This is a genomic window from Streptomyces sp. Xyl84, from assembly GCF_059731885.1.
The window spans coordinates 55,767-111,587 of sequence record NZ_AP029183.1 but is presented as its reverse complement, the minus strand read 5'-3'; the positions used below and the strand labels follow the sequence as shown (position 1 = coordinate 111,587).

Annotated in this window: 49 protein-coding genes and 9 pseudogenes (2 of these 58 running past the window's edge); 32 read left to right on the top strand and 26 right to left on the bottom strand. The window is 70.1% G+C overall.

Annotation, left to right across the window (positions count from 1 at the left end):
• The 5 genes and pseudogenes from AC6I72_RS32130 to AC6I72_RS32110 form a co-directional block, all read left to right on the top strand.
• Positions 1 to 379 carry the 3' portion of a hypothetical protein gene (locus tag AC6I72_RS32130; RefSeq protein WP_498004978.1) on the top strand. Its footprint begins 134 nt before the window's first position, so 379 of the gene's 513 nt are visible here — the last part of the coding sequence; its start codon lies off the left edge, out of view; it ends in the stop codon at positions 377 to 379.
• Positions 380 to 468: 89 nt separating this feature from the next.
• The gene (locus AC6I72_RS32125; RefSeq protein ID WP_498004977.1) at positions 469 to 1,017 is read left to right on the top strand and encodes a hypothetical protein; all 549 of its coding nucleotides are present in this window, start codon (positions 469 to 471) and stop codon (positions 1,015 to 1,017) included.
• Positions 1,014 to 2,201: pseudogene (locus AC6I72_RS32120) on the top strand (sensor histidine kinase). Before AC6I72_RS32125 ends, AC6I72_RS32120 begins: the two are co-directional and overlap by 4 nt.
• Positions 2,198 to 2,701: pseudogene (locus AC6I72_RS32115) on the top strand (response regulator); the annotation flags it as partial. The pseudogenes AC6I72_RS32120 and AC6I72_RS32115, both read left to right, overlap by 4 nt.
• 779 nt (positions 2,702 to 3,480) lie before the next feature.
• Complete coding sequence (locus AC6I72_RS32110) at positions 3,481 to 4,926, top strand: NF041680 family putative transposase (protein ID WP_498004976.1); 1,446 nt, start codon at positions 3,481 to 3,483, stop codon at positions 4,924 to 4,926.
• On the opposite strand, the pseudogene AC6I72_RS32105 reads toward AC6I72_RS32110, so the two are convergent.
• From AC6I72_RS32105 to AC6I72_RS32090, 4 genes and pseudogenes are all read right to left on the bottom strand, one after another.
• A pseudogene (locus AC6I72_RS32105) lies at positions 4,923 to 5,150 on the bottom strand (alpha/beta fold hydrolase); the annotation flags it as partial. The gene AC6I72_RS32110 and the pseudogene AC6I72_RS32105 sit on opposite strands and share 4 nt — an antisense overlap.
• 84 nt (positions 5,151 to 5,234) lie before the next feature.
• Positions 5,235 to 6,307, bottom strand: a protein-coding gene (locus AC6I72_RS32100) for an IS630 family transposase (protein ID WP_498004479.1) whose coding sequence is annotated in 2 segments (ribosomal slippage) — positions 5,235 to 5,797 and positions 5,797 to 6,307 — 1,074 coding nt in all. Because the reading frame shifts where the segments join, the coding sequence is not laid out codon by codon here.
• 115 nt (positions 6,308 to 6,422) lie between these two features.
• Positions 6,423 to 7,157, bottom strand: a complete 735-nt coding sequence (locus tag AC6I72_RS32095) for an SDR family oxidoreductase (protein ID WP_498004974.1) — start codon at positions 7,155 to 7,157, stop codon at positions 6,423 to 6,425.
• A gap of 457 nt (positions 7,158 to 7,614) precedes the next feature.
• A pseudogene (locus AC6I72_RS32090) lies at positions 7,615 to 8,892 on the bottom strand (nitrilase-related carbon-nitrogen hydrolase); the annotation flags it as partial.
• Positions 8,893 to 9,102: 210 nt separating this feature from the next.
• Between AC6I72_RS32090 and AC6I72_RS32085 the strand changes: the two are divergent.
• Both AC6I72_RS32085 and AC6I72_RS32080 read left to right on the top strand, forming a co-directional pair.
• Complete coding sequence (locus AC6I72_RS32085; protein ID WP_498004973.1) at positions 9,103 to 10,320, top strand: sensor histidine kinase; 1,218 nt, start codon at positions 9,103 to 9,105, stop codon at positions 10,318 to 10,320.
• Positions 10,317 to 11,027, top strand: a complete 711-nt coding sequence (locus tag AC6I72_RS32080; protein ID WP_498004972.1) for a response regulator transcription factor — start codon at positions 10,317 to 10,319, stop codon at positions 11,025 to 11,027. Before AC6I72_RS32085 ends, AC6I72_RS32080 begins: the two co-directional genes overlap by 4 nt.
• Before the next feature lie 58 nt (positions 11,028 to 11,085).
• Here AC6I72_RS32080 and AC6I72_RS32075 read toward each other — a convergent pair.
• Positions 11,086 to 11,355: pseudogene (locus tag AC6I72_RS32075) on the bottom strand (ISAzo13 family transposase); the annotation flags it as partial.
• A gap of 392 nt (positions 11,356 to 11,747) precedes the next feature.
• Between AC6I72_RS32075 and AC6I72_RS32070 the strand changes: the two are divergent.
• Together AC6I72_RS32070 and AC6I72_RS32065 are read left to right on the top strand one after the other, a co-directional pair.
• Positions 11,748 to 12,452, top strand: coding sequence for a GntR family transcriptional regulator (locus AC6I72_RS32070; protein ID WP_498004971.1), 705 nt, complete (start codon positions 11,748 to 11,750; stop codon positions 12,450 to 12,452).
• A gap of 129 nt (positions 12,453 to 12,581) precedes the next feature.
• Positions 12,582 to 12,862, top strand: a pseudogene (locus AC6I72_RS32065) (M24 family metallopeptidase); the annotation flags it as partial.
• Positions 12,863 to 12,916: 54 nt separating this feature from the next.
• On the opposite strand, the pseudogene AC6I72_RS32060 reads toward AC6I72_RS32065, so the two are convergent.
• Positions 12,917 to 13,241 (bottom strand): annotated as a pseudogene (locus tag AC6I72_RS32060) (M24 family metallopeptidase); the annotation flags it as partial.
• Between the two features lie 618 nt (positions 13,242 to 13,859).
• On the opposite strand from AC6I72_RS32060, the gene AC6I72_RS32055 reads away from it, so the two are divergent.
• The gene (locus AC6I72_RS32055; RefSeq protein ID WP_498004970.1) at positions 13,860 to 15,872 is read left to right on the top strand and encodes a M9 family metallopeptidase; all 2,013 of its coding nucleotides are present in this window, start codon (positions 13,860 to 13,862) and stop codon (positions 15,870 to 15,872) included.
• A 211-nt stretch (positions 15,873 to 16,083) separates the two neighbouring features.
• On the opposite strand, the gene AC6I72_RS32050 is transcribed toward AC6I72_RS32055, so the two are convergent.
• Positions 16,084 to 17,043 (bottom strand): LysR family transcriptional regulator, encoded by a 960-nt coding sequence (locus tag AC6I72_RS32050; protein WP_498006402.1) that lies wholly within the window; start codon positions 17,041 to 17,043, stop codon positions 16,084 to 16,086.
• A 350-nt stretch (positions 17,044 to 17,393) separates the two neighbouring features.
• Between AC6I72_RS32050 and AC6I72_RS32045 the strand changes: the two genes are divergently transcribed.
• From AC6I72_RS32045 to AC6I72_RS32020, 6 genes are read left to right on the top strand one after another with little or no spacing between them, the layout of a single operon-like run.
• On the top strand, positions 17,394 to 18,047 hold the full coding sequence (locus AC6I72_RS32045; RefSeq protein WP_498004969.1) for a helix-turn-helix domain-containing protein: 654 nt from the start codon (positions 17,394 to 17,396) through the stop codon (positions 18,045 to 18,047).
• Positions 18,048 to 18,107: 60 nt separating this feature from the next.
• On the top strand, positions 18,108 to 19,307 hold the full coding sequence (locus AC6I72_RS32040; protein ID WP_498004968.1) for an NAD(P)/FAD-dependent oxidoreductase: 1,200 nt from the start codon (positions 18,108 to 18,110) through the stop codon (positions 19,305 to 19,307).
• A complete protein-coding gene (locus tag AC6I72_RS32035; protein ID WP_498004967.1) occupies positions 19,304 to 19,657 on the top strand; it encodes a (2Fe-2S)-binding protein in 354 nt (117 codons plus the stop codon). The genes AC6I72_RS32040 and AC6I72_RS32035 overlap by 4 nt, the downstream gene beginning before the upstream one ends.
• Entirely contained in the window at positions 19,654 to 21,141 is a 1,488-nt protein-coding gene (locus AC6I72_RS32030; protein ID WP_498004966.1) for an FAD-dependent oxidoreductase, read from the top strand. Before AC6I72_RS32035 ends, AC6I72_RS32030 begins: the two co-directional genes overlap by 4 nt.
• Entirely contained in the window at positions 21,138 to 22,070 is a 933-nt protein-coding gene (locus AC6I72_RS32025) for a dihydrodipicolinate synthase family protein (protein WP_498004965.1), read from the top strand. The genes AC6I72_RS32030 and AC6I72_RS32025 overlap by 4 nt, the downstream gene beginning before the upstream one ends.
• On the top strand, positions 22,070 to 23,071 hold the full coding sequence (locus AC6I72_RS32020; RefSeq protein WP_498004964.1) for a proline racemase family protein: 1,002 nt from the start codon (positions 22,070 to 22,072) through the stop codon (positions 23,069 to 23,071). Before AC6I72_RS32025 ends, AC6I72_RS32020 begins: the two co-directional genes overlap by 1 nt.
• A 365-nt stretch (positions 23,072 to 23,436) precedes the next feature.
• On the opposite strand, the gene AC6I72_RS32015 is transcribed toward AC6I72_RS32020, so the two are convergent.
• Positions 23,437 to 24,429 (bottom strand): helix-turn-helix transcriptional regulator, encoded by a 993-nt coding sequence (locus AC6I72_RS32015; RefSeq protein ID WP_498004963.1) that lies wholly within the window; start codon positions 24,427 to 24,429, stop codon positions 23,437 to 23,439.
• A gap of 388 nt (positions 24,430 to 24,817) precedes the next feature.
• Between AC6I72_RS32015 and AC6I72_RS32010 the strand changes: the two genes are divergently transcribed.
• Together AC6I72_RS32010 and AC6I72_RS32005 are read left to right on the top strand one after the other, a co-directional pair.
• Positions 24,818 to 26,230 (top strand): aminopeptidase P family protein, encoded by a 1,413-nt coding sequence (locus AC6I72_RS32010; protein ID WP_498004962.1) that lies wholly within the window; start codon positions 24,818 to 24,820, stop codon positions 26,228 to 26,230.
• A 227-nt stretch (positions 26,231 to 26,457) separates the two neighbouring features.
• Positions 26,458 to 26,619, top strand: a complete 162-nt coding sequence (locus AC6I72_RS32005; protein ID WP_498004961.1) for a hypothetical protein — start codon at positions 26,458 to 26,460, stop codon at positions 26,617 to 26,619.
• A gap of 23 nt (positions 26,620 to 26,642) precedes the next feature.
• On the opposite strand, the gene AC6I72_RS32000 is transcribed toward AC6I72_RS32005, so the two are convergent.
• Positions 26,643 to 28,295, bottom strand: coding sequence for an amidohydrolase (locus tag AC6I72_RS32000; RefSeq protein WP_498004960.1), 1,653 nt, complete (start codon positions 28,293 to 28,295; stop codon positions 26,643 to 26,645).
• 70 nt (positions 28,296 to 28,365) lie between these two features.
• Positions 28,366 to 29,847 (bottom strand): APC family permease, encoded by a 1,482-nt coding sequence (locus AC6I72_RS31995; protein ID WP_498004959.1) that lies wholly within the window; start codon positions 29,845 to 29,847, stop codon positions 28,366 to 28,368.
• Positions 29,848 to 29,987: 140 nt separating this feature from the next.
• Between AC6I72_RS31995 and AC6I72_RS31990 the strand changes: the two genes are divergently transcribed.
• Complete coding sequence (locus AC6I72_RS31990; RefSeq protein ID WP_498004958.1) at positions 29,988 to 30,680, top strand: TetR/AcrR family transcriptional regulator; 693 nt, start codon at positions 29,988 to 29,990, stop codon at positions 30,678 to 30,680.
• A gap of 76 nt (positions 30,681 to 30,756) precedes the next feature.
• On the opposite strand, the gene AC6I72_RS31985 is transcribed toward AC6I72_RS31990, so the two are convergent.
• The gene (locus AC6I72_RS31985; RefSeq protein WP_498004957.1) at positions 30,757 to 31,557 is read right to left on the bottom strand and encodes an aminoglycoside adenylyltransferase domain-containing protein; all 801 of its coding nucleotides are present in this window, start codon (positions 31,555 to 31,557) and stop codon (positions 30,757 to 30,759) included.
• 287 nt (positions 31,558 to 31,844) lie between these two features.
• On the opposite strand from AC6I72_RS31985, the gene AC6I72_RS31980 reads away from it, so the two are divergent.
• The 4 genes from AC6I72_RS31980 (at position 31,845) to AC6I72_RS31965 (ending at position 35,898) form a co-directional block, all read left to right on the top strand.
• Positions 31,845 to 32,285: a hypothetical protein gene (locus AC6I72_RS31980; RefSeq protein ID WP_498004956.1), complete on the top strand. Its 441-nt coding sequence runs from the start codon at positions 31,845 to 31,847 to the stop codon at positions 32,283 to 32,285.
• Between the two features lie 103 nt (positions 32,286 to 32,388).
• Positions 32,389 to 33,315: a DUF8832 domain-containing protein gene (locus AC6I72_RS31975; RefSeq protein ID WP_498004955.1), complete on the top strand. Its 927-nt coding sequence runs from the start codon at positions 32,389 to 32,391 to the stop codon at positions 33,313 to 33,315.
• Positions 33,316 to 33,845: 530 nt separating this feature from the next.
• Positions 33,846 to 34,844, top strand: coding sequence for an endo-1,4-beta-xylanase XynA (xynA, locus tag AC6I72_RS31970; RefSeq protein ID WP_498004954.1), 999 nt, complete (start codon positions 33,846 to 33,848; stop codon positions 34,842 to 34,844).
• 31 nt (positions 34,845 to 34,875) lie between these two features.
• Positions 34,876 to 35,898: a polysaccharide deacetylase family protein gene (locus AC6I72_RS31965; protein WP_498004953.1), complete on the top strand. Its 1,023-nt coding sequence runs from the start codon at positions 34,876 to 34,878 to the stop codon at positions 35,896 to 35,898.
• Between the two features lie 243 nt (positions 35,899 to 36,141).
• On the opposite strand, the gene AC6I72_RS31960 is transcribed toward AC6I72_RS31965, so the two are convergent.
• The 4 genes from AC6I72_RS31960 to AC6I72_RS31945 all read right to left on the bottom strand — a co-directional run bounded on the left by AC6I72_RS31960 (position 36,142) and on the right by AC6I72_RS31945 (position 39,477).
• Entirely contained in the window at positions 36,142 to 36,297 is a 156-nt protein-coding gene (locus tag AC6I72_RS31960) for a hypothetical protein (protein WP_498004952.1), read from the bottom strand.
• A gap of 92 nt (positions 36,298 to 36,389) precedes the next feature.
• Positions 36,390 to 36,935 (bottom strand): GNAT family N-acetyltransferase, encoded by a 546-nt coding sequence (locus AC6I72_RS31955; protein WP_498004951.1) that lies wholly within the window; start codon positions 36,933 to 36,935, stop codon positions 36,390 to 36,392.
• Positions 36,936 to 37,344: 409 nt separating this feature from the next.
• Positions 37,345 to 38,775, bottom strand: coding sequence for an MFS transporter (locus AC6I72_RS31950; protein WP_498004950.1), 1,431 nt, complete (start codon positions 38,773 to 38,775; stop codon positions 37,345 to 37,347).
• Positions 38,776 to 38,910: 135 nt separating this feature from the next.
• Entirely contained in the window at positions 38,911 to 39,477 is a 567-nt protein-coding gene (locus AC6I72_RS31945; protein WP_498004949.1) for a TetR family transcriptional regulator C-terminal domain-containing protein, read from the bottom strand.
• 257 nt (positions 39,478 to 39,734) lie between these two features.
• Here AC6I72_RS31945 and AC6I72_RS31940 point away from each other — a divergent pair, with 257 nt between their 5' ends.
• Complete coding sequence (locus AC6I72_RS31940; protein ID WP_498004948.1) at positions 39,735 to 40,394, top strand: CocE/NonD family hydrolase C-terminal non-catalytic domain-containing protein; 660 nt, start codon at positions 39,735 to 39,737, stop codon at positions 40,392 to 40,394.
• 332 nt (positions 40,395 to 40,726) lie between these two features.
• Here AC6I72_RS31940 and AC6I72_RS31935 read toward each other — a convergent pair whose 3' ends face one another.
• Entirely contained in the window at positions 40,727 to 41,338 is a 612-nt protein-coding gene (locus AC6I72_RS31935) for a glycoside hydrolase family 25 protein (protein ID WP_498004947.1), read from the bottom strand.
• A gap of 172 nt (positions 41,339 to 41,510) precedes the next feature.
• On the opposite strand from AC6I72_RS31935, the gene AC6I72_RS31930 reads away from it, so the two are divergent.
• Together AC6I72_RS31930 and AC6I72_RS31925 are read left to right on the top strand one after the other, a co-directional pair.
• Positions 41,511 to 41,672 carry a hypothetical protein gene (locus tag AC6I72_RS31930; RefSeq protein WP_498004946.1) on the top strand — a complete coding sequence of 54 codons (162 nt, stop codon included), beginning with the start codon at positions 41,511 to 41,513 and terminating at the stop codon, positions 41,670 to 41,672.
• A 223-nt stretch (positions 41,673 to 41,895) separates the two neighbouring features.
• Positions 41,896 to 42,968, top strand: a protein-coding gene (locus AC6I72_RS31925) for an IS630 family transposase (protein WP_498004479.1) whose coding sequence is annotated in 2 segments (ribosomal slippage) — positions 41,896 to 42,406 and positions 42,406 to 42,968 — 1,074 coding nt in all. Because the reading frame shifts where the segments join, the coding sequence is not laid out codon by codon here.
• An 82-nt stretch (positions 42,969 to 43,050) separates the two neighbouring features.
• Here the strand turns inward: AC6I72_RS31925 and AC6I72_RS31920 are convergent.
• Positions 43,051 to 44,135, bottom strand: a protein-coding gene (locus AC6I72_RS31920; RefSeq protein ID WP_498004945.1) for an IS630 family transposase whose coding sequence is annotated in 2 segments (ribosomal slippage) — positions 43,051 to 43,674 and positions 43,677 to 44,135 — 1,083 coding nt in all. Because the reading frame shifts where the segments join, the coding sequence is not laid out codon by codon here.
• Positions 44,136 to 44,223: 88 nt separating this feature from the next.
• Between AC6I72_RS31920 and AC6I72_RS31915 the strand changes: the two genes are divergently transcribed.
• Complete coding sequence (locus AC6I72_RS31915; protein ID WP_498004944.1) at positions 44,224 to 44,694, top strand: hypothetical protein; 471 nt, start codon at positions 44,224 to 44,226, stop codon at positions 44,692 to 44,694.
• A gap of 820 nt (positions 44,695 to 45,514) precedes the next feature.
• On the opposite strand, the gene AC6I72_RS31910 is transcribed toward AC6I72_RS31915, so the two are convergent.
• From AC6I72_RS31910 to AC6I72_RS31900, 3 genes are all read right to left on the bottom strand, one after another.
• Positions 45,515 to 46,396: an alpha/beta fold hydrolase gene (locus tag AC6I72_RS31910; RefSeq protein ID WP_498004943.1), complete on the bottom strand. Its 882-nt coding sequence runs from the start codon at positions 46,394 to 46,396 to the stop codon at positions 45,515 to 45,517.
• Positions 46,397 to 46,636: 240 nt separating this feature from the next.
• Positions 46,637 to 47,215: a TetR/AcrR family transcriptional regulator gene (locus AC6I72_RS31905; protein ID WP_498004942.1), complete on the bottom strand. Its 579-nt coding sequence runs from the start codon at positions 47,213 to 47,215 to the stop codon at positions 46,637 to 46,639.
• Positions 47,216 to 47,239: 24 nt separating this feature from the next.
• Positions 47,240 to 47,509 (bottom strand): hypothetical protein, encoded by a 270-nt coding sequence (locus AC6I72_RS31900; protein ID WP_498006400.1) that lies wholly within the window; start codon positions 47,507 to 47,509, stop codon positions 47,240 to 47,242.
• A 725-nt stretch (positions 47,510 to 48,234) separates the two neighbouring features.
• Here AC6I72_RS31900 and tpg point away from each other — a divergent pair.
• The 3 genes and pseudogenes from tpg to AC6I72_RS31885 form a co-directional block, all read left to right on the top strand.
• Positions 48,235 to 48,787, top strand: a pseudogene (gene tpg, locus AC6I72_RS31895) (telomere-protecting terminal protein Tpg); the annotation flags it as partial.
• A gap of 142 nt (positions 48,788 to 48,929) precedes the next feature.
• A complete protein-coding gene (locus tag AC6I72_RS31890; RefSeq protein WP_498004941.1) occupies positions 48,930 to 50,018 on the top strand; it encodes a hypothetical protein in 1,089 nt (362 codons plus the stop codon).
• Between the two features lie 612 nt (positions 50,019 to 50,630).
• Entirely contained in the window at positions 50,631 to 51,185 is a 555-nt protein-coding gene (locus AC6I72_RS31885) for a transposase family protein (RefSeq protein WP_498004940.1), read from the top strand.
• A 48-nt stretch (positions 51,186 to 51,233) separates the two neighbouring features.
• Here the strand turns inward: AC6I72_RS31885 and AC6I72_RS31880 are convergent, their stop codons facing one another.
• A complete protein-coding gene (locus AC6I72_RS31880; RefSeq protein WP_498004939.1) occupies positions 51,234 to 51,602 on the bottom strand; it encodes a VOC family protein in 369 nt (122 codons plus the stop codon).
• On the opposite strand from AC6I72_RS31880, the gene AC6I72_RS31875 reads away from it, so the two are divergent.
• Together AC6I72_RS31875 and AC6I72_RS31870 are read left to right on the top strand one after the other, a co-directional pair.
• The gene (locus AC6I72_RS31875; protein WP_498004938.1) at positions 51,577 to 52,107 is read left to right on the top strand and encodes a RapZ C-terminal domain-containing protein; all 531 of its coding nucleotides are present in this window, start codon (positions 51,577 to 51,579) and stop codon (positions 52,105 to 52,107) included. The two genes, AC6I72_RS31880 and AC6I72_RS31875, sit on opposite strands and share 26 nt — an antisense overlap.
• A gap of 691 nt (positions 52,108 to 52,798) precedes the next feature.
• Positions 52,799 to 53,119: pseudogene (locus tag AC6I72_RS31870) on the top strand (DUF6191 domain-containing protein).
• 47 nt (positions 53,120 to 53,166) lie between these two features.
• On the opposite strand, the gene AC6I72_RS31865 reads toward AC6I72_RS31870, so the two are convergent.
• From AC6I72_RS31865 to AC6I72_RS31845, 5 genes are all read right to left on the bottom strand, one after another.
• Positions 53,167 to 53,634 carry a hypothetical protein gene (locus tag AC6I72_RS31865; protein ID WP_498004937.1) on the bottom strand — a complete coding sequence of 156 codons (468 nt, stop codon included), beginning with the start codon at positions 53,632 to 53,634 and terminating at the stop codon, positions 53,167 to 53,169.
• Positions 53,635 to 54,124: 490 nt separating this feature from the next.
• On the bottom strand, positions 54,125 to 54,319 hold the full coding sequence (locus AC6I72_RS31860) for a helicase associated domain-containing protein (RefSeq protein ID WP_498004935.1): 195 nt from the start codon (positions 54,317 to 54,319) through the stop codon (positions 54,125 to 54,127).
• A gap of 111 nt (positions 54,320 to 54,430) precedes the next feature.
• Entirely contained in the window at positions 54,431 to 55,096 is a 666-nt protein-coding gene (locus AC6I72_RS31855; protein ID WP_498004934.1) for a helicase associated domain-containing protein, read from the bottom strand.
• A gap of 193 nt (positions 55,097 to 55,289) precedes the next feature.
• Positions 55,290 to 55,664, bottom strand: coding sequence for a PIN domain-containing protein (locus tag AC6I72_RS31850; protein ID WP_498004933.1), 375 nt, complete (start codon positions 55,662 to 55,664; stop codon positions 55,290 to 55,292).
• A protein-coding gene (locus AC6I72_RS31845) for a hypothetical protein (RefSeq protein ID WP_031102198.1) crosses the window boundary here: on the bottom strand, positions 55,661 to 55,821 show its 3' portion. The gene runs 94 nt beyond the window's last position; only the last 161 of its 255 coding nucleotides appear in the window; its start codon lies beyond the right edge, outside the window; the stop codon is at positions 55,661 to 55,663. The genes AC6I72_RS31850 and AC6I72_RS31845 overlap by 4 nt, the downstream gene beginning before the upstream one ends.

The window sequence follows — 55,821 nt, the reverse complement described above, 5'->3', positions numbered from 1 at the left end:
CATCAAGAGCTTCTACTGCCGTCCGGGCATTGAAGGCGCCCACGAGAAGGGCGGCATCGAAGGGCAAATCGGCTACTTCCGCCGCAGCCACTTCGTTCCTGTCTCCGAGGTCTCCTCGCTCGCCGAGCTGAACGAGATGGTCGAACAGTGGGACCGGCAGGACGACACACGCCGCATCGGCAGCCGACCCGAGACCGTCGCCGAATATTTCGCACTCGAACAGCCGCTGCCGATGCCGCTGCCCGAGGAACCGTTCGAGACAGACCGGCTGTTCACCCCGCGGGTCGACCGCTACGGCCAGATCCCGGTCCGCACCGGCGGTCCCAGCGTGCTGCTCTTCCACCTCGTCGCTCCGCTGGAACGACTGCTGTTCCTGTGAGTCCGGGAGATCACCGGTCGGCTGGTCTCCACCCATAATTCCACCCGTGGGTCCAGGCGCTCACGGCACTGTGCCAGCAGGCTGGCAGCATGACAACGACCGACTGGATCACCGACATTGCCCTCCTCCTCGTCGTCTTCCGGCAGTTGAGGGAGGGCCGCCTTGACGCCAAGTCCTACGTGATCCCGCTGGGGATCGTGGCTTTCGTCGCGCAGAGCTACCTGAACAGCGTGCCCACGGCCGGCAACGACCTGGTGCTGATCGGCGCGCTCGTCGCCGTCGGCGCGGCCCTCGGGGTCACGGGCGGCATCTACACCCGTATACGCAAGGTCGGCGCGCATCTCTTCATCAAGGCGGGTGCGGTCTCCGCGACCCTGTGGGTGCTGGGCATGGGGGCGCGGATGGGCTTCCAGCTGTGGGTCGACCACGGCGGCGCCGACGACGTGGCCCACTTCAGCCTGGCCCATCGGATCACCACGGGGGACGCGTGGGTGGCCGCGTTCGTCCTGATGGCGCTCACCGAGGTGGTCACCCGGCTGGGCACCATATTTCTCCGCGGCCGCATGGTCACCCGGGAGCAGCGGCAGCCGGCCGTGGACGGGCGGGTCGCGGCGGTCGCCGCGGACCGGACGGTCTGAGTACGGGATATCGTCGCGCCGTGTCCGCTTCCGACCATCCCCCAGCCCCCGGGCCGGCTTCCGGACGGGCGCCCGGCCCTCGGGTCGTGCTCCGGCACGATGCCTCTCTCCAGTGGGCCGTCACCCTGCTGATCGTCGCCATCGCGCTCTTCACCGTCCGGCCGGTGGGCGTCAGCGGCCGAGGGCTGGCCGTGGTCGCTCTGCTGGTGTCAACTCCGTCGCCCTGACGGCCAGACACCTGCCGCCCGCCTTCCCACACCGGGCCGCGCTGGTCTGGCTGACCGCCGGTGTCGTGGCGTGCGCCGGCCTGCTGGAGGTGAGCAACAGCGGCTCCGGCTACCTCTTCGCCTACTTCCTCGTCGGCCACGCCGGCTATCGCCTCGCCCTCAAGCCGGCCCTGGCGGTCGCGGCCCTGTCCAGTCTGCTGTGCGGCGCTGTCTTCTATTTCTACGTCGGCCCCGATCACCAGGTGCTCACCTGGACCTTCGGCCTCAGCACGGGCGTCCCGGTGGTGGCCGGAATCCTGGGCCGCAGCAAGCAACAGGCAGTGGAGGCGAGGCTCCAGGCAGCCGAGTCCGCCGAGCGGGCCGCGCGGGCCGAGGCGCAGACGGCCGTGCTCACCGAACGCGGCCGCATCGCCCGCGACGTCCACGATGTGCTGGCGCACTCGCTGGCCGGGATCAACATGCACCTGGAGCTGGCGGACGCCCTGATAGACACCGGCGACCTGGAGAAGGTCCGCGCGGCGCACAACAGGGCGCAGAGCCTTGTCAGGGAGAGCCTGAAGCAGGCCCAGTGGACCGTGCACGCGCTGCGCGAGGACTCCCTTCCGCTGCTCGTCCGGCCACCGCGAGGTGCTCACCGTCACCGGGGCCGTCCGGGAGCTGTCGGCACAGGTCACCCAGAACGTGCTGCGCATCGCGCAGGAGGCGCTGACCAACGCGGCCCGGCACGCTCCTGGGGCCGAGATCGCGGTGGAGCTGGCCTTCGACGCCGCCTCGACCAGGCTTGCCGTCCGCAACGGGCCTGCGACCGGTGAGGCGGCCGCAGGCGCCGGCAGCGGTATGGGACTGATAGGAATGCGCGAACGCGTCGCCCTGCTGGGCGGCGCCCTCACCGCGGGTCCGCTCACCGAGGGACCGGACCGGGGAGGCTGGCAGGTGGAGGCAGTGATCCGAGGATGACGACGAACGAACCGGCCCAGGAGCCGCCCAACCCGCAGGATCCGAGGCCCGAGCGCCCGTTGAAGGTGATCGTCGCCGACGACCAGGCCACCGTCCGCGAGCCCTTGGCCGCCGTGCTCGGCATGACCGAGGACATAGACGTCGTGGCCGCCGCCGCGGACGGTACCGAGGTGCTGGCCGCCGTGGCCGCCACACCGGTCGACGTCGTCCTGATGGACCTGCGCATGCCGGTGATGGACGGTACCGAGGCCACCCGCCGGCTGAGCGAGGAGCACCCGGGAACGGCCGTGGTCGTGCTGACCACCTTCGCCGACGACGGCTCGATCCTGGCCGCCCTGAGCGCCGGCGCCCGCGGCTACCTGACGAAGAACGGGGGGCGCCAGGACATCGTGCGCGCGATCCGGGCCGCCGCTGCGGGACAGTCCGTACTCGACCACGAGGTGCAGAACCGCCTCCTGGCCACCGTCCGCACGCGCCCGTCGGCCGACGCACGACCGCTGCACTATGAGCAGGGCCTGGACGTGCGCACACCGATGCTTGACTCCCTCGCTCGGCCGATGCACGTCACAGCCCGGGAGAACGCGCAGCTCGGAAGGACCGTCGTACTTCTCGCTGCCGAGCTCGCGCAGCCGCAGACCGGCACCACCGCCACCATTCGACAGCATCGTCGACCTTCTGCTCAGCGGTTTCTCACTCAGGTCGTCCGGCGAGGAAGTCCGTACGGGAAGATGCGAGCGCTTCTGGAGCCTCTTCGGCCACGTGATGCCCGGAGTCGATGCCGTGGCCGCGTACGTTCGGTGCCCACTGCCGCCAAAACCTCACCGGATCCCCGTACAGTTCCTTGAGGTCGTCCCGGAGCGACCAGAGGATCAGCGCCGGGCACTGGATCTGCGTCCCGGCCGCGCGGTCGTCCTCCTCGTGCCGCCGGTCGATGGTGAGACCGGCCGGGTAGTCCTCCAGCATCGCCCGCACCATGCCGGGGTTTCTCGTGGCCGCGCGCCACTCGTCATGGTTTTCCTGCCCCATGCTCTGGGGGCACCGCGGTACCAGCTGTCCGGATCGGCGTTGATGACCCGCTCGGGGATGTCCGGCTGGGCGAAGAAGAACCAGTGCCGCCACTCCGTGCGAACTCGGTCGTGATTCGGGACAGGTGCTTTGGCGTTTAACATCGCGGGTCACTCGTCCTACTGACCTGCGGTTCTTCCCGGGACAGCGGAGGCGGCCGTTCTCCACGCTTCGAGATGTCGAGTCACGAAGAACGAGAGAACGGCCGCTGCGCATGAGTCTGCCCGTCGATGTTCCCGGAAGCGAGGCGTTGGGCCTGTTGTCCCGCTTTCGGGTCGAGTTCTATGAGTGTCTCTACCGGCGGGCGGATGCGCTCTTCGAGCTCACCGATGCGGTGCTGTGCGCGGACGGGCCGGTGAAGACGCTGGTCGAGCTGTCCCTGGCGGTCGAGCACCGGCGTGGCCACGGTGCCCTGTACGCCGCGCTGGACCGGGGCTGGCTGGAGCCGGCGCGGTTGCGCCGTGCTCTGGCCGGCCTGCCGCTGCCGAGGGCGGCCGACGGGCGGATCGTGCTCGCGGTGGACGTGTCGCACTGGCTACGGCCGGACGCGCCGACCAGTGACCAGCGGCTGTTCTGCCACGTCTATGGACGCGGTGACCGCAGCAGTGACCAGTTCGTGCCCGGCTGGCCGTACTCCTTCGTCGCCGCTCTGGAGACGGGCCGCACTTCCTGGGTCGCGCTCCTGGACGCGGTCCGTCTGGGTCCGGCGGATGACGCCACCCAGGTCACCACCCGCCAGCTCCGCGATGTAATTGCCCGGTTGCTCGCGGCCGGGCACTGGCGGCAGGGCGATGCCGAGATCCTCATCGTCATGGACTCCGGCTATGACACCGCCTACCTCACCCATGCCCTGGCGGACCTCCCGGTGGTGCTGGTCGGACGTCTGCGCTCGGACCGCGTGATGCTCCGCGACGCCGGCCCCGCCCGCTCCGGACCGCGCGGCGGACGGCCCCGCCGCCACGGCGGTGTCCTCACCCTCGCCAAGCCCGATACCTGGCACACACCCGACCTCATCACCACGACGGACACCAGCCGCTACGGCACCGCCGAGGCGAGGGCCTGGGACCGGATGCACCCCAGACTCACCCACCGCGGCCCCTGGCTCGATCACGCCCACGAGGAACTGCCCATCCTCCACGGCACGTTGATCCGCCTGGAGGTCGAGCATCTACCGGGGGACCGCGACCCGAAACCCGTCTGGCTGTGGTCTTCGGCGCACAGCGCCACACCTGCGGACATCGACCGCTGGTGGCAGTCGTTCCTCCGCAGATTCGACCTGGAACACACCTTCCGGCTCATGAAACAAACCCTCGGCTGGACCGCGCCGAAGATCCGCCACGCGGACACCGCCGACCTGTGGACCTGGCTCGTCATCGCCGCCCACACCCAGCTCCGCCTTGCCCGGCCCCTGACGGAGGACCTGCGCCGGCCCTGGGAACGCCGCATCGAACCCCGCCGCCTCACCCCCGCCCGGGTGCGGCGAGGGTTTCGCAACGTCCGCGCGGCGGCTTCCCGTCCAGCAGCCGCACCAAAACCGTCCCGGCCCGGCCCAGGACGCCCACCCGGCTCCCGCAACAAACAGCAAGCCAGACACCACGACGTCGGCAAGACCGTCAAACGCGCCGAATCGCTCAACGAACACCGAGGTCACCATCGTTAAACACCAAGCTCAGTGAGGGGCAGACAGTCGATCAGCGCCACCTGCGAGACCGCGTCGGGATGACCGAGGGCAAGACGCGGCGCGACACTGCCTCCTCGGCCGTGCCCGGCGAGCGCGAACCGGGCACGGCCGAGGGAACGCATTACGTCGACCACGTCACCAGCGACGGCCCGCTTGGAGTATCCCGAGTGGTCTGCGGTAGGCGCCGGACCGGTGGACCGGCCGTATCCCCGGAGGCGCGGCGTTCGCCCACCCGTCGTGAGGGAGGTTCTGCCCGGTCACGTAGTTGTCGGGCATTACTGAGGTTTTCAGGGCGGGGTCGGTGGGGTGATGGTCAGACCCGTGGCGGTGAGGCAGCCGTCGATCAGGTGGGGATGGAGCTGGATCTTGCGTAACTCGCGGCGAAGGATGCGGTCGAGGTCATCGGCTGTGTCGAAGGCGGTGTTGGCCATCGCCCTGCGTACCAGCGACCAGACGGCCTCGACGGGATTGAGGTCGGGTGCGTAGGGCGGGAGACGGACGGTGGTGAGCCAGTCGTGCTCGGCCTCGTACTGCTTCAGTCCAGCGGCCAGGTGGGTGTTGAGATTGTCCCAGACCACCACGATCGGGCCGTCGAGCTGGATGTGCGCGCGGACCAGCAGGTCGCGGTAGTCCTTCCAGGAGAAGCTTTTGCGTGTGCCCTTGAGGAGGAGATGGGTGCGGGGCCGGTGGATGAGACGGCTCTTCTCACCGGCTTTGTAGCAGCACAGGGCGGCGACCGAGGTCCGGCGACGGGACCTGCCACGAACGCGGATGACGGGTGTGTGTCCGCGCCGGCCCCAGGTGCGGGCCACCGGTGGCGTCATCGAGAAGCCGGCTTCGTCCTCGAAGACGATCCAGCCGTCACACGCCGCCGCGAGCCTTTTACCTGGGGCCACACCTCCTTCTTCCACAGCTCCACCGCGTGCTCGTCACGCTCGAGGGCTCTGCGGGCCGGTGCCTGCCAGGACCAGCCGTGCCGTTTCAGCAGCCGCCACACCGTCGCCACCGACAGGCTCACCCGCAGACGGCGGCGGATCACCGTCTGGACCCGGGCCAGAGTCCAGCGTTCGTCATCGAAGCCGTGCGCTGACGGACCCTTGCCGAGTTCCTCCTCGAGCACGGTGAACTGGGCATCGGTGACGGTCGGGGAGTTCGCTGGCCCCGCCGAGCGTAAGGCCTCCGCGCCGCCCTCGCGCCAAGCACGGCGCCACCGTTCCACCGACCGCACACTCACCCGCAGATCCTTCGCGATCACCTCCGTCTTCTCACCTGCCGCGAACCGCTGCGCGGCCTGAAGCCGGATCCCCTCACGAAACGCCCGACGCTCAGCGGTCAGGCCCCCACCCTCCGGATACCTCACCTCACCGGCATACCGCAGGGATCATGAACCGTCACCACCCGACGACAACCCGAAAACCTCAGTAGGAAGGCCCAAGGCCGGCTCGGCCCGTGACCCGCGGAGCCTGCGTCATGGATCACTGGGCGCTCGCGGCGGGCCGGACGACGATCTCGTTCACGTCGGTGCCCGGCGGCTGGCCGACCGCGTAGGCGATGGCCTCCGCGATGGCCGAGGCGGGCAGTGCCACGGCACGGTACGTCTTCATCGCGGTCCTCGCTTCCGGGTCGCTGATGCCGTCGGCGAGTTCGGACTCGGTCACGCCCGGAGAGACGAGGGTGACCCGGATGCTGCCGTCGGACTCCTGGCGCAGTCCCTCCGAGATCGCCCGGACAGCGAACTTCGTGGCGCAGTAGACGGCCGCCGTGGGCGAGACCTCGTACGCTCCGACCGAAGCGATGTTCACGAAGTGGCCGCCGCCCTGGGAGCGCATCGCGGGCAGGGCGGCGGCGATGCCGTGCAGCACTCCTCGCACGTTCACGTCGAGCATGCGGTCCCACTCGTCGGTCCTGAGCGCCGCCAGCGGCGACAGGGGCATCACTCCCGCGTTGTTGACGACGACGTCGATCCGGCCGTACTCATCCAGCGCCGCATCGATGAACGTCTGCGTGTCGGACGCGTCGGTCACGTCCAAAGGGCGAAAGGCGGCGGTGCCACCCTCCTCCGTGATCTGGGCTGCCAGCCGCCGGAGGCGGTCGGTACGGCGCGCGCCGAGGAACACCCGGTGCCCGTCCGCCGCCAGACGGCGCGCGGTCGCCTCCCCGATACCGCTGCTCGCCCCGGTGACGGCCACGGTCTTGCCGATCCGCTTCATGCCTTTCCCTCCTGGCCGAACGGAGCGGCCCTGCGCGGGCGCCCCGTTCCGTGTGTCGCCGACGGAGACACGCGCCGTCGGCCGCTGCCCCGAGTCTGCGCACCGCACGACGCGGCAACCAGGACACGCTGTGCCTGGGTACGGCGCACCCGGTCACATGATGGGTTCGCGGCCGGCGGCGGGCGGCTGTCACCCGCGGACGCCTCTTCGGCAGCGAGCTGCTCGGGCTTGAGACCGTGGCCTCCGTGAGCGGCGGCATGCAGGCGGCCCGCCGGGCACGACGCCGCGGTCCGGGCCGCCGCCGGTACTTCAGTGGGCGCCGGGCGGCCAGTGCTGTCAAGGCGGCCAAGAGCGTCAGGCACAGCCAGGCGAAGGTGTCGCCGATGCGGTCGTAGAGCGTGGTGGTGCCGTGGGTCGGGATGTAGGTGACCATGGTCTGGCGGCCGCCGGAGGTGAAGTAGTCCGCCGTGGCGAGGACGTGGCCCTGGTTGTCGTAGGCGGCGGAGACGCCCTCCGCGTCCTGGCGTACCAGGGCGTAGCCGGACTCGACGGCGCGCAGGGCCGCCTTGGCGGTGTGCGGGGCGCCGAACTCGTGCCAGTCGTGGGAGGGGACGAGCATGATGTCGGCGCGGACCCGCATCATGGCGGGGAAGTCCGCGTCGTAGCAGATGACGTTCGCCAGCCGGCCGTATGGGGTCTTCACGACGGGGACGCGGCCGTCGCCCGGCGTGTACTTCTCGGAGCCCGGGATGGGGTGGGCCTTCTGGTAGGTCCACAGCACCTTGCCGTGCGGGTCGATGAGGATCGCCTCGTTGCGGCCGTACGCGGGTGCGGTGGCGGTGTGGACGCGGACGCCGATCTCCAGGTAGACGCCCGAGCGGCGGGCCTCGGCCTGTGCGGCGGCCACGGTGGCGGCCTCGTGCGACTCCTGGGTGCGGACGGCCTCCTCGGGCCAGACGACGATCTTCGCACCGGCGGCGGCCTCGCGCCGGGTGGCGGTCAGCAGGTCGTCCTCGACGGCCGTCATCGCGGGCTGCACCTGTGTGGCGGGGGCGGTGGCGACGCCGGCCGGGGTGTCGGCGTACCGGCTCAGTACCGTCTTGAGGTGCTGCGTCACGGCCGGGTCGGGGCTCACGCCCGCGATGCGTACGGTCGGGCTCGTGGGCGGGGTGAGCGCGAGCCGGGCGCCGCCGGCGGCGAGGACGAGGGCTGGCAGGAGGGCTGCGTACAGCAGGCCGGCGCGCCACGAAGGGCGTCCCCAGCGTTCCCGGATTCCGTTGACGGCGGCAGCGACGTAACCGATCAGGAACCCGATCCCCCACGGGCCTGTCACCGAGACGAGTTGGAGGAGGGGCAGGTCGCCGTGCTGGGTGACGGCCAGGGAGCCGTAGGCCGTGCCGAACGGGGAGACCACGGTGATCAGGTACTCGGTGGCCGCCACACCGGCAGGGAAGGCCAGGGTGGCGAGCGCGGGGCGCAGGCGGCCCGCCAGGAGCCGGTCGGCCAGGTACGGCAGCGTCTGCAGGGCGGCGAGCGCGGTGGCGCCCGCGACGACCACGAAGTTGAAGCCGATCTTCGACTCCTGTACCCAGAAGCCGGCCGCGGCGGCATGCGCCGCCCAGAGCCACAGCGGTCCTGACCATGCGCGGCCAAGTCGTGCGAACCGCAGCAGGAGCACGGGGTAGAGCCAGGCCGCCGCCGCGATGTCCCACCGGCCGCCCACCGCGAACAGCATCGTCCCCGCGCCGAGGACCAGCAGGCCGTACTGCCGTAACACGTGATTCTTCGGTATCGGGTGATTCTTCACAGGGGACGACGCTAGGGAGAGGGGGTGTCGTCGCGCCTCGGCCGGTGTGGTGAACTCCGTTCACGGGCGCGGAACTTTCGGTGCCCGACCGGAGGATGATCCGCCGCGCTCCCGGGTCGTCTAGCCTGACCGACCAAGATGGTCACTGACTTGAAGGCCGCGCCACGAGCCGCGCGGCGCTGGATCGCCTGCCGACCGCAGGCGGCGGACGCCGCGCTCGGCGGTGGGCTGACGTTGTTCGACGTGGCCACCGTGATACACCGCGTCCCGGAACCCGCCGCCTGGGGCGTGGCCCTGTGGGGGGCGCAGACCGTGCCCCTGTTGTGGCGGCGGACGCACCCGTGCCTCGCGCTGGCGGCGATGACCGTCCTGTACGCGGCCTTCCAGGCGACCTCCCCGATCGCCGGGAAGGTGCCGGGCCCGTTCCTGCTCATGCTCGGCGTGTACGCCCTGGCCGGACACGTCCGTGCCCGCGTGAGCCTGCCGGGGGCGGTGCTGTGCCTCGTCTCGGCGCTCACCGCCGACGCCCTCACCGGGCACTGGCGGCAGCCGCCGAGCTTCGGTTCGCTGGAGCCGGTCAGCGCCACGACGTTCGTCTTCTCCTTCGGTCTGGCCTGGACGTTGGGGTACGGCAGACGCAGGATCGGGGCCGATGCCGACCGGCTGCGCGATCTCAACCGGCGGCTGGCCGCCGAGCAGGAGCGCAACGCCCGCCAGGCGGTGAGCGCCGAACGATCCCGTATCGCCCGTGACCTGCACGACGTGGTGGCCCACCATGTGAGCGCCATCGCCGTGCAGGCGCGGGCCGCCGAGGACGTCCTGGCCACCGGGCCGCTCCCCGACCCGGCGGTGGTGGAGGGTGTCGGACTCATCGCGCGGAGCGCCGACACCGCGCTCGTCGAGATGCGGCGACTGCTCGGGCTGCTGTCCTTCCGTGACCAGTGGCTCGCACCCGAACCGTCCCTCGGCCACCTCGGCCCGCTCCTGGACATGGCCACCGCGGCGGGCTGCCGGGTGACGAGCCGGGTGGAGCCGGAGGCGGAGAGCGCGCCGTCCCCGGGGATGCGGGTGTCGGCCTACCGGATCGTCCAGGAGGCGCTGACGAACGTCGTCAAGCACGCCGGTCCCGTGGGCGTGCGCGGCGACGCCTCGCGGCTCACCGTCGAGGTGGTGAACGGTCCGGCCGCCCCGGGCCACCAGCCCGTCCCCGGCAGCGGGCGCGGGCTGGTGGGCATGCGCGAACGCGTGGCTGCGTTCGACGGCGAGCTGACGGCCGGGGTGTGCGAGGGCGGCGGCTGGCGGCTGTACGCCGTCCTGCGGGCGCGGACGCCGCGAGCCGCAGAGGTGGCCGTATGACGGTACGGGTGCTCGTGGCTGACGACCAGGAGATGGTGCGGACCGCGCTGCGGCTGGTCATCGACCGCCGCGAGGGGCTGATGGTCGTCGGCGAGGCGGGCGACGGGGAGCAGGCGGTCGCCCGGGCGACCGAACTGCGGCCCGACGTCGTGCTGATGGACATCCGCATGCCCGGCACGACCGGTGTCGAGGCCACCCGGCGCATCACCGGCTGCTGGCCCGGACCGGGACCGGCGCCGCGGGTCCTGATCCTCACCACGTTCGACCTGGACGAGTACGTGCATGCCGCGCTGCGGGCGGGCGCCGCCGGGTTCCTGCTGAAGAACAGCCCGCCCGACCGGCTGGCCGAGGCCGTACGCGCGGTCGCGGCCGGGGAAGCCGTGCTCGCCCCGGACGTCACCCGCCGCCTGATCGACACCGTCACCGCCCTGCCCGCCGGACTGCTGCCCGGGCCTCCCCCGGCCGCCCGGCCGGACCGGACCGAGCTGTCGCGCCTGCTGACCGCCCGCGAACTGGAGGTCCTGGTACTGGTCGGGCGCGGTCTGTCCAACGCACGGATCGCCGCCGCCCTGGGCCTGAGCGAGGCCACCGTGAAGAGCCGTGTGAACCGCATCCTCACCCGCCTCGGCTTGGAGAACCGGGTGCAGGCGGCGCTACTCGTCCACGGGGACGGTCAGGCTCCGCTCGCCGGCCGGGACGGTGAGTGATCGATCTGTGTGGACCAGCAGCCACTCCGGCTCGATGTAGATGCTCAGGTACGGCATCCGTGAGGGTGACAGTGTTGCGGCGGCTCAGAACGGCGGCCAGGACGCGGTGGCGGTGGTCGAGGAAGCCGAAGCCGGGGTTGTCCGCGCCGGTTGATGTCCTTCCTCTTCTCACGCTCGGCCTCCGCCAGGATCCGGTGGCAGGGCTCCAGCTCCTCCACGAGCCGGTCGAACCGCTCACGGGACATACCGGTCAGGGCCGGATGGGGGAGGAAGAGGTGGCTTCGGCCGGTATCGGCGGTGCCTTCGCCTGTTCCGGCTCGGCCGACGGCGCCTGCTCGGGGTCGCATGAGGCCAGTCGAGTACGAGACCGTCATGACCCCACCCGCAGCTCTGGCTGCATGAACCCTGCTGTCACCCGATCATGCGGCAGTCCCCTGCGACGTACGGGAAGCATGGCGGCACCGGGGCGCTGTGCTGCAGCGACGGCAGCCGCGCCGCGTTCGCCCTGGCGCTCGACCACTGGTTCACCACGTCACCGACCGCGGGTGACCAGCGTCGCTCGCCCGCATCGAGGCCCAGACCGCGCTCGGCGCGCTGATCAGTTTCGACTGAACGTGTGGCGACCGGTGAGCCCGTTCGCAGCGGGCGGGCAGGCTGAACGGATCCCTCCAGGCAACGTGACATTGTATGCTGACTTTGCGTATGTCTGGAGGACCGGTCATGGGTCATTTGTCGTCCGGCAGTGTCATTCCCGTGCGGGAGCACCTGCGCGACCAGGTGGCCAACGCGCTGCGTGCCGCCCTCATCGCGGGCGAGCTGCGGCCCGGCGTCGTCTACTCCGCGCCCACCCTAGCTGCCGACCTCGGGGTGTCGGCCACCCCGGTGCGCGAGGCCATGCTCGACCTGACCAGGGAGGGCCTGGTCGAGGCGGTGCGCAACAAGGGCTTCCGGATCACTGAGGTGACCGAGCGCGAGCTCGACGAGTACATTGAGATCCGCGAGATGATCGAGGTTCCTACGATCGGACGCGTCACGGCCGTCGTCGGCACCGAGCAGTTGGAGCCGCTGCGCTCGCTCGCCGAGGAGATAGTCAAGGGCGCCAGGCGGCACGACCTGATCGCCTACCTGGAGGCCGACCGCCGTTTCCACCTCGGTCTGCTCGGCCTCGTCGGCAACAGGCATCTGGTCCACGTGGTGGATGACCTCCGCAAGCGCTCGCGGCTGTACGGGCTGACCGCACTGGACGTCAGCGGCCGCCTGGTGGAGTCGGCTGAGGAACACCTCGAACTGCTCGACCTGATGCTGGCCGGCGACGCCGAGGGCGCGCAGGCGTGCATGCGGCGCCACCTCGGCAACGTCCGCTCCCTGTGGGCCGGCTCTTCCCAGACGGCCCCGTCCGCCGAACTGGACCGCGGCGCGAGCTGAGGGCCCGTCGCGTCGACGGACGGTCTGACCCATGGCCTATGCCAGGGTAAGGACGATCCGGGCCGGCCAAGAGCGACCCGGCCCGTTCGAACCGCAGAGCCGTCATGCCTTCGTTCATCCGGGCCCGCGGCGCAGAAGGCCGGGACCGCGGCGGTCAGGCCCGGCGCCAGGGCCGCGGTCTTCCACGCCGCCGCCCCGCACACGTCGGTGGAGCACCTGGTGGCGTGGGGCTGCTCGGCGACTGGCCGGTGGACAAGGTCTTCGTCCTCGGCCTGCACCGGCGCTGGTCGTTGACCGGCACGGGCCACATGCTCGGCCTCGACGTCCACGACTGCGCGCTCGCCCCCACCGAGGCGTACGTGGACGGAACGCTGGAGCCGGGGACGGTACTCACGGTGGAACCTGGCCTGTAATTCCGATCCGACGACCTGTCGGTGCCGCATGAGTGCAGGGGACAGGTGTGCGGGGATCGTCAGATCGTCGGGCTGGAAGTACAGACCGGGTTCGAGGGTCAGGACGTGGCCCGGCTCCAGGACGCCGTCCAGGTAAGCACTGTTCCGGGCATCGGCGCAGTCGTGGCAGTCCAGGTCCAGCATGTGTCCGGTGCCGCAGACGGTGTAACGGCCGTACAGGGAACGCTCGTCGGGGTCGGCGCCGCCCCCAGGAGGCCAGGCCCTCGGCGACGACGCGCGTCGCGGCGTCGTGGAAGTCGCCGAACCGCGTGCCGGGCCGCAGCGCGGCGATGCCCGCGGACTGGGCCGCGTACACCAGGTCGTAGACCTGGCGCTCCGCATCGCGGCCATCCGGCGCTCGGCGACCGTCAGTTCCTCCGCCGTCACCGCGCCCGGGCTGTCCACGACGATCCGGAAGGGCTCGCCGCCGGTGTGCCGGTCCATCGTCCCGACCGGCTGCGTCCTCGTCATCCGCCTCCCACTTCCAGGTCGGCTTCGGCAGTTTGCGCGCCGGTGTTATGGGTCGGAGGGAGACAGTGCTGGGTCCCTGAGCATTGCCCATGACTTCACCTCAGTGCAATGTTACATATCGCTGCCCGCCTCCTCGGGTGGCTTCCTCTTCGCTCCCCCCACTGGAGATGCGATGCACTGTCGATCACTCCTGCCCAGAATCCTGGCCGCCGCTCTGGCGGCCGGAGGGCTCGTCATCGGCCTCACGACACCCCAGGCCGCTGCGGCCCCCGGCGTCACCAGGCCGGTCCCGTCACCAGCCGCCTCGTCACCCTCCGCGGCCGTGCTGGCGGCCAAACAGCACGGAAAGGCCACGCCGACCGGAGCCGAGACGGGTCAGTCCCAAGCCGCCGCCACGCAGGCGAAGCCGCTGCCCGCGAAGCTGCGCGGGGAGCCAGCTGCCCTGGTTTCGGCGAAGCCGCCCAAGCCGGACCTGTCAGCACCCGTGGCTCTCCATGCGGTCGGTGCCGCCCGGCCTGCCGCTGTCACGTCGTGCACCACGGCGGACTTCGCCGGCCGGTCCGGCAGCGACCTGGTGTCGTACATCAAGACGGTGGAATGGAGTGCCTGCATCAACCCGCTGTTCAGCCTGACCGGTTCGGACGCGCACGCCGTGTTCAACCAGTCGCAGATGCTCGCGGTGGCGAACGGCATCGCGAGCGCGGCGGGCTCCTACACCGGTGACGAATCCGGTGGCCTGTACGAGCTGATGTACTTCATGCGCGCCGGTTACTACGTGCAGTACGGAGACCCTCAGGACGTCGGCACGTACGACTCCACGCTCCGCACCGCCATCGAGAAAGCGTTCAACACGCTGTTCGCCAGCAGCCACGCGAACGACGTCAGTGCGGGCAACGGCGCCGTGCTGGAGCAGGCGTTCATCCTCACCGACAGCGCGCAGGTGCAGGCCGACTACCTCGACGTCTACGGCCGGTACCTCAACGCCTACACCAGCAGTTCGTGGGACGCCGTCCCGGAGATGGACCGCGCGCTGAACGCGATCTACACCCCGCTGTGGCGCGGCCCGTGGCTGTCGGACTTCGTCACCGCGATCACCGCGGATTCCCGTATTGCCGACACGCTCTACAGCTTCACCCTCAACCACCGCGACTTGCTCGGCGGGAACAACGACGTCCTCGACTCGAACGCGGGGAACGACCTGGCCGCCTTCATCCAGATACCGGCCCTGCAGAGCAAGATCCGTCCCCTCATCAAGGGTCTGCTGGACGGCTCGTCCATCACCGGTGCCACGAAGAGCCTGTGGGTGCACGTCGCCTACCGGGCCAGCACCGGGGACCCGGGCCAGTGCTCCTACTACGGCGTCTGCGACCTGACGAAGCAGCTCACCGCGGCTGCGCTGCCGATCAACAACGCATGCAGCGACTTCACCATCATGGCGCAGGCGCTGACAGCGACGGAGCAGTCCGACGTCTGCACGAGCCTGTCGAACGAGGTCGCGTTCTACCAGAATCAGGTCAAGACCACCAGGCCGATCCCCGGTGAGTACTTCAACCTGAAGATGGTCATCTTCGGGAGCAGGGCCGACTACGTGACCTACTCGTGGGCGATCTTCGGCAACGACACCAACAACGGCGGCGAGACGCTCACCGGCACGCCGACCGACCCGAACAACATCGCCTACTCCATTCTCTACCAGTGGCCGACCGACAATGGCTTCACGGCCAACGCGTGGAACCTCAACCATGAGTTCGCGCACGTCCAGCAGTCCATCTACGACATGAAGGGCGACTTCGGCACCCAGATCACCGTCCCGGACGTCTGGTGGATCGAGGGCCAGGCGGAGTACGTCTCCTACTCCTACCGCAACCGCACCGACGACGGCGCGCTGACCGAGGCGGCCAAGCACACCTACAAGCTCAGCCAACTCTTCCAGAACACCTACGCCATCGACGACGAAACGCGCACCTACCCGTGGGGTTACCTGGCCGTCCGGTACATGACCGAGAAGCACCCGGACCAGATCCAGGCCATGCTGGCCAAGATGCGGACGGGGGACTACCAGGGTGCCTACGCCGGCTACAACAACATCGGCACCAGCTACGACGCCGACTTCGATGCCTGGCTCGACGCCCTGGGCGGTGGCAGCGGCAACGGAGGCGGCTCGGCCACGGCCTGCACCGGCACCAACGCACAGGCGATGGGGCAGAACTGCTTCCGGTCGGGCCAGTCCCGGGTTGCCGGGGACACCGACTACCTGTGGATCTGGCTGCCGGCCGGCACCACCACTCTGAAGGTCACCACCAGCGGCGGCAGCGGAAATGCCGACCTCTACTACGACCCGACGACATGGGCCGGCCCCTCCACCTTCACCGAGAAGTCCACCAACTCGGGCAACACCGAGAGCATCACCGTCAGCAACACCGAGGCGGGCTACCGGTACATCAGCCTGTACGCGGTGACCGACTTCGGCGGGGTCACCGTCACCACGTCGTTCTGATCTTCCCCGGAACGACACCGACTGAATGACCAGAAGACCGTGGCCCGGTCGATCGGAGTCGACCGGGCCACGGCCCTGAGAGCTGCGAACAAAAGTGGGCCCCGGCGGGCGGTGTCCGGCGCCTTGCGAGGGCGCGTGCCGGGCGCCGGCCGCCGGGGCCCCCTTCTGTTCGCAGCTCTGAGCATGTGCCGACGCCGCACACCCCGTACGCCTACGCCCGCGTGGCCCGGTAATGGCGGGCGGCCCATGTCTGGAAGTGTGTCGCCCGGCCGATGAGTTCCTCGTAGGCGGCCAGGGCCGCGCCGAAGATCGTCAACGTGACCTCGTCGGACACGCGCTCTCGGTGCCACACCAGCACATAGCGGCACCACAGCGGTGTGCCGGCCAGCGGCTTGACGACTACACCCGGGTTCGGCTTGCAGGTGGCCTGGACCACGGAGATGCCCAGCCCGTCGGCGATCATCCGCTGCAACTGGTCCCGATCACCGAGGTACTCGTGCACGGTGGCGGGTGTGAAGCCGGCCGCCTGGAAGGCGTCGTAGCAGACGCCGGGCCAGCCCGCACCGTCGTCGGGCGTCAGGAACCAGGCGTCCCCCGCCAGATCGCGCAGCGGCACGTCCAGTTGTCCGCTCGCCGGGTGGGCGGCGGGCAGGGCCACGAAGCTGGGCTCAGTGACGATGCCGCGGCGCACCACGGCATCCGAGTGCCCCAGCTCCCGTCCGGGATAGTCGACCGCGACGGCGATGTCCAGCTTGTCGTCCTCGATCAGCCTGATGATCTCGGCTGAGGAGTACACGCTGCTCACCTGTGTGGTCAGCGCCGGCAGGACGGTGCGCGCCCGCTGTAGGAGTCCTGGCAGGATGGGCGTGTTCGTCGCGGCTATCCTCAGTACCTGATCCGTCCCGCGGCGGCCCGCGGTGGACCGGCGCCCGATCAGGTTCGCCAGCGCCACCACCTTGCGGGCCTGCACCACCACCTCGACCCCGAAGCGTGTCGGCGTCACCCCCGCACTGCCCCGGACGAAGAGGTCCTCACCCATGAGCCGCTCGATGCGCTTCAGCTGACTACTGACCGCGGGCTGCGAGCATCCCAGGACGGTGGCCGTCAGACCGAGGCTCATCGTGTCGGCGATCGTGCACAGCATCCGCAGGTGTCGGAGTTCGAGTTCCATCAGCACCCGTCCCAGGTCTCTCAAGAGTGAGCCGAGTTTACGTCCGGGCGCTGATTTTTGGGGGTTTCGGTGCAGGCGGGAGCAGGTGTGTGAAGAGCCTCGTCCCCTGGCGGCGGGGCGCCGACCGGTGGTGCTCGAAGTGACAGTGACGCCCGCTGCGGGCGGCGCGTGATCACGCCCAGACGCACTGGCGTACGACGTGGGCATGACGCGCAATCCTCCCATGATGTGCGGTATGGGAGCTTTCGTCGTCTTCGCCCTGCTTCGGCACCTGGATCGATCGGCATAATGAACGAGCCATGGTGAGGGTTGTTCGGTAAAACGATCAATAGAAGGAAGGTGGGAGCGGCGTGAGCGTTCCCGAGGGGTCGATCCGGGGCCTGCTGGCGGTCAACCTCAAGCGGATTCGGACAGGCCGCGGCTTGTCGATCTCGGAGCTGTCCCGGCGTTCGAAGATCGGCAAGGCGACGCTGTCGGAGCTTGAGTCCGGTTCGGGCAACCCGACGATCGAAACGGTGTTCAGCCTGTCGCGGGTACTGGAGGTGCCGATCTCCGACCTCGTGGACGGCAGGGCTCCCGGCGAGCTGACCGTGGTGCGGGCCGAGGAAGTGGAAGTGCTCAGCGGTGAGGGCGTCGACCTGCGCCCCCTGCAGCGGTTCGAATCGGGCGATACCGTCTTCGAAGTGTACGACCAGCAGGTGCGGGCCGGTTGCCGGCAAGAGTCGCTCGGCCATGTCGGGACCGAGCACACCATCGTGCAGGTCGGTCGGCTGGGCGTGCGGGTGGAGGGGCATGAGGTGGAGCTGGGGCCGGGGGACTACGTCGGCTTCGACGCCCTGAGGCCGCACAGTTACACGGCCCTTGAGGACGGGACCGTGCGTTCGGTGCTGCTGCTGCAGTACCAGGCGCATGAGCGGCTGCACCTGTCGGATCCCACCCTGGACACCCGCCATCCCGGACAGCGGTCGAGGCCGGGCGAAAATTCCGTGCACGGCGACCGTTGACACGTCCGTGCGTCCCTTCATAGCCTCCCTTTCGTTCGATTGAGCGAACGAGGAGGTTCGATGCGCGGGACGCGGGTCGCGGTGCTGGGTGCCGGAATCGTGGGCATCGCCTGCAGTCGCGAGCTGGCGCTGGCCGGTCTTGAGGTGACCCTCGTCGATCGCGGCGGCGCCGGCGCAGCGACCACCGCCCATGGAGAGGGCAACGTGCTGGTCTCTGACAAGGGACCCGGTCCCGAACTGGAACTCGCCCAGTTCTCCAGGCGGTTGTGGCCCGAGTTGCTGGCCGCGACGGCCGAACGGTCCGAGCGCGCGGCTCGATCGGTGGAGTGGGAGGCCAAGGGCGGCATCGTCGTCGCGACCACCGGCGCGGGCGCCCAGGAGCTGCACCGGTTCGCCGCTGCGCAGCGTGAAGCCGGAGTGAGGGCCGAGGCGCTGGACGGCGACGCGCTCGCCCGGGCCGAACCCTTCGTCACCCGTGACTGCACCGCCGCCTTGTACTACCCCGATGACGCTCAGGTGCAGCCGGCCGGCGCGGCCGCCGCCCTGCTGGCGGACGCTCTCGACGCGGGTGCGACGCTGAGGACCGGGTGCGAGGTGCTCGGGGCGACCACCCGCGGCGGCCGAATCACCGGCGTGCGCACCTCCACCGGCCTGCTCGAGGCGGATCTGTTCGTCAGCGCTGCCGGCCCGTGGGCGGGCGAGCTCACCGCCCGGCTGGGCGCACCGGTCGACATCCGGCCCCGGCGCGGCGACGTGCTGGTGACCCCCGCGCTGCCGCCGATGGTCTTCCACAAGGTCTATGACGCCGACTACGTGGGAGCGGTCGGCAGCAGCGCCGAAGACCTGCAGATCTCCACGGTGGTGGAGTCCACCCGGGCCGGCAGCGTACTGATCGGCTCCTCGCGCCGCCGGGTCGGCTTCGACGACCGGCTGCGCCCCGAAGTGCTGGCAGCGATCGCGGCAAAGGCCCTGCGGCTGTTTCCCGGCCTGGCGGATGTGACGGTCATGCGTGCCTACGGCGGCTTCAGGCCCTACGTACCCGACCACCTGCCCGTCATCGGCGCCGACCCCCGGCTTGACGGCCTCTGGCACGCGGGCGGGCACGAGGGCGCTGGAATCGGCCTGTCGGTGGGTACCGCACGGCTGCTGAGAAACCTGCTGCTCAATCAGCCGACGGACGTGGACGCGACCGCGTTCCGCGTGGACCGACCGTCCGTGCTGGGAGAAGCGGCATATCCCGTGAGTGAGGAAACGGCATGAGTCCACGACGTGTCCGGGCCGACACCGACTCCGTCGGGCGCCAGGAGAGGCCGCTGAGCATCACTGTGGACGGTGAAGCCGTGGCCGGCATCGCCGGCCAGAGCCTTGCCGGAGTGATGCTCGCAGCCGGGCGGCCGGCCTGGCGGAAAGGGCCTTCCGGTGCCGCCCGCGGAGTGTTCTGCGGCATCGGTGCCTGCTTCGACTGCCTGGTGACCGTCAACGGCATGCGCGACGTACGCGCCTGCCGCCGACGGGCCGGGGACGGCGACGTGGTGACCACCCAGTCCCGTCTGCGGGACCGAGCGATGTCACCGCAGGCGCCCACCGTGACCGGAACGGAGAAGCGGTGACAGCCCGTCACGTCGTGGTGGTCGGTGCGGGCCCTGCGGGCCTGGCCGCAGCGGAGGCGGCCCTGAGCGCCGGAGCCGAGGTGACACTGATCGACTCAGCCGAGCAGCCCGGAGGCCAGTACAACAGGATGCTGCCCGATGCCTACGGTGCCGCTCACCCGGAGCGGCTCCAACACGGATGGCGTGACTTCGACCGTCGCCGTAGCCGGGTGCTTACCCATCCACGCTGTACCTGGTCGCCGGAAACCTCGGTGTGGGCGCTGGAACGCCTCGACCCCACCGAACCCGGCCCGCCGCGCGTGCACATGCTCAGCGGCGGCCCGGCCGATGGTGGTGAGCGACGTCGCCACACGCTGGACCCCGACGCGCTGGTGCTCGCCGTGGGCGCCCACGACCGGGTGCTGCCGTTCCCTGGCTGGGAACTGCCCGGTGTGTTCACCGCGGGCGCGGCGCAGGCGCTGGCCAAGGGGGAGCGCGTGGTGGTCGGCGACCAGGTGATGGTCGCCGGCACCGGCCCGTTCCTGCTTCCCGTAGCAGCATCGCTGCTGGAAGCAGGCTCGAAGGTACTGGCCGTGCTCGAAGCCAACGTACTGGCAACCGTTGCGCGCGGCTGGGCACGACGTCCCTGGGAACTGGCAGCCCAGGCAGGGAAAACCTCCGAGCTCATCGACTACACCACGGCACTGACCCGCCACCGGGTGCCCTACCGCACGGGTCGTGCAGTCGTCGAGGCACGCGGCGAGGGCCGCGTGGAAGAGGTCGTCACCGCACGGCTGAGCGCCGACTGGTCAGTGGTGCCGGGCAGTGAACGCACCACCGCGGTCGACGCGGTGTGTGTCACCCACGGCTTCAGCCCGCAGTTGGAGCTGCCCCTGGCCGCCGGCTGTGCGCTGTCCCGCACACCGGCCGGTGAGTTCGTGGCCGTGGACGACGACCAGTGCACCAGCTGCACCGGCGTCTACGCCGCCGGCGAGATCACCGGTATCGCGGGCGCCCCGGCCGCACGGGCGGAGGGCGCGCTCGCCGGATGGCTCGCCGCCGGCGGCGCCCCGTCCGCTCCGACGCTGCGTGCCGTGCGCCGCGGCCGGGACCAGGGCCGCGCCTTCGCCGACCGGCTGGCCCGAGCACACCCGATCGGCACCGCCTGGCCGGGGTGGCTGCGGCCCCAGACCGTCGTGTGCCGCTGCGAGGAAGCCGATTACGCGTCGATCTGCCGTGCCGTCACCGACCCCGCCAGCGCGGCTGCACGAGTCACCAGACTGGAGACCCGGGCCGGCCTCGGCCCGTGCCAGGGCCGCATGTGCGGTCCCACGATCGTCGACCTCACGGCACGACTGAACGACGCATCCCCCGACCGCTGGTACGAGGGACTGTCACCGGCCAGCCCGCACCGCAGGCCGATCGCCCAGCCGATCCGGCTCGGAGAACTGGCCGGCCTTCCCGCACCCACCCCTGTTTCCTCTGCGAAGGAGAGCAACTCATGAGCGACACCAAGAAGCAGAAAGTCTCTCTCGGCGGCGTTGTGGTGGCCACCGCGCTGCCCTACCGCGAGGACACCTCCGCCCCGGCCGGCCTGGCCGTCGACTACGACCGCTACGCCGAGCACTGCCGCTGGCTGGTCGACAACGGCTGCCACGGCGTCGGCCCGAACGGCTCGCTGGGCGAGTACTCCTCCCTGACCGACGAGGAGCGCCGCAGGGTGGCCCGTACCGCCGTCGAGGCGGTCGGCGACTCGGGGACCGTGGTCGTCGGAGTGCACGGCGTCGGCTCGCACCAGGCCCGGCACTGGGCCGAGATCGCGGCCGAGGACGGCGCCGACGGCGTGCTGTGCCTGCCGCCGACCATGTACCGCGCCAACCGCGGTGAGATCCTGGCGCACTTCGAGGCCGTGGCGTCCGTCGGCCTGCCGGTGATGGTCTACAACAACCCCATCGACACCAAGGTCGACCTGGCCCCTGACCTGCTGGCCGAGATCTCCTGGATCGACAACGTCGTCGCGGTGAAGGAGTTCTCCGGTGACGTCCGGCGCGTCCTGGAGATCCGGGAGCAGGCGCCCGGCCTGGAGGTGATCAGCGGCGCCGACGACGTCGTACTGGAGAGCCTGCTGATGGGCGCCACCGGCTGGTTCGCCGGCTTCCCGAACGTCTTCCCGGCGGAGTCGGTCCGCCTGTACGACCTGGCGGTGGCCGGCAAGGTGGAGGAGGCCCGCGCCCTGTACGAACCGCTGGTCGCGGCCTTCCGCTGGGACTCGCGCACCGAGTTCGTCCAGGCCATCAAGCTCGGCATGGAGCAGGTCGGCCGCTACGGCGGCCCCTGCCGCCCGCCGCGCGGCCCGCTGACGGCGCGGATGCGCGAGCAGGTCCAGGCCGACATGGCCCGCGCCATCGGCAGCCTCGCCCAGCAGGCCGGCTGATGCGGTCCGTCCGTACGATCAGCGCCGTCGACTCGCACACCGAAGGCATGCTCACCCGCGTCGTGACCGGGGGCGTGGGGCCGGTACCGGGCGACACCATGGCCGAGCGGCGCCGCCACGCCGTGGAGCACCTGGACGGCCTGCGCCGCTTCCTGGTCGACGAGCCGCGCGGCCACGCCGCCATGAGCGGCGCGATCCTCCAACCGCCGACCCGCCCGGATGCCGATTGGGGGGTGCTGTACATCGAGGTCAGCGGCTTCCTGCCGATGTGCGGGCACGGCACGATCGGGGTGGCCACGGTCCTGGTGGAGGCCGGGATGGTGCCGGTCACGGAGCCGGAGACCACCGTGCGCCTGGACACGCCGGCGGGACTGGTCGAGGCGCGGGTCACGGTCCGCGACGGCTGCGCCGAGAAGGTCACCCTGCGCAATGTGGACGCCTTCGCCCTCGAACTCGACGCCACGGTGAAGGTGCCCGGCCTCGGCGACGTCCGCTACGACATGGCATACGGCGGCAACTTCTACGCCATCGTCGAACTCGACCAGCTCGGCCTGCCGTTCGACCGGTCCCACAAGGACGAGATCCTCGCCGCCGGTCTCGCCGTCATGCGGGCGGTGAACGAGCAGCGCCGGCCGGCGCATCCGGCGGACCCGCTCATCTCCGGCTGCAAGCACGTGCAGTTCCTGGCGCCGGACTCCACCGCCCGGCACTCCCGCAACGCCATGGCCATCCATCCCGGCTGGTTCGACCGCTCACCGTGCGGCACGGGCACCTCGGCGCGGATGGCGCAGCTGAACGCGCGAGGCGAACTCCCCCTGCACACCGAGTTCGTCAACGAGTCGTTCATCGGTACCCGGTTCACCGGCCGGCTGGTCGACAGCACCGAGGTGGGCGGCCTGGCCGCAGTCGTCCCCGAGTTCTCCGGCCGCGCCTGGATCACCGGCACCGCGAGCTACCTGCTCGACCCCACGGATCCCTTCCCGCACGGGTTCGTGCTGTAGGACCGTCGCCCCAGCGAACGGTGCCTACCGGCGGCGCCGCTCGCCGGGCGGTTCATCACCTGCCCGCAGGCCGGACTTCCTCCGCAATCGCCTGCCGACGGGTGTCCCCACGGCCTGCCTTCGACGCGCCGCAGCGTGACGTGCCCGGGCTGAAGCTGCCTTCCAGCCCCATCTGGCCCGTGCTCCTGGCCAAGACCGCCGACACCACCCCCGTTCGTCCTCACCGGGAGGGACCCTCATGTCCCGCACAACACCAGCCGAACCGCGCTGCCAAGTCTCTGCCGGTCAGGAGTTGTTCTCCCGCTCCGGTAGAGATGCTGTGCAGGCACAGCCGGACGGCCACCGGTTCCGGGCCGGGGCGGCCGTCACAGCCATCCGTTGCGCTGGGCCTGCAGGGCGAGTTGGAAGCGGTTCGCGGCGCCCAGCCGGGCCATCAGGACCTCCAGGCGGCGGAACAGCGTACGGCGGCTGATGCCCAGCTCGCGGGAGATGACGCCGTCGCTCGTGCCGCTGGCCAGGAGCCACAGCAGACGGCGGTCGGCGGGAGACAGACCGACCGGGCGGGCCGTGCCGCCCTTGAAGGGCAGAGCGTGCTGCCACGACTGCTCGAACAGCGCGATGAGGGCGGAGAGCAGACCGCACGGCTGTACGACCAGCATGGTGTTGTGCACGTCGACCTCTTTGATCGACAGCGACACCAGAGCGTACGCCTCGTCGATGATCAAGAGTTTGACGGGGACGGATGACAGCACCCTGGCCTGCTCACCGGCGTCGATGCACGGTTCGATGACGTGTTTGAGATGGCCCGGGCGTTCCAGCGACTCGCGGGAGTACACGACGCGTTGTTCGACCCCGCGGGCCAGCGTGGCCAGTGCGTCCTCCATGGCACTGGCCACGGGGAAGTAAGGGGGCGACTCGAGCTGCCGGATCTGGTGGCGGGCGCTGGCCCAGGCTCGGCGCATCCTGGGTCCGATGGCGTCGCCGGTGACGATCTCGACGAGGTGGTCGTTGGGGGCAGCGAGCCGCTGGCGCCGGAACGCATCGAAGGCGCCCGCGACCGCGATACGGGAATGCTCGACCTCTGCCGCACGGCGCCGGGCGAGCACTTCGAGACCCGCCGCCGGTGCCACCGGCGCCACCACGTCTTCATCCCTCTCGGCGGCATCGGCCAGGCCGGCGTCGACGAGCTCCTGGTACGCCGCGGACAAACCCGGACCGTCCAGACCGGCCGCCGAGGCGATGTCGCTCAGCGGCGCGGGAGCCAGTTCCAGCAGGGTGAGATAGACCCGGGCCGCCGCCTGACCGATACCCAGGAGCCGCAGTGCATCGCCGAGATTCGCGTTCGTCACGAGTCGCATTATCGGGGGAGCGCAGCCAGTCGGGCCTGGCCGATCTGTGCCAGTGGCACCACTGGGCATCATACGTGGGTGCCGCGGGATAGCGTCGCCTGGTGCTGCGGCCGGGAAGGTTCGCCGAAAAGCTCGCGGCGTCCGGTGCTGGGGGTACCGGTGCTGGGGGTACCTCCCACGCCCTTCAGGCAGTGGGGGAGCATCGAAAGGCGGAGCATCCCCCGCGTACTTGGATGTACTCGGGTGTGATGCGACAACGCGGCTGGGGGCTCCCTGCTCGAAGAGCTTGGGGGAGCCGTGCCGGGCGTCGCGAGCCGCGGTGAACCCTTCCGGTCACAGCACTCTAGGCCCTGTCGTCGGCACGCGGCGGCAGGTGACTCCCAGGAAGGCGGACGCAGTGGCGAAAGGCCGTAAGAACGGCTTGTACTCAGGGATCTCAGAGGAACTGTCCGCGTTGATGCGGACGGGGTGGGCCGACACCGAGAGGCGCGAGCTGACGCTCCACGAGCAGGCCCCGTACGCGGCCGTGCGCCGGGCCGCGCTCTCCGCGCGCTTCCCGGGTGAACGGCTCGTGATCCCTTCGGGGAACCTCAAGATCCGTTCGAACGACGACACCTATCCGTTCCGGCCGTACTCAGGTTATGTGCACATGACCGGTGACCAGGCCCGGGACAGTGCTCTTGTCCTCGAACCCCGTGACGACAGCGGCCACGACGCCTACTGCTACCGACTCCCGCGAGACAGCAGGGACAGCAACGAGTTCTGGACCGGTGCCACAGCAGAGCTGTGGATGGGCCGGCGCCGCTCCCTCGCCGAGGCGGAGCGTGTGCTCGGCCTGCCGTGCCGGGACGTGCGCACAGCGGCTGACGAGCTGGCAGCCGCCTCCGGCACGCCGACCCGCATCGTCCGCGGCATCGACCCGTCACTCGAGGCCGCAGTCACCACCGAGGCGGAGCGGGACGCGCGGCTGGAAGAGGCCCTCAGCGATCTGCGCGTCGTGAAGGACGAGTGGGAGATCAAGGAGATCCGCGCGGCTGTGGACTCCACGATACGCGGATTCACTGACGTCGTCGGTGAGCTGTCACGGGCGATCGCGTCGTCCGAGCGGTGGATCGAGGGCACCTTCTTCCGCCGTGCCCGCCTTGAGGGCAACGCCGTCGGCTACGGCACGATCTGCGCCGCGGGCGAGCACGCCACGATCATGCACTGGACCGACAACGACGGACCGGTGCGCCCCGGGGAACTGCTCCTGCTCGATGCGGGCGTCGAGTCGCGCACCCTGTACACCGCCGACGTCACACGCACTCTGCCGATCGGCGGTACCTTCACTCCCGTCCAGCGCAGGGTCTACGACGCGGTGTACGAGGCACAGGAGGCGGGCATCGCGGCCGTGAAACCGGGCGCTGCGTATCAGGACTTTCATGTGGCGGCCCAGCGTTCCCTGGCAGCGCGGCTGGTCGAGTGGGGCTTCATCGAAGGGCCTGCCGACCGCGCGTACGAGCTGGGCCTCCAGCGCCGTTTCACGGTGGCCGGTACCGGTCACATGCTCGGTCTGGACGTCCACGACTGCGCGCAGGCCCGCACCGAGGAGTACGTTGACGGCGTACTGGAACCGGGCATGGTGCTCACCGTCGAACCCGGCCTGTACTTTCAGCCGGACGACCTGACCGTTCCTCGGGAATGGCGCGGGATCGGCGTACGCATCGAGGACGACCTGCTCGTCACCACCGATGGTCACGAGAATCTGTCCGCGGCCCTGCCGCGGTCTGCGGATGAGGTCGAGGCGTGGATGGCCCGGTTCGCGGGCTGAGCACATCGAGAACCGCGCCCGATGCAGGGCCGCCCTCCGCGGCCCTGCCCTCGCACGACCGCGAGCTCACCCCCTCACTCGAGAGCGAGCGGACGAGCCGACCGGTGTGACCGCGGCTACGGCCACTGCGGCGACTGGGATCCGGTCTCCCCGCCCGGCACCACGGCTCATGTACGGAGTCCAGCGGGAACGCCGTGCTGGACTGTACGGCCGCAGGGGCCGTCGTGATGCCTTCGGCAGCCGGGGCAGCGGTCGCGGGAGCGGCCGATCCTGCCGCTGCCCGTCCGCTGCCCGCCCCGGTCACCGCCCGCCGCCGGCGGCTGCGCGTCGCTCGGCCCCGCGCGACCGTCCACCTCAAGGAGTCGGGCCTGCACCAGTCGCGGGTCTGAGTCCTGGGGCGGGCGCGCCGGGCTCAGGACCGGGCGAAGACGCGCCGCCCGCCCACGAACGTCTGCTCCACCCGCGTCGCCCCGATCTCCTCGGGCGGCCCGGCGAACGGGTCACGGTCGAGTACCACCAGATCCGCCAGGTGCCCGGCCGTGACCGTGCCCGTGCGGTCGTCGAGCCCGTTCACGTACGCGCTGCCCGCCGTGTACGCGGCGAGCGCGTCCCCGAGGCCGATCCGCTGCTCCGGCAGGAACACCTCCGTCCCCTCCGGGGCGTCCGGCAGCACCCGGTTGACCGCCACGTGGATGCCCTCGATCGGGTCCGGACTGCTCACCGGCCAGTCGCTGCCCGCCGCCAGCGTCGCCCCCGACCGCAGCAGCGCCCCGAACGGGTACTGCCACGCCGCCCGCTCCGCTCCGAGGAACGGGATGGTCAGCTCGTCCATCTGCGGCTCGTGCGCCGCCCACAGCGGCTGCATGTTCGCGCTCGCGCCCAGCTCCCGGAACCGGCCGATGTCATCGGGGTGCACGACCTGGAGGTGCGCGAGGTGCGGCCGGGTGTCGGTGCGCCCGTTCGCCGCGCGCGCCGCCTCCACCGCGTCCAGCGCCTCCCGCACGGCCCGGTCGCCGAGCGCGTGGAAGTGCACCTGGAAGCCGTGCGCGTCGAGCGCGGTGACGTACTCCTTCAGCTCCTTCGGCGGTACGAAGCTGATGCCGCTGTTGTCGGAGGCGCAGCCGCAGCCGTCGAGGTACGGGCCGAGCAGGGCGGCCGTGCCGTTCTCCGCGACACCGTCCTGCATGATCTTCACGCTCGTGCAGCGCAGTCGGCCCCGCGTCCCGGCCGCACGCCGCGCCAGCAGCTCCTCGATCTGCTCGGTGCCGCGCGCCCGGTCCCACCACAGCGCGCCGACCACCCGCGCGGTCAGCCGGCCGTCGTCCGCACAGGCGAGGTAGGCGTCGGTCGGATCGGTGAGGTTCGCGTGCTCGCCGAGCAGCGCGTCCTGCCAGGCCGTGATGCCGAGCGAGTGCAGCAGTTCCTGGGCGCGCAGCAAGCCCTCGACCAGCTCGGCGCGGGTGACCGGCGGCAGCAGGCGCCCGACGAGGTTCGCGGCGCCTTCCTGAAGCATGCCGGTGGGCCGTCCGTCGGCGTCGCGTTCGATGCGTCCGTCGGCCGGGTCGGGGGTACGGGCGTCGATCCCGGCTCGCTCCAGGGCCAGGGAGTTGACCCAGGCGCCGTGGTGGTCGCGGTTGACCAGATACACCGGCCGGTCCGGCACCAGCGCGTCCAGCTCGGCGGCGGTGGGCAGCCCGCCGGGGAACGCCTCCATCGCCCAGCCGCCGCCCGTGATCCACTCGGCGTCGGCGTGCTCACGGGCGTACGCGGCGATCCGCTCCCGGTACGCGGCGAGCGTCGTGTGGCCGCTCAGGTCGCACTGGCCCAGTTCCATCCCTCCGCCGACCGGATGAACGTGCGCGTCCTGGAACCCGGGGATCAGCAACTTGCCCGCCAGGGACACGACTTCGGTGCGCGGGCCGATCAGGTCCCGGACCTCGTCGTGGCCGACGGCGACGATGCGCTCCCCGCGTACGGCCACCGACGTGGCGCGAAAGCGGGCAGGTGAACCGGTGTGGACCGGACCGCCGGTCAGGACGAGATCGGCGGGTGCGGTGTCGGTCATGCTGGTGCAACTCCTCGTACAGGTGCGGTGGTTGTAGCGGTCGAAGGGGCGGACGAGGGGCCCGTCCCGGTCAAGGGGCGTCGGCTCCGGCGAGGACGATCGCGTCGGCGTCCGTACCGCGCCCGGTGGTGAAGTAAGGGGAGCGACGCCGGTACTTGGCGTACGCCGCCATGGCGAGCCCGGAGACGACGATCGCGAGCGGCAGCGCCAGCATGAACCAGCCGTTGTCCGGGCTCAGTGTGAACCCGTCGCTCATCGTCGCGTAGTCCCGCCCGAGATACGCGCCGATGCCCAGCAGCGCGAGCCCGCTCACCCCGGGGGCGACGACCGCCCGTAGCGCCTCGCGCGGCGCCGTCCGCACCAGCGCGCGGAAGCGGACCGCGCAGGCCAGCGCGGTCAGCCCGTAGTACAGGGCGACGACCAGGCCGATGGAGTTCACGGCCGCGAGGATCATCTCGTTCAGCTTCGGGATCGCGAGCGCCAGCAGCGCGAGGCCCGCCGAGATCGACGTGACGAGGACCGTGCCGAGCGCGGGCGAGCCGTAGCGCGGGCTGATCCGGGTCCACGCCTGGCCCATCGTGCGGTCCCGGCCCATCGCGAGCAGGCCGCGCGCCGTCGGGATGACGCTGGACTGGAGCGAGGCGACCGCCGAGAACAGCAGCGCGAGCAGCGGCAGGCTCGCCCACGGCTCGTCCGCGAGCTTCGCGCCCAGGTACGTGAGCGCCTGCGGGCCCTGCTCGATCAGCTCGGGCAGGGACATCTCCCGCTGGAACGCCACCGACCCGTACAGGAACAGCGCCAGCATCGTGAACAGCGCGATGAACCCGCCGCGTCCCGCGTCCCGCACGTCCTCGGTCTCCTCGGTGACGCTGAACGCCGCGTCCCAGCCCCAGAAGAAGAACACCGCGAGGACGAGACCCTGCGCGAAGCCGGTGCCGTCGTGCACGGCGAACGGGTTCAGCCACGCCCAGGAGAACGCGTGCGAGCCGGTGCCCAGTGCCCAGCCGCAGAACCCGAGCAGCACCGCGTACTCGAAGACCAGCAGCCACGTCTGGAGGCGGGTCGCCTTGCGGATGCCGGTGACCGCCGTGACCGTCACCGCCGCGAGCACGACCAGGCCCACGACCGTGGACAGCGCCGTCGAGTTCGGGTCGAGCCGCAGTCCCGCCACCGAGGTGAGACGGGCCTTGTTCGCGAACTGGAGGAACACCGAACCGGTCACGGCCGTCGTGTACGCCATGAAGATCAGGGTGCCGACCAGCGTGACCCAGCCCGTCAGGAAGCCCAGCCACGGCCCGAGCGAACGCCCGACCCAGACATAGCCGCTGCCCATGTTCTGCTCGTCGCGGTTCAGCCGCGCGTACGCGGTCGCGATGCCCAGGATCGGGACGAACGCGACCAGCAGGATCGCCGGCGCCTGAAGACCGACCGTCGCCGCCAGCGAGCCCATCCCGATGCCGATGCTGGTGGTCGCGGCGGTGCTGGAGGCGGCGACCGCGACGCCGTCCACGACACCGAGGGAACGGCGCAGAGCTGGGGGTTCGCTTCTCATAGGCAGGCTCCTGAGACCGGAGAAGGGGAGGTGCGGGGAAGGAGGCTGCGATCAAACCGGCCTTGTCAGCAATGCGTCAATGGTGTTGACATAAGCGCGGCGCCGGACGGCGTCGTGGTGACGGAGAAGGGCGGGCGGGCATGGGCGAGGGACGGGTCCCGGCGGAGCGCAGACGGCGCAGGCCGACGCGCTCGGGCGTGCTGCTGTCCGAGGACGTGATCGTGGACTGCGCGCTGCGCCTCGTCGGACAGCACGGGCCCGACGCACTCAGCGTGCGCAGGCTCGGCGCGGCCCTCGGCTGCGACCCGAGCGCCCTGTACCGGTACTTCCACAACACCGACGACCTGCTGCTCGCCGTCGCCGACCGGATCATCGGCGATGCCATGGCCGGCTTCGAGCCCGAGGGCGTCGCGTGGCACGAGGGGCTGCGGGAGATGGGGCTGCGCATCCACCGCGGGTACCGGACGCATCCGCGGGTCGCCGCACTGGCGGCGTTCCGGGTGACCCGGCGTCCGCATGAGTTCCGGGCCGTCGACACCGGGATCGGGCTGCTGCTGCGGGCCGGGTTCGCGCCCGCGGACGCCGTGCGGTGGTACGCCGTGTTCGTCGACACCGTGCTGGGGCATGCGGCCCTGGACGCGGCGTACGTGGCTCTGCCGCAGGAGAAGCGGGCGGCGGACGATCTCGCGTGGGGGGCGGTGTACGCGGGGCTGCCTGAGCGGGAGCATCCGCACGTTGCGGCGGTTCGGCCGTATCTTTCGCAGATGGCGGGGAGTTCGTTCGTGGGGGCGCTGGATCTGCTGATCGAAGCGCTGCGCGCTGCCGCGCGGTAGGGGGATCCTCAGCGGGCGGTGCGCCGCGGGGTGCCTGTACCGTGGCCCCTTGGTCGTCCACCGCGACAATGCCCTGTCAGGCGCCGACCGCCGCGGCGTTCTCGTCGACGAGGGCTCGCACCCAGTCGAGGAACGCCCGGACCTGCGGACCGGGCAGGGACAGTGCGGCGGCGCGAGGACGTTCGAAGCTGCGGACCGCGGCCTCGATCAGCGGGCGGAAGTCCTCCTCCGCGGCGGCGACTTGCCCGGCCGCGTCGCGTTTGGCGAACCAGCGGCCGGTGCGGCAGTAGACCACGGAGCGGCAGCCGTTGAGGACCCGGTTGTCGGCGAGATGCCCCTCACCGTCGCCGTGCTCGCGCACCGAGGCCCGGATCGCGGTGTACAGGTCCGTCGGCCGGGGCGCCGCGATCACCTCCGATGCGGGCGGCCCGTACAGCGCGATCCCGTCCTGATGGGCCACGGAGCGGTCGATGACGTACCAGAACGACGGTGCCCCGGCCGTTTCGAAGGCGGTCCGGCCCGGCAGCTGAGCGCCAGTGTTGAGATCCAGCAGGTAGCCGGCCTCCCCGGACGGGACACGGGCGAAGTCCGCCGCGTAGACGACCAGTTCCAGCCCCGCCGCCGGGCACGGCAGCCGCCGGTGATCGAGAGCGTCGGCCAGTGCCCGCAGGACCGCGGCCGGAGGCGGGCCCTCTACGACGACCGTGACGTCGATGTCACTGCGGCCGTGCCAGTAGTCGCCGAGTGCGAGGGAACCGACCGCGACCACCCCGGTCAGCCGGGAGCCGCACACCGCGCGCGTGCGGCGTACGAGCTCCGTCAGGTAGGGCCGCACCTCGGCTGGAACGGCACGGAACATCTCGGTTTTGGTGCCCATCCGGCCAGTATGGAGCATCACCGAGATCAACTCGGAGCCGCCGGTGCCGGCGCCGCAAGGAACGCAGTGGTTCCCCGAACGCGACGGCATGACAGCGCGGCGATCGCCGCGGCCGGCGCCGGCTCCCCCGGTCGGCGCAAACCTGGGCGCGGCCGCCAGAACAGCGGCGACGGGAGCAGGGACAGGGGTGTGGGCACCCAACGCGGCGAGCGGGGGCGGCCCGGCGTCCGGTACCCCGCCCGGGTATCTTGGTCGGGCGGGCATAGACCGGGAAGGAGAAAACGGGCATGAGCGGCGGAGCGGCCAGCAGGCGGGGCATCGCCCGGCTGGTCGCCGTGTGCGCGCTGCTGTTCGGCCTGTTCCTGATGCACGGCGCTCCGGCCACCGCCGCCGAGGGCTGCCATGGAGCGATGCCCTCCACCACCGCTCCCATGCCAGACGGCCGCACCGCTTCGGCAAGGGCACCAGCGCAGATGCAGACCGCTGTGCACAGTGCCCCGGCCTTTCAGACCGCGAACAGCACGGGAATGCACGGCGAGCTGTGCCTGTCCACCCCGGCCCAGGAGCGGAACCCGCTGCCGGCCCCGGCCCTACTCGCCGTCGCCGCTGCGCTGGTGGCCGGATGGTCGCTGGAGGCCTGGCGGGCGGGCGTCAGCCGGGTACGGCGGCGCGGGCCGCCGGCCGGCGGACGAGATCTCCTGACCCGGGTGTGCATCGCGCGGACGTGACAGGCACCGCCGGACCCTGGCCACCGGCCGGGACCGGCACCGCGTCCTGCCCTTCCCGCGCGCCACCGGTGTGGTGCGCCCGCCCGAAAGACGTCGCGATCCCATGTTCTCCTCTTCCCGTTTCACCATGCGCCGCCGCACCCTGGCCGCGGCCGGCGCTGCTGCCGCCCTCGCGCTGACGCTGGCCGCCTGCGGCTCCTCCCGTGACTCCTCCTCCATGCCCGGCATGGACCACGGCACCAGGTCCTCCGTGGCCTCCTCACCGAGCGCAACAGCCTCGATGGGCGACATGCCCGGCATGGATCACATGGCCACCGGCAACGGCCTGTCCGACACCCAGGACGGCTACCGCCTCACCTCTTCCGACCAGTCGCTCACGCCCGGCAAGCAGACCGTCTACCGGTTCACGGTGACCGGCCCGGACGGCAAGCCGGTCACCGGCTTCGCCGTCGACCAGACCGAGCGGATGCACTTCTACGCCATCCGCTCGGACCTGACCGGCTTCCAGCACATCCACCCCGCCATGGCGGCCGACGGCACATGGAGCGCCGGCCTCGCCTCCCTGACCCCCGGGTCCTGGCGCATGTTCGCCTCCTTCACCCCCGACAGCGGGGCCGGCAAGGGCCGGGACTTCGTGCTGAGCCGCACCGTCACCGTCCCGGGCCAGGCCGCCGAGATGACGCTGCCCGCCGCGGCCGGCAGCACGCAGGCCGACGGGTACACCGTGACCGTCAAGGGCAAGCTGATGGCCGGCATGGCGCACCCGCTGACCGTCTCGGTGTCCAAGGACGGCAAGCCGGTCACCGATCTGCAGCCCTACTTGGACACCTACGCCCACCTGACCGCCTTCCACGAGGGCGACGCCGCGTTCGCCCATCTGCACCCCACCACGAAGGCCAACGGGAACCACGGCGGCCCGTACCTGTCCTTCCACGCCGAGCTGCCCACTGCGGGCAACTGGCGGCTGTTCCTGCAGTTCCAGACCGGCGGCATGCTGCATACCGCGGCCCTGACGCTGCGCGTCGGCTGAACCTCGGGCGGGGCGCCACCCCGAGCGGGTGGCGCCCCGCCCGAGGTTCACGGGCCTTGTGTCCCCGGGTCCGCGTGTCCGCCAGCAGGAGCCTCACTGAAGGAGGGAGGCCTCACCGGGGCAAGCCGTCCTGCACGCCCTGTCCATCACCGGGTCCATGACCTGGGAAGTCACCTGGGAAATCACCTGGGCCCTCATTCTGGGCTTCGCCGTGTCCGCCGTCGTTCAGGCCGTGGTCCGCCGGTCCTTCGAAACTTTCGCAATTCATCAGCGCTCAGGTGATCCACACACCAGATTCCTTATCGTGTGGTGCGTCTATGGTCGCCTTACCATCCCGACTGAGCTGCGAGAACCGCCACTTCGAACGAATCGTCGGGTCGCGAAGCTTTCGAAATAATTACCGAAACCGTTGACACCCGACAGGGGTGGCCCAACACTCGGTCGTCGTCACCTCCTGGCCGCCGGCGCTGCCCTCACGGGCCCGCCGCGCTGCCCGCCCCCACCTGCCCGCACGAGGAGGAAGCACGGACATGAACGCACTCACACGGCTCCATCGCCCCCGAGACGGCCGGTTCAGACTGCTCGTCAGGAGCGCATGGGCCGTCGCGCTGCTCGCCCTGGCCGCCCTGGCGATGCCGGGCACCGCGAGCGCCGACACGGTCATCACCTCGAACCAGACCGGCACCAACAACGGTTACTACTACTCGTTCTGGACCGACGGCGGCGGCTCGACGTCCATGAACCTCGGCTCTGGCGGCAACTACAGCACCTCCTGGACCAACAGCGGAAACTTCGTGGCCGGCAAGGGCTGGAGTACGGGCGGACGCAAGGCGGTCACCTACTCCGGCAGCTTCAACCCGTCCGGCAACGCCTACCTGTCGCTGTACGGCTGGACGACCAACCCACTGGTCGAGTACTACGTCGTCGACAACTGGGGCACCTACCGACCCACCGGCACCTACAAGGGCACCGTCACCAGCGACGGCGGCACCTACGACATCTACGAGACGACCCGGGTCAACGCCCCCTCCATCGAGGGCACCAGGACCTTCAACCAGTACTGGAGCGTACGGCAGTCCAAGCGGACCGGCGGCACCATCACCACCGGCAACCATTTCGACGCCTGGGCCTCCCACGGCATGAACCTCGGCACCTTCAACTACATGATCCTCGCCACGGAGGGCTACCAGAGCAGTGGCAACTCCAACATCACCGTGGGCGACGGAGGTTCAGGCGGTGGCGGTGGCGGTGGTGGTACGGGTGGTGGTTGTACGGCGACATTGTCGGCGGGTCAGCAGTGGAGTGACCGGTACAACCTGAACGTGTCGGTGAGCGGGTCGAGCAACTGGACGGTGACGATGAACGTGCCGTCGCCGCAGAAGGTGCTCGCGACGTGGAACGTGAGCGCGAGCTATCCGAGTGCGCAGGTGTTGTCGGCGAAGCCGAACGGTAGCGGAAACAACTGGGGTGTGACCCTCCAGTCCAACGGATCGTGGACCTGGCCCACGGTCACCTGCACGGCGAACTGACCGCATCCGACCCGCGAAGGAGGACCCTTCCATGCGCGCTACCGCACCTCGGGCGTCGCGTGCCCTGGCCGTGAGAGCAGCCGTCGCGGCGCTCGCCGTGACCGGCGCCGCCGTCAGCGCCACGCCGAGCCAGGCCGCCCCCGCGCCCCGGACCACCGACCTGCCCCGGGCGGCCGCCGGCTGCACCGGATACGTCGGGCTGACCTTCGACGACGGCCCGTCCAACGACCACACCCCGGCCCTGCTCAGTGCGCTCAGGCAGAACGGCCTGCGGGCCACCATGTTCAACGAGGGCCAGTACGCCGCCGCCTACCCGGCGCAGGTCAAGGCGCAGGTGGACGCCGGTATGTGGGTCGGCAACCACAGCTACACCCACCCGCATCTCACCCAGCAGAGCCAGGCGCAGATCGACTCGGAGATCTCCCGCACCCAGCAGGCCGTCGCGAACGCGGGCGGTGGCACGCCGAAGCTGTTCCGGCCGCCGTACGGGGAGACCAACGCCACGCTCAAGGCGGTCGAGGCGAAGTACGGTCTGACCGAGATCATCTGGGACGTCGACTCGCAGGACTGGAACGGCGCGAGCACCGACGCGATCGTGCAGGCCGTCGGCCGACTCGCTGACGGCCAGATCATCCTGATGCACGAGTGGCCCGCCAACACTCTCGCGGCGATCCCGCGCATCGCGCAGACGCTGGCGAGCAAGGGCCTGTGCGCCGGCATGATCTCCCCGCAGACCGGCCGGGCGGTCGCCCCCACCAGCGGTGGCGGTGGCGGTGGTGGTACGGGTGGTGGTTGTACGGCGACGTTGTCGGCGGGTCAGCAGTGGAGTGACCGGTACAACCTGAACGTGTCGGTGAGCGGGTCGAGCAACTGGACGGTGACGATGAACGTGCCGTCGCCGCAGAAGGTGCTCGCGACGTGGAACGTGAGCGCGAGCTATCCGAGTGCGCAGGTGTTGTCGGCGAAGCCGAACGGTAGCGGAAACAACTGGGGTGTGACCCTCCAGTCCAACGGATCGTGGACCTGGCCCACGGTCACCTGCACGGCGAACTGACCGGACCGGCACACCTGTCCAGGCACAGAACACGCCCACGTGTGACGCTGCGGTCCCGGCCGCCGCGTCACAGGTGTCTTCCGCCCGCCATGTCGTACGGACGCGACCGGACCGACCGGCCCGTCGCCCCCGCCTCCGTGACCAGCCCCGTAGCCCCCCGCCGGTTCCGTGCGGCGGGGGATTGGAACCGTTCGGCTCGCTCTTCCAAGGTTTTCGTAGGCGTTGATCGTTCGTGACTGTGTGTCAATCGAGCAGGATGACGTGACGCAGGAGGCGGTGGCCGGCACGGCCGCACATCAGGCGCTCGAGGAGCTTGATCTCGGTGTTGGCACCCTTGGTGCGGCCGTTGTGGTGGGGCAGGGTGAGGGAGGCGTCGACGCGCCGACAGGGAATGTGCACTGCAACGCAGGGCATACGGCGGTCAGGAGGTCGATACTGACGTCGGCTCGTCGTGTCGGCAAGTACGCTTCCCCCATCGCTGACCGGCCATTTCACGATGCTGCTGCGTAACAGTGGATGGCCACCACTTGAGAGGGACTCCATCGTTGCTCGACCGTGGCCATCAGTTCCCAGCCCAGCCGCTCGTACAGCGCTGCTGCGGCGGTATCGGACGCCACGACGTCGAGGACCGGGTGCAGGCCACGCCCCCGTGCTTCCTCCACCGCCCGGTTGATCAGCAGGGCACCGATTCCGTGCCCCCTGGCCCGCGGAGCGACGAACAGCCGGCTGACCACCGCGGTCAGGTCCCTGCTCGCCCCGTTACGGTCGCTCCACAAGCCGGGGGCCAGATCCCCCTCCCTGCTGCGGGACAGGCTGACATGACCGACGACACGGCCGCCGAGTTCAGCGACCCAGGTCCCCCATACGGAAGCGTGCGACAACCACTCGTCGGGCTGGTCCGGCCAGTTCACCGGATATCCGTCACGTTGATGGACTTCGGCGAGAATCCGCACGCACTTCTCGACATCGCCCTCAGTCCTCCGCCTGACCCGGCGGTTCGGCGTCTGCACAGCAATCCCTGAATCCTCGATGCTCATTCCGGCAGAGAAGCACACACCTCGGAGTTGCAGCCACTGCTCGGCGGGAGCATCTCGCGCACGGGCTCGTTCCCCTGCACACGACCACGGCCACCCGCGGTTCGGGTCGTATGGGGACAACTGGCTGGGCCGTCGTCGTCAGGTCGACACTTGGAACGACGGCGGGTGCGAGTTCTCCGCCCGGCGCCGTCTGCTGCGCCGGCTCGGCGAGCGCGGCGTCCAGGAGGCGCTGGACGCTGCGGAACAGGCGGTGCTGGAGCGGGTGTGCGACCGGCTGCGGTCAGTCCCCGTGGGCCTGACACCCGTCGACCTCTGGGCGCGGCGCGTCGTGGCAGCCGGCGCGGGTGCCACCGGGTTCTCCGGCGACCGTGCGGCCTGGGCCGCCCTGCCTCGCCGGGTGCGGGGCGGGTCAGGCGGTCTGCTTGCGCGGCACGTACCTGACGCTGAGGCCGATGATGGCGAGGAAGCAGAGCGCCACCAGGACGACACTCACGCGCAGGCCGAGCATGGCGTCGTGCATGCCGGCCAGAGAGCCGAGCAGCGCCACACCCAAAGCCATGCCGCCCTGGCGGGCGGTGTTGAGGACACCGGAACCCAGACCGGCGTAGGCCGGGTCGATGGCCAGCAGGGCGGCGGCGTTGAGGCTCGGCGAGAATACTCCGCAGCCGAGACCGGTGAGGCCGGTTCCGATGGCGAACAACGGCCAGGTGCCCTGGTCGCTGACGCCGAGCAGCAGGGTGCTGCCGACGAAGGAGGACAGCGCACCGGTCCACAGCAGGAACCGCGGACCGCGGTGAACGAGGCGGCGGTTGAGGACGATGGTGCCGAACACCCAGGCAGTTCCGAAGGGCAGGAAGTACAGGCCGGTCTTCTCGGCGCTCATACCCCACTGCTGCTGGAGGTAGATGGCGAGCACGAACTGGATGCCGTATCCGCCGAACTGGAAGGCGAAGCCGTTGGTGACGGAGGCGGAGAACGCGGCGCGGCGGAAGACGGCTAGCGGCAGCATCGGATGCCGGGAGCGGGACTCGACGGCGACGAAGGTGATCGCGGTGACGACGGCGGTGACCAGCAGGACGAGCGGGACGGGGGCGAGCCAGCCCAGCGAGCCGCCCTCGATGAGGTATGCGACGGTCGCTGAGAGGGCGATGATGCCGGTCAGCTGGCCGGACAGGTCGGCGCTGCGGGCCTCGCGCCGGGGGGTCTCGCCGGCGTAGCGCTGCGCGAGGTAGAGGGTGATCAGGCCCACGGGCACGTTGATGAGGAAGATCGAGCGCCAGCTGAGGAGTTCGGTCAGGGCGCCGCCGGCGATCGGGCCGGTGACGAGGGCGAGTCCGCCGGTGGCGCCCCATACGGTGATGGCCTTGGCACGCTCGTTGGGGACGGGGTAGCTGCGGGCGATGATCGCCAGGGTGGTGGGCAGCAGACCGCCGGCCGCGAGGCCTTGGAGGAAGCGGGCCACCACCAGAACGGTCAGGTTCGGGCTGACCGCGCACAACAGCGACGCGGCGGTGAACCCGGCGAGCGAGGAGACGAACAGCCGGCGGGCACCCCAGCGGTCGCTGATGCTGCCGGCGGTCAGCAGGACGCTGGCCAGCGGGATGGTGTACACGGTGACGACCCACTGGAGGGCGGCCATCGAGCCGTGCACGTCCCGTTCGATGGCGGGCAGGGCGATGTTCAGGGCGCTGCCGTCCAGCAGGATCATGAAGAAGCCGAGGCAGACGGCGGCGAGGGCGAGGGCGGTGCGGCGGGCGCTGCGCACCGACGCCGCCGGCGCGGCGGACGCGCCCCTCGGCCGGCGCGCCGTACTCGTCGGCGAGTCGGGAACGGTGGTCATGGGGTGAACCTTCTCTCGGACGCGGTGCCTGGGCGGGATCCGGCGAGCGGAGTGGTACGAAAGTTCGGCGGGGTGGTGCGAGGGTTCACAAGGGTGCCGCGCCCTGATGGGCGGAGGGAGCGGCGGACGGCCGATTCACGCCCTGAGGTGGGCCAGGACGCTCTTCGCCGCCTGGGTGGCGCGGCGGTACTCCGCCTGGTCCTGCCGGGCGCGGGCGAGTACGTAGCCGCCCTGGACGGTGGCGATGACGAGCGAGGCCATGGCCTCGACCTCGGTGTCGGGGCGCAGTTCACCGCTGCGCACGCCGTCGGCGAGCACGTCGGCGATGCGCTGCCGAAGCCATGCGAAGAACTCCTCCACGGGAGCGCGCAGCCGGTCGTCGGCGACGACGTCGGGGTCCTGGACGAGCCGGCCGACGCGGCAGCCGGCGAGCGGGTCGCGTTCCATGTCGAGGTAGGCGCCGACCCGTTCCAGGGCCGTCGTGCCGCTGTCCAGCACCGTCTCCGTGGCGAGCCGCAGCCGGTCCGCGGAGTGCCGCATGGCGGTGACGGCCAGGTCTGCCTTGCCGGAGAAGTGGTGGTACATGCTCCCCTGTCCGGCGCGGGAGCGCTTCTGGATCATCGCCGGGCTGGTCGCCGCGTAGCCACGCTCCCAGAGCAGCTCGGCCGTGGCCTCGACGAGGTGGTCTTTGGTCTCCTTCATGATTCGACTGTACAAACTAGTAGGTACAGAATGCAAGGCGTGGTCCCGCCTGCCTGCCAGGAGGGCGGGACATGTCTGCTCGGCCTGGCCGGCCATCGGCGCCGGTAAGGCCTGCTGAACGCCGAACGGCGGGCGGGCGCGTTACTGAGGTGGGACTCGTGGTGTCGTCTGAGGTCAAGGGCTGATGGTCAGGCCGGTCTCGGCAAGGCATCCGTCGATAAGGTCGTTGCGGTAGCCTCCCGCGTCCCGGCCGTGTAATGCCTGCGCTGATCCGTCAACTACGCCCCAACGGACAGGCACCGACCTCCGCCTCCGGGTCCCGGTACGCGACGGGCCCGGACAACACGTCCGACCCGGTCTCCCGCAGCCACCCCTGCCCGGCCTGGATGCCGCGCCGCCAGTACGCCCCCTCGGGGGTCCGATGGTCCGCAACCGCCGCACGAACGCGGTCCCCGCCGCAGGGTCCCGCTCCGTGCTGGACCGCAGTATCGGCACCCTGGAGGCCGGGACGACGTCCTGACATTCACCGGCCCACCACTGACCGAGCCCCTGGACATCTGGGCCCCGTCACCGCACGGCTGAGCATCTCCACGGACACCGGACACGCCGACGTCTTCACCCGCCTGTGCGACGTGGACGCACAAGGCCGCTCCGTCAACGTCTGTGACGGGCTGGGCCGGTTCCGGACGACTGAAGAGACGCCCTCGCAGGCCGTCGTGTCGATGAGCTCCGCCGCCCATCGATTCGCTGTCGGGCACCGCATACGCTGGCAGATCAGCGGGGGCGCCCATCCGCGCTACGTCCGCAATCCCGGCACCGGGGGCCTGCCGGTGAACGCCGCCCACTTCGCACCGGTGGGCATCACGGTTCACGCCGGCTCGGCATTGATGCTCCCGCACAGCTCCGGACCCGCGTGATTTCTCGGCTCTCCGGGAAGCCTGACGAGCCGGGCCGTCCGGCCCGGCTCGGTCCTCCACGCCCACCTGCCCCCCCCAGGCCGCCGTCGGGCAGATCTCCGGTCGCGGCGATGCTGTGGCGGGCGCCGGTCGCGGCTGGCAGCCGGTGCCGGACGGCCTTGCCCCGCGTCCGCACGGCCTGTCCATGCGGCTCATCCTCGTGGACGATGACGAGATGGACGGGGCGCCGACGAAGGCCGCGTCCACGGCGCCGCACGGCCCGCCAGGGCGCAGGTGGTGCTCCCGGGCGCGGCCGGGAGTGTGCGTGGCCCTGTCGCCGGACCGTGCGGGGGTCAGGGGTACCAGTTCAAGTCAACGCTCGCACCGCAGAGCTCGACGCCTCCGTGGTACTGCTTGATGCTCGGCTTGGTCCAGCCGCCAAAGGCCGAGAAGTCGTTGAAGGTCTGCTTGCCGTCATAGTGCGCGTACCACAGGGGGAAGGCGCTTCCGCCCGTGTAGCTCCCCATGATCGGGTTCCACTGGCTTTTGGAGGTGTAGATGCCGATGTTCACGCCCATCTGCTTCGCTCCATCGACCCAGTCGGCAAAGAACGCGGCGTTGGCCGACTGGCTGCTGCCCCAGTACTTGCCGGGACCCTCGACATCCAGCCACACCATGCCGTACCGGGTCCCGGTCTGCTCCAGGGCCTGGACGAGCGTCTTCGCCTGCCCTGCGCCGTTGCCCTTGCTGAAACAGGGGAAAGCGTAGACGTCGACGTGGTTCATGCCTCCGGCCCACGCGTTGGCAACGGTGGCCTTCACATGGGGATCGACCTCACCGGTCGACTTGTAGCCACGCACGATCGTGAACTTGACGCCCTGTGAAACTAGCTCGCGGAAGCTGTTCTCGGACGTCAGCGTCGACACGTCGACCCCCCTCGTGCCGAGTTCCTCGGTGGATCCCATGAATGCTCCAGACAGAAATGAGCGGCACGCCAGCCACGATGGACAAAATCGATACCACTACTCTATGTAATGGAAAACTTACCCCAGTCACCGTCAGTGCGCATCGTGAGCATGCACGCCTGGGAGGCACCCGGGACGCGAACGGGGTGCCCCCGGCGACCGTCGGCATTGTGTGACCAATACCGAAGAACGCGCCGAGGACACCTGCCCGCTCGTCTGCCAGTGCCGCCTCAAGCACTGGCGGCTCCTCACCAAGCTCCGCACCGACCCCGCCCGCGCCACGCGCCTCCTGCGCGCGCTGCTTGTTCTGACAAACCTCGAAGCCAACCGTTGATCGACGACCTATGGGCCGCCCTGTCGGTACTGGGGGTGCCATCGTGCGGCCATCGGTTCTTCCCCGTCCGGTGACTGCTCCAGATCGCGAGGGCTCTGACTCAAGGACCGCGTTGTGGGAACGCACCAATGCCACAACGCTCCAAATTCGCAGGCGCGCTACTGAGGTTTTCGGGTTGTCGTCGGGTGGTGACGGTTCATGATCCCTGCGGTATGCCGGTGAGGTGAGGTATCCGGAGGGTGGGGGCCTGACCGCTGAGCGTCGGGCGTTTCGTGAGGGGATCCGGCTTCAGGCCGCGCAGCGGTTCGCGGCAGGTGAGAAGACGGAGGTGATCGCGAAGGATCTGCGGGTGAGTGTGCGGTCGGTGGAACGGTGGCGCCGTGCTTGGCGCGAGGGCGGCGCGGAGGCCTTACGCTCGGCGGGGCCAGCGAACTCCCCGACCGTCACCGATGCCCAGTTCACCGTGCTCGAGGAGGAACTCGGCAAGGGTCCGTCAGCGCACGGCTTCGATGACGAACGCTGGACTCTGGCCCGGGTCCAGACGGTGATCCGCCGCCGTCTGCGGGTGAGCCTGTCGGTGGCGACGGTGTGGCGGCTGCTGAAACGGCACGGCTGGTCCTGGCAGGCACCGGCCCGCAGAGCCCTCGAGCGTGACGAGCACGCGGTGGAGCTGTGGAAGAAGGAGGTGTGGCCCCAGGTAAAAGGCTCGCGGCGGCGTGTGACGGCTGGATCGTCTTCGAGGACGAAGCCGGCTTCTCGATGACGCCACCGGTGGCCCGCACCTGGGGCCGGCGCGGACACACACCCGTCATCCGCGTTCGTGGCAGGTCCCGTCGCCGGACCTCGGTCGCCGCCCTGTGCTGCTACAAAGCCGGTGAGAAGAGCCGTCTCATCCACCGGCCCCGCACCCATCTCCTCCTCAAGGGCACACGCAAAAGCTTCTCCTGGAAGGACTACCGCGACCTGCTGGTCCGCGCGCACATCCAGCTCGACGGCCCGATCGTGGTGGTCTGGGACAATCTCAACACCCACCTGGCCGCTGGACTGAAGCAGTACGAGGCCGAGCACGACTGGCTCACCACCGTCCGTCTCCCGCCCTACGCACCCGACCTCAATCCCGTCGAGGCCGTCTGGTCGCTGGTACGCAGGGCGATGGCCAACACCGCCTTCGACACAGCCGATGACCTCGACCGCATCCTTCGCCGCGAGTTACGCAAGATCCAGCTCCATCCCCACCTGATCGACGGCTGCCTCACCGCCACGGGTCTGACCATCACCCCACCGACCCCGCCCTGAAAACCTCAGTAACCCCATGGGCGGTCACACTCCCCTCATGAACAGAGTGCACGTGGTGCAGTTCGAGGCATCCGGGAACGCGTTACTGAGCTTGTTGGCGTGGTGTCGTCAGGGTGAGGCCGGTTTCGGCGAGGCATCCGTCGATGAGGTTGCTGCGGTACTGGATCTGGCGGAGGCCATGCCGGAGGGTGCGTATCAGGTGGTCTGGGTCGGTGAAGGCGGTGTTGGCCTGGCTGGTGCGTCGTAGCAGTGACCAGAGGCCCTCGACCGGGTTGAGGTCGGGGGCGTAGGCCGGCAGGAAGTAGCAGGTGATCCAGTCGTGAGCGTCGATGAACGCTCTCAGCCGGGCGTCCTTGTGGACGTTCAGGTTGTCCCAGACGAGCACGATGGGGGCACCGAGCTGCTGGTGGGCGGCGATGAGCAGGTCGCGGTAATCGGTCCAGGTGAAACTGCGTCTGCCGCCCCGCTTGTGATCGACGTGCCGCTTGGGCCGGTAGATCAGGCGTGAGCGTTCGCCCGGCTTGTAGCAGGCCAGGGCCGCGATGGAGAAGCGGCGCTGGGAGCGTCCCCGCACGCGGATGAGGGGTGTGTGACCGCGCTGGGCCCAGGTTCGCGTGGTGGGCGGCGTCATCGAGAAGCCGGCTTCGTCTTCGAAGCACAGCCAGGCCCCGAGCGCCGCCGCGGTGTTTCCACGTGGGGCCAGGTCTCCTTCACCCAGCCTGTGACGGCTTCTTCGTTGCGCTCCACAGCGCGGCGGGCGGGGACCTGGTGGCTGAAGCCGTGCCGGTGCAGCATCTTCGCGATGGCCGAGAGGGACATGCTCTTGTGGAACCGGCGCCCGATCAGCGTCTTGATCCGCGTCAGCGTCCAGATCTGGTCCGGCCAGCCGTGTGCGACCGGGCCCCTGGCCAGCTCCTGCTCCAGTACCGCGAACAGCTGCTCGCTCAGTTTGGGCAGCGACACCGGACCCATCGAGCGAAGACCGCCCGCGCCTGCGTCCTGCCAGGCCAGGCGCCACCGCTGAACGGAGCGCACGCTCACCCGTAAGTCCTTGGCGACCTCGGCGTTGGAGGCGCCGGCGCCGAACCGTTCGGCGGCCTCCATCCGGATCCGCTCACGAAACGCCTGCCGTTCAGGCGTCAGCCCACCACCCTGCGGATACCTCATACAACCGGCATACCGCGACGATCACACCCCGTCAGCCCCCAACGACAACACGCCAACAAACTCAGTAGACGAAGAGACCGCGCACGGAGTGCTGGTCTACGCGCGCTACGGCTTTGCCATGTACGGGGCCAATGTCGTCGAGACCAATCTGATCCACGCTCGAGCAACCGAACGGATCATCCTGGCCAGAACCGAGGGACGCCGGATCAAGGACCCGTGGGAGAAGCACAAGAGTGACACCATGAAGGACTTGATCAAGAAAATCGCGCCCCTCACTGTCGCCGACCCGAACCTTGAAGCTGACCTTGTACGGGTCTCGGAGCGGCGCAACTACCTTGCCCACCAGTTCTGGTTCGACCGAACGGAAGAACTCTTTTCGACGTCGGGACGCAATCGCATGCTGACCGACCTGGAGCAGGACATACACCTGTTCTCCGAGGTCAACGCCCGGCTTGACGGCGTAGTGGTGATGCCACAGCTTCTGCGGGCCGGTTGCACGCATGAGGAGTTCATCGCCGAGTACAACCGACTCCACCGGCAGTCCCTGCTCCGCATCTGACCATCAGTCGTACCACTCAGGCACTGTCCGCCCGCCCCGGTGACCAGGAACCGGCGAACCCGGCTCTGTCAAACGATCTGCTCCTCAGACTCCCGCCTGCGAACAGCGTGAGCACCCCGCCAACCGGTCACGCCGGCCCTTTGACCTGCGTCTTCGAGTTGACGGGGGCGCACTGAGCGGACTCCGCTTCGATGCGCCGGATGACGAAGGACGCCACCGTGGTGCGCTCCGCGATGGTGCGCCACCGCGCCCGGTGACCCTCCGCCAACTCGAAGCACAGGTCAAAGGGCTGGCGTGACGGTGGTTCGGGGTGCTCATGCTGGTCGGGGGCAGCAGTCTCTGCAGTAGATCATTCGTCACCCCGCACCCCAGCGTGACGGATGATCGCCGCGCAACAGGGCCGAGGCCGCAGGGCACCGCCGGGACCTCGAAGGGGAGGTGGACGCACTGGTCAGCGGGCGCGGCGCCCTGACCGGCGCGCCGTGGTACCCGGCACGGACCGGTGACCGCCTGGTGGTCACCTGCGAAGCGACCGACCGCGAACCACGCTGGACGGAGGCCTATGAGGTACACGACGGCGAGGAGGAGCCGGCGGCCGGGTGCTGCGCCTCATCGCTCACACCGCCTCGGATGCCTCCTCGGCCGGATGGTTCGCCGGCCCGCCCCAACCTGTACGCCGACGGCCACTTCGAGACACCCTGGATCCCGCCGTCACGTCCCGGCGTCCTGAGCCACGGGCGTCCTGTCGGCGCGGGTCCGGGGCGGCCCGTTTCGTCAGGAGGTTCCTCGGTCTGCGGGCCGCTTCAGCCCGGCAGCCTGGTCACAGATGCGCGGCCAGGAACGGAAGGACGACCTCGGCCATCTCGTCGGGCACTTCCTCCGCCAGGTCGTGGCCCGCGTCGAAGACGTGCCCGGTGACATCATGGGCCATGAGCCGCATCTGGGACTCGTTGCGGTCGCCGATGAAAGCGGACCCGCCGAGCGCGAGGACCGGGATGTCCAGCTTCTTCTGTGCGGCCTGCCGGTTCTGTTCGGCGTCGACGAGCATCGCCCGGTAGATGGAGAGCATCGCGCGGATGCCGCCGGGCATGGAGTAGCAGCGCACGTATTCGTCGATCGCGTCGGGGGTGGCCGTGTCGGGGTGGCTGCGTTCGTTCTTGATCATGTAGGTGATGAGTTCGCGCTCGTGCCCGGTGATCAGCATCTCGGGAACGTCGGGCTGGAAGTAGAAGCCCAGGTGCCACAGGTGCATGCCGCTGGAGACGTTCTCGGGGGTGAGAGCCGTGTGGTCCTCGAAACCGAAGCCGGGGAACAGAGCCTCGGCGAACACGAGGGCGGTGACGCGGTCGCGGTGGCGGGCGGCGAGCTGATAGCCGATCACCGCTCCCCAGTCCTCACCGACCACGGCGTACGTCTCATGCCCGAGGTGAGCCATCAGGGCGGCGATGTCGTCGCTCATCGTCGCGCAGTCGTAGCCGTCCGACGGTCGCGCGGAGTCGCCCAGACCGCGGAGGTCGGGCACGACGACGGTGTAGCGGGGAGTCAGTGCGGGGACGAGGTGGCGCCAGTGGTAGCTGGTCTTGGGCACACCGTGCAGGAGCACCACCGCGGGGCCCGACCCGGCTGTGCGGTAGTGCAGACTCGTGCCGTTGACGGCGGCTCGACCCGTACGGACGGGCGTTCCCTGGTGATCGAAGATCATGTTCGCCTGCCTTTCGGTTGCAGATCGCATCGCGATACGTGTGGAGAGCAGTGGTCTGCGGAGACCTGACGAGAGCCATCGGGCGGATGGGGCCGGCGGCCCCGTGGTTGTCCGGACAGGCGGCGGAACGGCGGACGTTCTTCCGGTGATTGCCGGGGAGAAGCGCCGTCGCCGGACACCAAGTCTCGCCGGCCCTGCCCGTTTGTGGATCGGGCGATACAGTTTGCGGGAATGAAAAAATCAGCCGAGGGCGGCCAGGGCGACCTCCACGAGGGGCTCGAGAGTGCGGACATCCGGGGTGATCTTGGAGGAGACCAGAAGTCCGTTGAGGAACGTGACGAGGAATCCCGCCAGTGTGTACGGGTCCTCTCGCGCCGCGACCTCACCCCGCTCCACCGCGACCCGCAGTACCTCGGCGAGCGCGTCGCGGCTGGCGTCCTGCATGTCCCGCACGACGCGCCTGACCGACGGGTCCTGCGGCAGACGCTCGCAGGCGGCGTTGACGGCAAGGCAGCCCCGGCCGCCGCTTTCCGCGCCGAGCCGGATCCGGCCGAGCAGCATCCCGCGAATGGCCGACCGGACGTCGGCCCCCTCCTTCAGACTGTGCAGTGCGTCCGCCGCGAGGGTGGCGCGGTAGTGCTCCAGGGCCGCCCGGTACAGGCCCTCCTTGTCGCCGAAGGCGGCGTACAAGGAGCCCTGGCCGATGCCCAGTTCCTGGGTCAGGTCACGTACCGAAGTCGCCTCGTAGCCGCGCACCCAGAACAGGTTCATGGCGCGGCTGACCGCCGCCTCGGTGTCGAATTCCCGGGTTCTCGCCATGACTGCACGGTAGCGTATCTGGATCTAGCGTTCAAGAAACATGGTTGCGTCCTGTATACCGGCGGTAGGGGAACAGGCGGGCCGCGATCTGGGCGAGGGGGGAGTGGAGCTCCATGACGACTTGGTGGCGGAACTCCGCGGTGTCGGAGATGCCGTACAGCGTCGCTTCAGGTCGCTGCGGCCGGAGGAATGCCCGGCGCGCGAGATTGCGGTCTCTGGACGGAGTTGGGCAGAGTCTTCCACGAGCGCGGCGGCAAGGTGGTTCCAGGCGAGCACCTCGAATGCGGCGGACATCACGAAGACGGCCGTCTGCGGCAGCCGCTGGAGGAGGGCGAGGATGCCAGGGCGGAGGTCGCGCCCGTGCAGCCGCGTCTCCAAGGGCGTCGGTGCCGGGCCCCACTGCTGCGGTGCCGGCCGCCTCCTGCCCGGCCGGATCCGTGCTCGGCCGGTTCGCGACCGACACCCAGGACGGGCGGCCGACCCGGCCGGGATGCTCGCGGACCGTACGGGACGCGAGGCGGCGACGGACCGGCTCGAGCTGCTGCTGACGGTGCTGTCCTCGAACTCGCGGGGCTGGCTTCAGCCCGTCCCACGTCGACCTCTCCCGCGCCCAGGTCGGCGGCCGCACCGTCGGGTCCCCGTCTGTGTCTTCGACCCTATGACAGACCGGCAACGGGCCCTGCTGACGGAAGTCCTCGACCGATACGGGCGGGGCAGGAGGCAGGACGAAGCCTGGGCGGGCGAGCACTGACGCGAAGCTGTGGTCCCGAGTGGCTGCCCGCGGTCGTCCCGCCGGCCCCAGCGCCACCGGTGGGCCGGACCTCCGACCAGACTTGGAATTCCGACGAAGCCCAACAAGGCGATGCCGCGTGAGGAAATGCCATCGAACTGAGACGGAAGCCGCGGGAGACCTGATGAGACAGCAGTACAAGCAGCAGGTCCCCGCCGTCCGGAAGGACACTGGTGACGCGAACCTGCGCAAGACCGACCAGAGCGCCGGAGAAGGGGAGCAGGCCGTGGTGGACTCGCTCGGGGACAGCCCGGACCGCGCGCTGGAGGGGGCGTTCACCCGCCGCATCCCGCGGAGCGCCCAGGCGCAGATGAAGTATCTGGTCAAGCAGCCCAAGGGCGCCAACGCCACCGCACAGCCGCTCGGGATCCCCCGGGGCACGGTGGAACGGTACGTCCCGGGCAAGCTCAAGCGGGGCCGCCAGGACCTGCGCGGCCGCACAGAGCGTGAGGTCAAGAAGCGGTGGCAGCCGCAAGTGAGGGCGAAGGCGAGGAGGAAGGCGGCCTCCACCGAGCGCCTGGTCGTCAGCACGCGCGCACGGTTCGGGTTCACCGTGGAAGCCGGGCACCACCGACGACGCCTGGAGCCGCGACATCACCCAGGCCCTGCCGCCCGAGTACGCCGACCGGCTGTTCACCGCCCGCGAGCAGGGCGCCACCGAGCAGCAGCTCCAGCAGATCGCGGCCGACGGCCTCGCCCGGATGTACTTCCGCGCCAACAACCCCCGAGCACACGGCCTGGGTGTGGAGTTCACGGACGTGGAGCACATCGAGATCGAGCTGCAGGCCCCCGTAAGCACAAACGCATCGCCCCCGGCTGTGACTGGGCGCCTCAGTTGGCCATTGAGTGCTTCGTTTGGCCACTCAGTACTCAGCCGCCCGGCCTCAGAACGTGCCTGCCGGGCCGTGCGGCATGATTGCGACCATGGGTAGAGGGGTGGGCGGGGGGCTCCGCCGGTTGTGGCCATGGCGCGGACGCGACGAGTCGGCGCTTGCCGAGATCGATGCCGAGATCACCGCCTTCGGTGAGGCTCTGGACGACCATTCCTTCAGCCCCGGCCAGCCCGGCGCCACCGATGAGATGCGGGCCGAGCTGGCGCGTGCCCTCGACGCATACGACCAGGCAAAACGGGACGTCGCCGGCAACCGGATGCGGGCGGAAACACTCGATGTCCTGCGCACTCTGGACGAGGGCAGGCACGCGCTGGCTTGTCTGGATGCACTGATCGCCGGCCGACCGTTGCCGGAGCACATGCCGCTGTGTTTTTTCGACGCCCGGCACGGTCGTGCCGTCCGGCAGGTCAGCTGGGCGCCTCCCGGGGGTGCCGCCCGCAACATCGCCGTCTGCGCAGCGGACGCGGTCCGTCTGGCGGAGGACCCGAGCCCAAGCACTCCGATACAGCCGGGGCTGGGCAGCAGAGTCAGCACACAGCCACGTGGGGCCAAACCTCGCCCGACGATGCCGACCCGTGCCCCCCAGCCGCAGGTCAGCGGGACGGGAGGCAGCGGCGAGCAGACCCATCAGCTGAAGATGCCTTCGTACCGACCGGCCGTGATGGTCTTCTCGACCAACGGGCAGGCACGGGTCCGCCTACGCTTCGAGGGCGGCAGGAAGGGGCGTTCTTCGCGCCTGTACCGGCTGTCCGGCGACAGTACTCCCATCATCGCCCGGATTCCGCTGCCGGAAGGGAACAAGGCAATCACCTTCCGCGTGTTTGCCGCCGACGAACGGGAGGCGTGGACGGCGACTGCGGCCCCGTTGCGAGAAGTCCCGCGCTTTCACGACGAGATCAACGGGACCGGATCGGATGTCGTGCACTACCGAGGGGAACCGGGCCCGGGTGTCCTGCGCTACGGGGGGCCGAGCCTGATCCAGTTGGAGGCGCTAGACGACCGCCTCGCCTACTGGGTGACGGTGACCGAGGGGCGCGCCGGGGAGCATACGTTCCAGTGGCCCGGCCGCGGCTACTACCAGGTGCGCTCGGCCGGAGCATGGAGCCTGTCCGCTACGTGACGAAGCGCAAATGGCTGGGGTTGAACCGGACCGGTCCAGTGCCCGAGTCCTTCGGCAGACGCCGATCGAACCGCCATCAGCTACCCGCATCGGTCGCTGTCACCCCGGCCAACTGTGACGCTCGGAGTGGCCAACTGAGGCACTCGTTCAGACCGGCATTGCAGCTGCCGGGGGCGATGCGTCGTGCATTCTACGAGCAGGTGGGAGTCCACTATCTCATTGAAGCAGCGCCATCTTGAAGTAGCTGGTCAGGGTGCTGGTGTGTGTCGTTTCGGGGCGCTCGTGCTGGTCGTGGGCGGCAGTCTGGGGCGTAGATCGTCTGGCAGGAGTGGGTTTGCAGAGCCCCGTCTGTCGTCGCGGGTGCCGCTCCTATGCTCCGGCTCATGATGGATCCCGAGGTGTTGGAGCGGATCGCCGCGCGGCGTGCGGAGCTGGACGGACGCGAAGCGCAGCTGGTCAAGCGGTTGTCGGAGGTACGAGCTGAGCGCGATGAGCCGGCCGTGGCCGAGCGGGTGTGGCAGCGGATGAGCGAGCAGCTCGCCGACGAGCGCACGGCGGCCGGGTCGCCGGTCTTCCAGGTGGCGGGTCGGGCGGTGCGGCTGGTCCCGGATCGTGGGCCGGGGGTGGCTGAGTCCGCACTGCCGGCGGAGTACCAGCGCATCCTGGCCGCCGTGCGGCAGGCTGCCGGGCCGGTCTCCACCCGGCAGCGGAGAGGCGAACCGCCCGAACTGCTCCGGCAAGCATCGCCGCCACGGCCTGCACGTCCTCGCCCTGACCGACGAACGGGGCCGCATGATCTGGATCTCGGCCGTCCGGCCCGGCCGCACCCACGACATCACCGCCGCCCGCCGCGACCACATCCTGACCAGCCTCCGCGAGGCCGGCCTCGGCGCGCTGGCCGACCGCGGCTTCCTCGGCCTGGACGACAACCCGGACGACCCCGTGGTCGTCACCGGCTTCAAGGTCACCCGCGCCCGCAAGCTCACCACCAGCGAAAAGGAAGCGAACCGGGTCCTGGCCGCCGGGCGCGCCCCCGTCGAACACGGCCCCGCCCACCTGAAGAACTGCAGGCTCCTCACCAAGCTCCGCACCGATCCCGCCCGCGCCACCCACCTGTTTCGCGCGCTGCTCGTCCTGACGAACGTCGAGGCCACCACCGGCAATTGACCTCTACCGCAGGTGGCCTACGATCAGGACAAGCACCCCGGAACAGCGTCACCGGGCCGGGAGCGGCTGAGTGAGGTTCACCGGGTTGCCGTCGGGGTCCTGAATGTGGGCGACGCGCTGTCCCCACGGCATGTCATGGGGGCCGCTGCGGACCGAGCCGCCCAGCGCCTCCACCCGGCCAAGCGTCTCGTCGACGTCGTCGACACCGATGCTGAGCAGGATCCGCGGTGCCGCACCGGTCCCCGGGTCGGTCTTGGCCACCAACCCGGGATCGGTGTCGCCGATGCGCAAGCCGAGGTAGAAGGCCGGACCTTCAGCCGGCACCCGGAAGATCTCCTCGGCACCGAACAATTTCGTATAGAAGCCGAGCAGGACGTCCTGGTGGGCAGTGATGATCACTGGCTGGATGGTCGACATGGCACTCCTGTCGAGAACGGTCGTGTCGCCGGGTAGACCGTTCGAGGGCGGCGACGGCGCCCACCATCTCCTCACCCACGGCCTGTACCTCGACATGCGGCGGGCGCTGCGCAACCCTGCCGATGCCCCGGCCCTGCGCTCTATGACCGGCCTGGACACCGAGGTGTACACACACCTCCTGGCCACCCCCGGCGTCCGCGAGGTTGTAACCCGGACCGCCGCCCAGCTCCGCGCCCTGGCCGACGAGGTGCCCCGGGGCCGCCTGGTCCGTCTGACCGTGGCGTGCCAGGGAGGCCGGCACCGGGGTGTTGACCGGACTACCGAGGGATTCGCCGGGCCACGGCACATCCCCCAGTCGGTCTACCCGGTAGATGTTGCGCATCCAAACGAGCAAGCAACGCAACGAAGTTGGACGAGTACTCCTTCCCACTGTCGGCACCGACCGCCCGCCAGCGTTCCTGTCTTCACCGACCACTCACCAGATCGGGCCCCGAGTGCCTCCTGACAGAGGGCATGAACCGCGGTTGCGGTTGCTGAAACGGTCGCACGGCGTGTGTGGAACGCGTGGGGCGGGGAGCGGGGCGTGGAGGTCGAGCACCACCACATCGGCCGCCCGGTCCTGCCCGCGTCCGGCTGACCGCCGACAGACGAAAAAGGGGGGATGCCGGTCACCGCCAGGTGGTGACCGGCCCCCCTTCCGGCGTGTGGGGAGGGCTACCGCAGTTCCACGGGCGGCACGCGCGGGGCGGAGGTCATCCACCCGGCCCGCGCGTTCAGTGCGGTTTCCATCTTGAGGCGGGTGGGGGGGGTGCAGGTGGGGGACCAGACCACCGTCATCTGCGCGCGCTGCCGGGCGAGATCCCACCACAGGGCCGGGGGGCTCGGGCAGCTCCGTCACGACGTGGACGGCCCCGTCCTCGCCCGGTTTGTTGAGCGCCAGGACCACGGCGCCGGCCTGGTCCTGCCGGAAGTGCGACGGCCTTCCGTGCGCAGGAGCCTGCCCGGTGAGCGGGGCCAGGGAGGCGTACTGCGGGAAGGCGTCGGTCTCGTCCTGCCCGGCGCCGGCGTAGGGGGGGAGGGCGACCGCCGCCATCAGTACCTGTTTCCCGGCTCGGATTCGCACGGGCCCTGAACGCTTCAGTCTGGATCTGCCGTCTGCCCTGTTGACAGCGCCCTCTGGTCCGGATACTGGGGGCATGGGATTCGCCGTCTTCATGACCTTGCCCGGACTGGTCATCGTGCTGACCGCCGTGGCCTTCGCCGGTCAGCTGCTTCTCCGCGCCGGGCGGGCCGGACTGCTGCCATGACGGAACAGCGTCCGGCAGGGCCAGATATCCACGACCGGGTTCGAGCAGCTGCATGCGAGCTTTTCGCCTGGCAAGCAGAACGAACTCAAGGAGCGCCAGTCGTCACTGGTGATGCGGGACGACGAAGAAGACGGGGCCCCGCCGAACCGGACATCGGTAGATCTGGACGGAGGGGTCGCGGTCGTCCGGATGCCACAGGCCGGTCAATAGGGCGGGAGGCCCCGGGCACGGCGCCCTGGCCGCCGCGCCGTGGTACCTCACCAGGGAACCCGCTTCGGCTGGCCGGCTGGGCGGACATCGACAAGATCGAAGCCGTCCTCGTGGCGCACGAGATGGTGGACCTGGCCCGGGCCGGAATCACGGATGAACCCGACCCACCCTTGCGTGGTCGCGTGGCGAAGAAGCCACCCGACGATGTCCATCATCACGCCGAAGTCGTCCTCGTGGATGCACGTCCGGATGGTCAGGGCCCACGGTTCGCTGCCGTCCAGGTTGGGCCTGTCCATGGCACGGACCAGCAAGGAGGCATCGGCCCCGTCGAACGAGTGGCTCGCCGAGCCGCCGACGAAGGGCTGCCAGGGACCACCCCATGATTCCGAGTCGGCCGACTTCAACTCTGCCGGCATGTCCCCTTGTCCCAGGAGCCACCTCAGTTCCAGAAACACCGGCTCGGGCAAGTCCGGTGGCAGGTCCACCGCCAGGAACAGGTCGTAGTAGTCACTCACATCAGGGAACCTAGCCCCAGCTGCTGACAGCACTCCGTGGGGCCTGACAGACCCATGGAGCCCGGTGCTGTCAAGACTTGAGTTCTGGCTCAGCTTCCGTGATTTGGGTGGCCCCCACGGGGCCGGAACGCTGCGGTGTCCGTATTACCGCATGCCAAGCAGGTAGAGCGTGTCCTTGGAGAGGCATTCGTCCTCCGCATCACAGAAGAACGAAGCCACCGGCCCCACACCGCCCCCCCGGACGCCTTCACGAACGGCGAGCACCTCCCCAAAGTCGGCAGCCCCCAGTCTCCGAGGGGGAAGACCAGGGGCCACCTGCCACGACAGGACAGCCACCCGCACCAACGGTTCCCGACCCCACGCCGGTGAGAACGGGGACCGCGCAACACCGTGATGCCCCGCGGGTCACTGCGCCCAACGCGCGACATCCAGCACGGCCACGCCGTCGTCAACCTCCCACGTCCCCCACCCGGCCCATGTTCCCTGACCGCTACCAGTGCATGCCGAGAGCGGTCCACTGGGCGCGCTGTTCGTCGGTCAGTTCGTCGGCGCGGCGTCGGGTGTTGTCGAGGACGGCGCCCAGCTTGATCTCGGTCCCGTCCGGCAGCACCTCCCCATGCTTGCGCGGCACCCGCAGATGCCCCTCCCGCTCGAAGTACTGCCGCGCCGCCACCAGGTTGACCACCCGCGCCGCCTCCCGCCGTCCCGCCGGCCGCGCCGCCGCCTCGACCCCCGTCGGGGCGGGTGCCAGGCCGAGCGACTCCAGGAGGTATTGCCGTGCGGGTAGGAGTCGGTCCTATCCGGTGCGCTGCGCTGCCGCCGACGTCCCGAGGTCTTCGCCCTGCACGATGACCGCGCCCGCGGCCTGGGGAGCGGGGCGCCGGCGCGGACGTGTGCCTGGCACAGCCGGTACGCCCGCTGCCACCCCGCACCCCACACCGGGCACCATCCCGCGTCGATGGCTTCCAGCGCCTCCCTGCGGCTCTCGGGCAGCTCCCCAGTGCTGGGCACGCCCCGTTTCCCCCGCCGCGCGCCGCGCGGCGTTCTGAGCCGTTTTCCGGGCCGCCTGACGTTGGTTCTTCACCCACGTACCGATGGGCTGTCCCTCCCACACGGCGGTCGCGGGCGGGACGAAGTGCCCGTGCGCTGCGGCGTACGAGCGGGCGACCGCGAGAATGCCCTCCCACTCCGTGTAGACCGACCACACCATGCCCAGCTGCTCCAGCTCGGCCGCCCGCTCAGCCTCCAGCGTCCCGGCCGCGCAGTACCGGCGCTGATCCGCCAGCCACGCGCCCAACGGGTGAGAACCGAGATCGGCCCAGTCCTCCGGGGTCCGGTAGGCCACCGGCACGGACAGCCCCTCCGACCCGGTCTCCCCCAGCCACCGCTGCGCGGCCGCGATTCCGCGCCGCCAGTACGCCCGCTCGGGATCGATCATCCTCAGTCGCACGAACGCAGCCACCGCCGCAGGGTCGCGCTCGGTGCTGAACCGCAGCACACCGGCCGCCGCCGCTCTCACCCGCGCTGCGTCCTCGTCGCCCTGGCGCTGGGCGTCGGGGTGACGGTCCGCGCGGTGATCAGGCGCGGCTGGGTGGCGGAGTCCGGGGGTCGGGAGAGTCCGGGCGCGGGTCCAGTTGCCTGGTTGGGGGCGCGGGTCAGGTGGGGTTCAGCGGAGTGATGCCAGTACCCGCGTACAGCTCAGGTTCCAATGAGAGGACCGTCACCGGCTCTCCCGCCTTTACCGCGTGCCAGGCGATCGCAGCGGCGTGGGCCACTGGCCATTCCACGTTTGCCCAGTCCATCGCGTCCACGGCGTGGGCCGCGGTGAACGGGACGTTCTCCGCGAAACGCAGGGATGCGGCGTGCTTGCCGGCGCCCGTAACCTGCCGTTCGGCAGCGAGCACCGACAGTGAGGGGATGATGACACGGCCGGTGCCGCGGGAGGCCTCGATGTAGAGGCCCGTGAAGAAAGAGTCCGCGCGGTACAGAGCGGCCAGAGCCGTGTGATCCAGGACGGCCGTCAGGTTCATGCGGCGGCGCCGCCCTGATGGGCGCGAATCTTCGCCCAGGCGTCCCGGCCGACCTGCTGAACCTGCTCGGTGTACTCAATACCGAGCTCACGAGCCGCCTCGGCAGCACGCTGCTCCCGCTCGCTCTCCGTGAGCTCGCGGGTGGCGAGCTCCTCCA

What these genes read in the sequence shown, in the direction of transcription:
- AC6I72_RS32125 (WP_498004977.1), top strand. Translation starts at nt 469, where the DNA reads ATGACAACGACCGACTGGATCACCGACATTGCCCTCCTCCTCGTCGTC.
- AC6I72_RS32110 (WP_498004976.1), top strand. Translation starts at nt 3,481, where the DNA reads ATGAGTCTGCCCGTCGATGTTCCCGGAAGCGAGGCGTTGGGCCTGTTG.
- AC6I72_RS32095 (WP_498004974.1), bottom strand. Translation starts at nt 7,157, where the DNA reads ATGAAGCGGATCGGCAAGACCGTGGCCGTCACCGGGGCGAGCAGCGGT.
- AC6I72_RS32085 (WP_498004973.1), top strand. Translation starts at nt 9,103, where the DNA reads ATGGTCACTGACTTGAAGGCCGCGCCACGAGCCGCGCGGCGCTGGATC.
- AC6I72_RS32080 (WP_498004972.1), top strand. Translation starts at nt 10,317, where the DNA reads ATGACGGTACGGGTGCTCGTGGCTGACGACCAGGAGATGGTGCGGACC.
- AC6I72_RS32070 (WP_498004971.1), top strand. Translation starts at nt 11,748, where the DNA reads ATGGGTCATTTGTCGTCCGGCAGTGTCATTCCCGTGCGGGAGCACCTG.
- AC6I72_RS32050 (WP_498006402.1), bottom strand. Translation starts at nt 17,043, where the DNA reads ATGGAACTCGAACTCCGACACCTGCGGATGCTGTGCACGATCGCCGAC.
- AC6I72_RS32040 (WP_498004968.1), top strand. Translation starts at nt 18,108, where the DNA reads ATGCGCGGGACGCGGGTCGCGGTGCTGGGTGCCGGAATCGTGGGCATC.
- AC6I72_RS32035 (WP_498004967.1), top strand. Translation starts at nt 19,304, where the DNA reads ATGAGTCCACGACGTGTCCGGGCCGACACCGACTCCGTCGGGCGCCAG.
- AC6I72_RS32025 (WP_498004965.1), top strand. Translation starts at nt 21,138, where the DNA reads ATGAGCGACACCAAGAAGCAGAAAGTCTCTCTCGGCGGCGTTGTGGTG.
- AC6I72_RS32020 (WP_498004964.1), top strand. Translation starts at nt 22,070, where the DNA reads ATGCGGTCCGTCCGTACGATCAGCGCCGTCGACTCGCACACCGAAGGC.
- AC6I72_RS32015 (WP_498004963.1), bottom strand. Translation starts at nt 24,429, where the DNA reads ATGCGACTCGTGACGAACGCGAATCTCGGCGATGCACTGCGGCTCCTG.
- AC6I72_RS32005 (WP_498004961.1), top strand. Translation starts at nt 26,458, where the DNA reads ATGCCTTCGGCAGCCGGGGCAGCGGTCGCGGGAGCGGCCGATCCTGCC.
- AC6I72_RS32000 (WP_498004960.1), bottom strand. Translation starts at nt 28,295, where the DNA reads ATGACCGACACCGCACCCGCCGATCTCGTCCTGACCGGCGGTCCGGTC.
- AC6I72_RS31995 (WP_498004959.1), bottom strand. Translation starts at nt 29,847, where the DNA reads ATGAGAAGCGAACCCCCAGCTCTGCGCCGTTCCCTCGGTGTCGTGGAC.
- AC6I72_RS31990 (WP_498004958.1), top strand. Translation starts at nt 29,988, where the DNA reads ATGGGCGAGGGACGGGTCCCGGCGGAGCGCAGACGGCGCAGGCCGACG.
- AC6I72_RS31985 (WP_498004957.1), bottom strand. Translation starts at nt 31,557, where the DNA reads ATGGGCACCAAAACCGAGATGTTCCGTGCCGTTCCAGCCGAGGTGCGG.
- AC6I72_RS31980 (WP_498004956.1), top strand. Translation starts at nt 31,845, where the DNA reads ATGAGCGGCGGAGCGGCCAGCAGGCGGGGCATCGCCCGGCTGGTCGCC.
- AC6I72_RS31975 (WP_498004955.1), top strand. Translation starts at nt 32,389, where the DNA reads ATGTTCTCCTCTTCCCGTTTCACCATGCGCCGCCGCACCCTGGCCGCG.
- xynA (WP_498004954.1), top strand. Translation starts at nt 33,846, where the DNA reads ATGAACGCACTCACACGGCTCCATCGCCCCCGAGACGGCCGGTTCAGA.
- AC6I72_RS31965 (WP_498004953.1), top strand. Translation starts at nt 34,876, where the DNA reads ATGCGCGCTACCGCACCTCGGGCGTCGCGTGCCCTGGCCGTGAGAGCA.
- AC6I72_RS31955 (WP_498004951.1), bottom strand. Translation starts at nt 36,935, where the DNA reads ATGAGCATCGAGGATTCAGGGATTGCTGTGCAGACGCCGAACCGCCGG.
- AC6I72_RS31950 (WP_498004950.1), bottom strand. Translation starts at nt 38,775, where the DNA reads ATGACCACCGTTCCCGACTCGCCGACGAGTACGGCGCGCCGGCCGAGG.
- AC6I72_RS31945 (WP_498004949.1), bottom strand. Translation starts at nt 39,477, where the DNA reads ATGAAGGAGACCAAAGACCACCTCGTCGAGGCCACGGCCGAGCTGCTC.
- AC6I72_RS31940 (WP_498004948.1), top strand. Translation starts at nt 39,735, where the DNA reads ATGCCTGCGCTGATCCGTCAACTACGCCCCAACGGACAGGCACCGACC.
- AC6I72_RS31935 (WP_498004947.1), bottom strand. Translation starts at nt 41,338, where the DNA reads ATGGGATCCACCGAGGAACTCGGCACGAGGGGGGTCGACGTGTCGACG.
- AC6I72_RS31910 (WP_498004943.1), bottom strand. Translation starts at nt 46,396, where the DNA reads ATGATCTTCGATCACCAGGGAACGCCCGTCCGTACGGGTCGAGCCGCC.
- AC6I72_RS31905 (WP_498004942.1), bottom strand. Translation starts at nt 47,215, where the DNA reads ATGGCGAGAACCCGGGAATTCGACACCGAGGCGGCGGTCAGCCGCGCC.
- AC6I72_RS31900 (WP_498006400.1), bottom strand. Translation starts at nt 47,509, where the DNA reads ATGTCCGCCGCATTCGAGGTGCTCGCCTGGAACCACCTTGCCGCCGCG.
- AC6I72_RS31890 (WP_498004941.1), top strand. Translation starts at nt 48,930, where the DNA reads ATGGGTAGAGGGGTGGGCGGGGGGCTCCGCCGGTTGTGGCCATGGCGC.
- AC6I72_RS31875 (WP_498004938.1), top strand. Translation starts at nt 51,577, where the DNA reads ATGATCACTGGCTGGATGGTCGACATGGCACTCCTGTCGAGAACGGTC.
- AC6I72_RS31880 (WP_498004939.1), bottom strand. Translation starts at nt 51,602, where the DNA reads ATGTCGACCATCCAGCCAGTGATCATCACTGCCCACCAGGACGTCCTG.
- AC6I72_RS31850 (WP_498004933.1), bottom strand. Translation starts at nt 55,664, where the DNA reads ATGAACCTGACGGCCGTCCTGGATCACACGGCTCTGGCCGCTCTGTAC.